Raw genomic sequence first — 56,110 nt, forward strand, 5'->3', positions numbered from 1 at the left:
GATGTCCCCGTACGCCTGTCACTCTCTCCCACCCAGCCCGACAAAATTGCACAGTTATTTCTGAACCAGACCACTAGAATAGCCACCTAACCATTTTTAGAGTCAGAGCCCTATCTATGCCCGATCCGGTTGATGCCATTGAGGCGTCAGACTTACCACTGGACGACCTGGTGGCATGCCATGAGTGCGACTTGCTGATGCGCAAGCCAATGCTCGCCCGCGGCGAAAAAGCCCAATGCCCGCGTTGTGGTTACGAGCTGTACGCTCATCGCCACAATGTCGTCGAACGAAGCCTGGCCTTGGTGCTCGCAGCCCTACTGCTGTACGTCCCTGCGAACTTTCTGCCCATCATGCAGCTCAATCTACTCGGACAGACCTCGCAGGACACTGTATGGAGCGGCGTTGTCGGCCTGTTTGATTCCGGCATGCAAGGCGTTGCCGTAGTGGTGTTCCTGTGCAGCATGGGCATTCCTTTGCTCAAGCTGCTCTGCCAATTAGCCGTGCTGCTCAGCATTCGCTGGAAGATCGGCCGCAGTTATGGGCTGCTGCTGTACCGCATCTACCACCACATGAAGGATTGGGGGATGTTGGAGGTCTACTTGATGGGCGTGCTGGTGGCAATCGTAAAACTTGCCGACATGGCTTCCATTACGGTCGGCCTGGGCCTGGCCTGTTTCATCAGTCTATTAATGGTTCAAGTACTGCTGGAGGTGGTGATGTCGCCCCACCAGGTCTGGCGAGCACTCTCAGGAGAGGATGAACATGCGGGCGATTGATGCAGGCATTCTGGTGTGTACCGAATGCCATGAATTGAACAAGCAGGAAGCGGATGCCGACGAGCAGCTCTGCACCCGTTGCGGTGCGTTGATCCATGCTCGGCGTCCCAACAGCCTTACACGCACTTGGGCATTACTGGTGACCGCGGCGATTCTGTATATCCCCGCCAACCTGTTACCAATCATGACCGTGAACTCCCTCGGCCAAGGCGATCCCAGTACCATCATGGCCGGTGTGATCCAGCTGGTGCAGCACGGGATGTTTCCCATCGCCGCTGTGGTATTCATCGCCAGTATCCTGGTGCCGACGTTCAAGTTGGTAGGCATCGGCCTGCTGCTGTTCTCGGTGCAGCGTCACCAACCACTGTCCGCGCAACAACGCATTGTGATGTACCGCTTTATCGAATTCATTGGCCGCTGGTCCATGCTGGATATCTTCGTGATCGCCATCCTGGTGGCGGTCGTTAACTTTGGGCGACTTGCCAGTGTCGAGGCCAATCTCGGTGCTGCAGCATTCGCCAGTGTGGTGATCTTGACGATGCTTGCCGCAGTAACTTTCGATCCCCGACTGATTTGGGATAACACGGAGTCGGACGACGACCATGAGTGAATTGCCTAAAGCTAAAACCCGCCCAGCCTCCAATTGGTCGGCCATTTGGGTGTTGCCCCTGATTGCCCTGATCATCGGTGGCTGGCTGGGATGGCGTGCCTATTCCCAGCAAGGCATCGAGATCCAGGTTCGCTTCGAGAGCGGCGAAGGTATCCAGGTCAACAAGACCGAAGTGGTCTACAAAGGCATGACCGTAGGCAAGGTCAAAGCCTTGGCCCTGGATGACGAGGGCAGCAATCGCGGGGTGATTGCTACCATTGAGATGAATAAGGATGTCGAGCAATACCTCAAGACCAACACCCGCTTCTGGTTGGTCAAGCCCAGCGTCAGCCTGGCCGGCATTACTGGCCTGGAGACCCTGGTCTCGGGTAACTACATCGCCGCCAGCCCAGGCGATGGCGAGCCCACGCGCAAATTCAAGGCACTCTCCGAAGAACCGCCGTTATCCGATGCCAAGCCCGGCTTGCACCTGACCCTCAAGGCCGACCGCCTGGGCTCGCTGAACCGCGGCAGCCCGGTGTTCTACAAGCAGATCCAGGTCGGCCAGGTCAAAAGCTACCTGCTGTCTGAAGACCAGAGCACCGTCGAAATCAAGGTCTACATTGAGCCAACCTACGCCAATTTGGTGCGCAAACACACGCGCTTCTGGAACGCCAGCGGCATCAGCATCGACGCCAATCTCTCGGGGGTGAAAGTGCGCAGCGAATCTCTCTCCAGCATTGTCGCCGGCGGTATCGCCTTCGCCACGCCGGAGAATCGCAAAGACAGCCCGCCCACCGACCCGAGCTTGCCGTTCCGCCTATACGAAGATTTCGATGCCGCCGCAGCGGGCATCAAGGTCAAGGTCAAGCTCACCGACTTCGAAGGCCTCCAGGCCGGACGCACCCCGGTCATGTACAAAGGTATTCAGGTCGGTAGCCTGAAAACCCTGAAGATTGATCCGGACCTGTCCAGCGCCAGCGCCGAGTTGACCCTCGATCCATTGGCCGAAGATTACTTGGTTCAGGATACGCAATTCTGGGTGGTCAAGCCGTCCATCTCCCTGGCTGGTATCACTGGCCTGGAGGCACTGGTCAAAGGCAACTACATCGCCATCCGTCCGGGTGACAAAGGTACGCCGCCCCAGCGGGAATACGTGGCTCGTGCCAAGGCGCCGCCGTTGGACCTGCGCTCCCCAGGTCTGCATATGGTGTTGCTCACCGACAGCCTGGGCTCGCTGGATGTCGGCAGCCCGATCCTGTACAAGCAGGTCAAGGTCGGCTCGGTGCAGAGCTATCAGTTTTCACGCAAGAAGAAGCAGCTGGTGATCGGTGTTCATATCGAGAAAGAATATGAAAGCCTGGTCAACGGCTCCACGCGTTTCTGGAATGCCAGCGGCGTTACCCTCAGCGGCGGGCTTACCGGCGGCATTCAGGTCAAGAGTGAATCCCTGGCCAGCCTGATGGCGGGTGGTATCGCCTTCGAAACGCCGGAACCGAATGTGCCGCTCAAACGCCGCATCCCGCGCTTCCGTCTGTTTGCTGACCGTGAGGCCGCCAACCAGCACGGGACCCTGGTGACCATCAAGGTCGACCGCGCCGACGGCCTGAGTCCAGGCACACCGGTACGCTTCAAGGGCCTGGATGTGGGCAAGATCGAGAGCGTCGATCTCAGTGCCGACATGCAATCGGTGCTGCTCAAAGCGCGTATCACCCAAGTGGCGGATCGCATCGCTCGTTCTGGCAGCCAGTTCTGGGTGGTCAAACCTGAACTGGGGCTGATGAAGACGGCCAACCTGGAAACCCTGGTCACCGGCCAATACATCGAGGTGCAACCGGCGATGAAAAATGCCGGCCCGCAGAAGAGTTTTGTCGCCCTGGCCCAGCCACCCGAAGCCGTGCATCAGGAAGCGGGCCTGAGCCTGACACTCAGCGCCGCTCGCCGTGGTTCGTTGAAGGAAGGCGTGCCGGTCACCTACCGTGAAGTCACCGTGGGCAAAGTTACCGGCTATGAGTTGGGCCAAACCGCCGACCGTGTGCTGGTGCACATCCTGATCGAACCCAAATACGCGCCACTAGTACGCAGTGGCAGCCGCTTCTGGAACACCAGTGGCTTCGGGCTCGACTTCGGCCTGTTCAAAGGTGCGACGGTGCGCACCGAGTCCCTGGAGACGTTGGTGGCCGGCGGGATCGCCTTTGCCACGCCTGATGGCGAGCGCATGGGCAACCCCGCACGGCAGCAGCAGACGTTCCCATTGTTCGACAAGTTTGAAGATGAGTGGCTGACCTGGGCGCCTAAGATCCCGCTGGGCAAATAGACCGAGGCGCGGCCATCGGGGGCAAGCCCCCTCCCACACTTTGATTTGTGAACACGGTCAAAATGTGGGAGGGGGCTTGCCCCCGATGAGGCCCTCAAAATCACTGCAAAGACAAAAAAAGGCCACGATCCATAAGATCGCGGCCTTTTTGCATTTCAGCGCAACACGTCAGACCTCATCCAGCTCCGGCTCGTCCGCCTGCACATTCACTGTCGCCTTCACCACATCATGGCGACGGATGTACTTCCAGTCCGCCTCATCGATGTAGATTCCGTTCGGCCCGCTGCCGCCTTCGAGGTCGATCGCCACCTGGGCGGACACCTGCGGCTTCACACTCGCCAGGATCGGCACGAAGCCCAGTTGCAGGCTGGTTTCCAGCAGTGCCGCCTGGTTCTTCTCATCGATGTCCGCCGCTTCGTCGAGGTAGTACGGCAAGCGCACACGACCGGCCTGGTCGCGGTCCATCAGGTGCAACAACAAGTACATGTTGGTCAGCGCCTTGATGGTCATGGTGGTGCCGTTGGAAGCCGCACCGTCGATGTCGGTATGGATTACCGGCTGGCCGTGTACCTTGGTGATCTCGAACGCCAGTTCGAACAGATCCTTTAGGCCCAGTTGGTTATGGTTGGCAGCCACCAGGCGTGCCAGGTATTCCTTGGCCTCTTCGTTCTTGTTGTCCTGCTCGGCGCTCTGGCTGAGGTCGAACACTGACAGCGTCTCGCCTTCTTCATACTGGCCGGCACTGTGGATGATCTGGTCGATATGCTTGAGGGCTTCCTTGTTCGGCGCCAGCACGATGCGGAAACTTTGCAGGTTGGAAACCTGGCGCTTGTTGATCTCGCGGTTGAACAGCGCCAGCTGGTGTTCAAGGCTGTCGTAATCGCTGCGGATGTTGCGCAGGGTCCGGGCAATGTCGGTGACCGCCGCACGGCGTGCCTTGCCGAGGGTCAGCGCTTCATCGGTACGGTGCGCATACGCGTTGATCAGCAGTTGCAGGCGACGTTCGACATCATCCTCACTGTCGAACTTGGCCACACCTTTGAGACGCACTTGTGCGTACAGCGCTTCGATCTGGCCATCGGCGCGCAGCAAGCCCTGCCAGCTGTCCTGATAGTCATTGAGCAGCGGCAGCAGGTTGTCCATGGAATCGTCGACCGGGTCCATGAACGGTGTGCCAAACGGCAGGTCTGCCGGCAACAGCTGACGACGACGCAGCGCGTCATCCAGCGTACGTTGCTTGGCTTCCATGTCGCCGATCTGGCGGCCGACCAATTGCAGCTTGGCCGACAGTTGCTGCACGCGCTCGGTAAACGCATCGCTGGAGCGCTTCAACTCGTCCTGGGCGGCTTCCATCTGCGCCAGTTGTTCGAGCTTCTCGCCTTCCTCGGCACTCAGGGTCTGGGTGCGGCGGAAGTCTTCCAGCGCCTTCTGCGCATCCAGCACCTGCTGGTACAGCGCTTCGGTCTGGGTCTTGCTCGCCGCGCGGTCGGAAACCACGGCCTGCTGGGTTTTCAGTTGCTTGAGTTCTTTTTCCAGGCGCTCTTTCTGGTCACGCAATGCGGCGCGATCCGCCAGGGCCTGCAAGGCCGGAGGCTCGATGTGCGAGATGTCGATGGACAGCCCCGGCACTTCAAAGCGCTCGCCCTTGAAGCCATCGAGGATCTGTTCCAGGGATTTGACCCACTGGCCGTCCTCGTCCAGCGTGATGCCATGCTCACCCAGCGGCAGGCTGAACAACGAACTGTTGAACAGGCGCATCAGGCGCTCGACATCCTGCTGCGAAAACTCTTCGCGCAGTTTGGCGTAGCTGTTGTTGTCGGCGTGATCGAGCTGCTGCTTGACGGACTTCAAGCGTTTTTCCAGGTCGCGCAGACGCTCGTCCAGATCCTCGGCGCTGAACTGCCGCGACTGCGCCAAGGCGCCCGCCAGTTCATCATGGGCATCCTTGGCGGCGAGCAATTGCTGCTCCAGCACCTTGACGTCATTCACCAACGCGAAGCGATGCTTGAGCACCGACAATTCGCCCAACCAGCGCTGGATGCCACTGATTTCCCGCTCCAGGCGCATCAGCTCCTGGGTGCCGCCGCGCTGGTCGTTCTGCAGCGCGTCCTGCTCGTTGCGGTAGTGTTCAGCCTGGATGGTCAGCTCTTCCTTGCGCGAACTGGCATAGTCCGACCAGGTACCCAGCAATGAATCCAGCAGCGGCGACAGGCGATGCAGTTTGCCGCGCAAGGCGTCGCGTTGTTTCACGCCATTGGCCAGCGCCTCGACCAAGGGACCGGCCGCCACCAGCGAGTTGTAGTCCTGCTCCATGCGTCGCACATCGCGGAAGGCCTCTTCGCACGCGGCGATGTAGTCGACACTGCCGGAGCGCAGGCTATGTTCGAACGCATCGAGGAACAGTTGCTTGAGCTTGGCCGCCGTGATTTCGCGCATGTGCAGCAGGTTGATAAACAGCGCACGGAAGGTCTTCAGGCTCTGTTCGCTGGTGGAGCGCAGCGGGATCAGGGTCAGGTCCAGCGGGATCGACGTATGGCCGCCCACCAGCAAGCGCCGCAGTTCATCAGGCTTGAGTTCGTAGGCTTTGAGCCCTTCGCGTTCAAGGTTGGTGAACAGTTCTTTCTGACGCAGGCAGGTGTCGTTTTTCTGGTAATGGGCCAGGTCCAGCTTGCCGGCATAGGCAAAGAACTGGTGACCGAAACCGCCGCCTGGCCCACGCCCGACCACGCCGATAACGTGCGGGCCGTGGGGCAGGGAGACTTCCACCAGGATGTAGCTGGTGTCGGTAGCAAAGTAGAAGCGCCGTGATTGCTCCAGGGTGTATTTGCCGAAACTCATGTCCGACATGCGCGCCAGGATCGGGAACTGTAAGGCGTTGATCGAGGCGGATTTACCCAGGTTGTTCGCGCCATATACCGACAGCGGCTCTTCCAGCGGGAACAGGCCCAGGCTGTAGCCGGCGGTGTTCAATAGGGCGAAGCGGCGGATGCCGTAGCGTTCCTTACTCATGCGTCGGTCTCCTGTTCTTCGGCAATGGCACGGGCCAGGGCGTCTTCTTCGCTTTCCTCATTGAAGGCGCTCAGGTCCAGCGGGTCATCGGTCTCCAGCAGTTTGTCATCGCTGTCTTCGTCGATGATCACCGGCGCCGGCAGCGGCAGTACGCTGTGCACGCTGGCGGCAAGGTCGCGGTCCTGCTGCACGGAGAGGCACACGTCGAGGAAACGGTGCATCGGCGGCAGGAAGCGGTAGATGCCATTGTCTTCGCTGGCAAAACCCAGTTGGGTCATGCGGCGCATGATTTTTTCTTCGAGCTCTTCCTGGGTCTGCACTTCGGCCTGGATAAACAGGTCGCGGTATTTCTCCAGCAGCGAAGGCAATTCATCGCGGCCCAGGCTGCCGCCGTCGAGCACCGCAATCGGGTCGCGGCCCTGGTCGGCCAGATGCTCGACGAGGATGAAGGTAAACAAGGCCAGGCGCTGGGCGGTCTTGTTGACCTGCGCGCTGGCAATGGCAGAGTCCGGTACGAAGTAGTAGAAACCGCGGGTATCGCACACCAGCTCAAAGCCGAGGGCCTTGAACAGCGTGCGGTACTGGTCCTGGAAGTTCGACAGTTGCGCGTACAGCTCCGGATCACGGCGGCTGACGTGGTAACCCTTGAACAGCTCGCGAAAGATCGGCGCCAGCTGGGACAGTTCGGATAGATCAAGATGCATAAGGCGTGCTCGCAGAATTCTCGGTGGCGTCGCTGCCGGCCGGGAGCAGGGCGAAGGAGCGCAGGCTGACCTGGTGCTCGTGGGTGTGGTAATCGCGGCGTTCCAGGCGTTCGCGCTTGAAGCGTTTCTCCCGGGACAGGCGCGAAAACCAGTACAGCAATTCGTCGGTAGCGCCGTCCGGTTCCTGTTCCAGCAGCCAGGTCATCAGGTCCGGCATCGGCAGTGCTTCTTCGCAGCGCTCGAGCATTTCCTTGACCGTACGCGGCGCGCGCTGGGCTTCGCCCTTGTGGGATTTATGCGCCTTGGGGAAACGCGCCGGTTTCGGCTCGAAATTCGCCAGGGCATACACATAAGCTTCGACCTGGCTGGCGCTGCCCAGGAAGGTGCTTTGTGGCCGGGTAAACATCGGCATTGCAGCCTGTGGCACCGCGTCCAGGCCCTTGCGGCGGATCGCCGACAGGGCCAGCGCCGCGCCACGGGTCACGGCGTTGTGTCGGCGCGCTTCTTCGCGCAGCGGCAACAGCAGCTCCCGCGCATGGCGCAAGGTCAGCTGGGCGCTGGTCTGCATTTCGAGGATGCGCGCGTGGGTACGCAGCAGCATGTCGTCGTCCACCAGATGGCCGAGACGCTGTTGCTCGGTAAGCATGCGCAGCAGCACGTTCTCGACCTTGCGCACACCTTGCTCGAAGGCACCGTCGGCGTTCACCAGCTGGATCATCGGCTCGACGTATTCGTCCCAGGTCGCCAAGACCTCGGCATAACGCTGGCGCAACGGGATCTGGCGGTCGCTGGTCTTGGCGCGGTCGGCCACGGCGGCGAGGGCCTGTTCGTCGTTGGCAAGTTTTTTCAGCACATCGCGCACGCGCATATCCAGCAGGCGCAGTTGCCGCGCCAGGTCGTGGCTGTCGCGGATGTCGAAGGCGTCCTGGATATAACCGGCCAGGCGCTCGAGGTGGCGCAGGTAGGCTTCGATTTCCAGGCACAGGCCAAGCCGGTGCTCCTTGCGAAGATAGGCGAGGAAGTCGTGGATCTGCGCGTTGAGCTCGAAACGGTTCGGGCTCTTGGCCACAGGCACCAGGATATCCAGGCGAATCCACACGTCCAGCAGGCTGGTGATATCCTGGGGCGTGCTGTCCAGTTGTTGGGCGGCCAATTGTGCGCGCAGCTCGGCAAGGCTCAGTGTGCCTTGGTCGAAGTGTTCGCACAGAGGCTCGAGTAAGGCCCAGTGTTCGGCGAGGGCGCGCAGGACGCGCTTGGGTTCGATCATGGGAATGGCCGGCTGGTTGGCGATTAAAGGTCGCGATTGTACTGCATCAGGCGCGGGAATTATCCACAGCCGGTCAGTGCACAGTGGGCGATTGTTACCGAACAACGGTAGAATCCCCGTTCTTTACTTATCCACAAGTGGCCGAGCTGTGCTTATCGAGTCCCGACGTCGCGCTTACTTGACCGCCATGCAGGTGGTCAACTGGCTGCCCCGCACCGAACTGCCGTTTGCCGCGCCGTCGCGGCCCGAGTTGTTGCAGGCGCTTGAGCCCTATGAGGCGTTCGAGTCGTCGGGGGAAGAGGCGGCCGCGCCCGTGGCGGTGGTCAAGCCCCCAGTCGAAACACGTCCGGCGGTCGAACGGGCAAAGATCGAAGTGCCACGCCCTGCGCCGGTGACCAAGGCTGCCAAGGTGGTGGAGGAGGCCGCGCCGGTGGTCAAGGCGCCGGTAGTGCCACCGCCCCGCTTTGCCCTGCAATTGCTGCGGGCCGGGCGTTGCCTGTTGCTGGTGGAGCTGCCCACCGGCGAGCGTTTCCAGTCACGCGACCCGGCCTACCTGCTGCTCAAGGACATGCTGCGCGCCGCCGGCCTGCCCGACAGCCCCCAGATCATCGGCGAGCCTGTACGCTGGCCGCTTTTGGTGCGCGGCACTATGGACCAGGGCCCCGAAGCTGCACGGGATTTCGTCCAGGGTTTTGTCTCGGCGCGCCTGGAAGACGAGCCCTGCGTGTGCCTGTGGTTGATCGGCCTGCCCGCCGTGCGGTTTGCCGGCGAAGCCAATGCCGAGGCCTGGTACCGCGAGTTGCAGGTCGACAGCCTGGGCTCGGTGTGGGCCCTGCCGGGCCTGGAATTATTAATGGAAGAGCCACAGCGTAAGGCTGATGTCTGGCAAGCCATGCGCCGGCTGATGGCGCGCTGGAAAACAACTGATGAGTGAGGCTTTATCCTTCCGCCCGATGACCGAGGCCGACCTCGACGCCGTGCTGAAAATCGAATATGCGGCGTTCAGCCACCCCTGGACCCGTGGGATCTTTCTCGACGGGCTGGGCAAGTATCAAATCTGGCTGATGTTCGAAGGTGAGCAGCAAGTGGGCCATGGGGTGGTGCAGATCATTCTCGATGAGGCGCACTTGCTGAACATCACCGTTAAACCGGAAAACCAGGGGCGCGGATTGGGTTTGGCGCTGCTGGAACACCTGATGTCCCGTGCCTATGCCGCCAATGCCCGAGAGTGCTTCCTGGAAGTGCGGGACAGCAATACCGGCGCGTTTCGGTTGTACGAGCGCTATGGCTTCAATGAGATCGGTCGCCGCCGGGATTATTACCCGGCTGTCGGTGGCCGCGAAGACGCGGTCGTCATGGCCTGCACCCTGGTCGACTGAACACACAGACCAATGTGGGAGGGGGCTTGCTCCCGATAGCGATGGGTCAGTGACTTATTAAGTGCCTGACACACCGCCATCGGGAGCAAGCCCCCTCCCACATATTAAACCGCGGTTTTCAGCGGTTACCGTCTACAGGGTCAATATCGGCCAGCTCGGCCTCATCCAGGCCATTGCCGCCGCCAATCTCATCCTCATCCACAATGCTGAGGTCGAAGTCGGCAGGGTTATCCTCACCTGCTTCCCGGGCATCCCGCGCGCCATCCTCGTGGATCAGCGTTTCCGGGCTCATATCGTCATCGGTGGATTCATGATCATCCGTCGAAGCCCCGGTCAGCCCGGCTTCGCGCACCCGTTCATCGGGCATTAAAAGATCGCGCTCACGGCGTGGCAGCTCGTCGCCGATTTCCGCTGTCTGGTCTTCCTGGTCAAAATCCAGCTCGCGCATTTCACCCATGCGGTCTTCGTTATCATCAATGGGTTCCGGCTGGGTTGCGCCGTAGGGACGTCGTGATTCAGTCATGGCCAATCCTCATACTGTGGGGCTTATAGTGTGTGGACAGGCGTGGCTCCCTAAAGATTCAAGCTAATTAACACTCGGCGTGACCTGGACGAGGGGTTGTCAGTCACAAAACTGCGCATCATTCCTGAGGCTTTCCCTGATGAACGAACTACAAGACCTGCTTGATAACAACGAACGCTGGGCGGATGCGATCAAACAGGAAGATCCCGAATTCTTCGCCAAGCTCGCCCGCCAGCAGACCCCGGAGTACTTGTGGATCGGCTGTTCCGATGCCCGTGTACCGGCCAACGAGATCGTCGGCATGTTGCCCGGTGATCTGTTCGTGCACCGCAACGTCGCCAACGTGGTGCTGCATACCGACCTCAATTGCCTGTCGGTGATCCAGTACGCAGTCGACGTGCTCAAGGTCAAGCACATCCTCGTCACCGGCCACTATGGCTGTGGCGGCGTGCGTGCATCGATGCAGGACCGCCAGTTCGGCCTGATCGACGGCTGGCTGCGCACTATTCGCGATCTCTACTATGAGAATCGAGACTTGCTCGCTCAGTTGCCGACGGAAGAAGAACGTGTCGACCGCATGTGCGAACTCAATGTGATCCAGCAGGTGGCCAATGTCGGTCACACCAGCATTGTGCAAAATGCCTGGCATCGTGGGCAGAGCCTTTCGATCCATGGCTGCATCTATGGCATCAAGGATGGCCGCTGGAAGAGCTTGAACACCACCATCAGTGGTTTCGAGCAGCTCCCGCCGCAGTACCGCCTGCGTCCGCTGGGCGAAGCCTAAGGCCGCTTGTGTTCGCGCCACCAGGTCATGAAAGCCTGGCCTTCGGCGTTCAGCGGTTCCTTGCTGCCTGTGATCCAACCCCGGCAGTTCAGCTCGCCGCAATGGCAAGCGAACTGCCGGGCCAGTGCGTCTTCGGTCATGGCGTAATCAAGGGTCAGCAGGCTACCGGCGAGGATGGGTTGCACCGTCCATAGCTCCAGGTACGTGGTGTCCAGGAACACGTTCGGGTTGCAGGAGTGCTGCAACAGGCCGCAGAACCAACAATCGTACAAATGGATACGCGGCGATAGCTGCAGCGTATGCGTGCGTCGGTCGCTGACGGCGTATCCTGAAATCTGGGCAATGCGCACGCGGCTGTCAAAGGCAATGCGCGCCATGACACCGCCCGTCATCCCGTGGGTGCCTCGCTTGATCTGGAAGTGCTCGGTCGAGGGGTAACCTTGCTCCACGAGCAGCGTCTTGAAGGGATACAGGCAGCTACTCACCGCGGTTTTAGCCTTATCCATGGCTTGAGTTTTCATTACTCTCCTGAACGGGGCTGCATGGACCTGCGGGTATTAGCTGACTGCCAGTCTTGCAGCAAATGGGCGCGGCCCAAGATTCGCCGAAGTTGGATTCGATATCTACTGTCAATCTTGACAGTAGAGACGATTTATTCGCGTTAAAGCACAGGCGCCATGATGGTGGGCACTGGGGCGACATTTTTCAGCTGTTTCAACTGCGCTTTGATAGACGGTGTAGCGCACTTGGCATTGGCCTGCTCCGGCGTCAGGTGGCGCACCGAGGTGTAGAACAACTCACAGGTTTGCTCCTTGCGTGTTACTTGCCAGGTGTTCATGCACGCCTTGAGTAACACGTTCGCATCGCTGGCGGGTTTCTGGCCCATGCCGGCCTGCCAGCAGGCCGCGCTCAAATCCTGGCCCATTACTTTCAACCCGGCGTCGTCGGCCTTTTGTTCATCGCCGTCATAGCTTGCCGGGTCCGCCGCATACCAGATGTAGCTGGGGTGGTTGGCGCCCAGCACGGATACGTTTTTGCCGGCTGCCGGGCTGATTTGTGCCAGTTCCAGCACGCCCACATTCTGGCCGTATTGTTGCTTGATCCAGCTGCGCACCGGCGCGCCGAATGCCACCATCGGCAGTGACCCATTGGCGCGCAGGCTCAGTTCCCTGACCATGCGGGTCTGGTACTCGGTGAAGTAGCTGTAGACTTTTTCCAGGTCTTTACCTGCATTGGACGGCGCGGCGATGGGGGCGATATCGATGATGGTCTGGTAGGCCGGCGTTTCGCTGGCCGGGATACCGTTGTCGGTGAGCAGCGCCGCCCAGCGGTCAGTGGTGGCCGATTCCAGATAGTCCTGGGCCTGGGTGAGTGAGTAATCCGGTGGGAAGTGCAGCAGTTCAATGCTCTTGCGGTTCTCCAGGGCCATGCCCAGCGGCAGGAACAGATACCAGTTATAAGCCCACTTGCCGTCGCCGTTGAGTTGGCTGGCGCCTTGATAAGCCAGGTCCGCAGTGTTGAGCAAGGTGGTCAAGGATTGACCGTAGCTATCCGGTACGCCGCTGAAGGTCGCCGCGATCTGGCCGTCGTGGGTTTTCACGCTGACCTTGGCCCGGCTGTAACCGTCACGCTGCAGGCTCTGGCTCAAATAGTGCTCGGCGGTCTGTTCCAGTGTCCACGGCCGAAAGCAGATCACATTGCAATTATTAGGGAACGCAAACAGCTGGGTGACACGTTGCGTACTGCCCAGTGGCACCTCGATGTCGGCCTGTACGACCGCACTCGCCAGCAGTGCGGCCAGGGTGAAGGACAGCCTGGTCGGTTTAAACATAGTTGGTTCCTTGTCAGCGAGGCCCGTCTGCGCGGGATAAAAGCCCACTTGCACACAGTAGCGGTTGACCGGGAAATTCGCGTGTTAAATCGGCAGGCATGTCGTTATTGGATAAGCCCCTACAAGTTGAACTGCAAGGCGTTGGTCAGATCACCCATGGGTTTCTGGCCGCGGGCAATCATCGCATCATCACGCTGCTTGAGCCCATCCAGGGTCTCCAATTGGAACACCCGGGTGATCAAGCGCAGGATGGATGCCGTGTCATACACCGTATGGTCCACCGTGCCTTTGCGCGCAAACGGCGACACCACCAGGGCCGGCACGCGCGTGCCCGGGCCCCAGCGGTCACCCTTGGGCGGCGCCACATGGTCCCACCAGCCACCGTTTTCATCGACGGTGACCACCACTACCATGTTTTTCCACTGCGGGCTTTCTTGCAGCACCTTCAAGGCGCGGGCGATATGGCGGTCGCCGGAGGCGATATCGGCATAACCGGCGTGCATGTTCAGGTTGCCCTGGGGTTTGTAGAAGCTCACGGCAGGCAGTTTGCCGGCCTGGGCATCGGCGAAGAACTTGTTGGTAGTCGACTCATCGCCCAAGCCACCGTCGCGCAGGCGCTTGTCACGTTCAGCGCGATTTTGCGGGCCTTGCTGCTTGAAGTAGTTGAACGGTTGGTGGTGGTACTGAAAGTTCGGAATCTTGGGGATACCACCGGAATCCTTGAATTGCTCCAAAGTGGCTTGCCACGCGCCGGCGTACCAGGCCCAGTCGACGTTGCTTTTCGACAGCTTGTCGCCAATGTGCTCGTGGGTTTGCGGCACCAGTACGTTGGGCAGGTCTGGTTTGGAATAGTCCGGATTTTCCGGGTCGCGAATCCAAGTGGGCCAATACGGTGGGGCCAGGGTGTTCACCCCGTAGCCATCCGGCGTCAGTGCGCTAGGGCCGAACTGTGGCGGGCCCGTCATCGCGCTGGCCGGGGACTTGTCCAGAGGCTTGAGTCGCGTGTCGGTGGGGTCATCGCTTTGCAGCGTGGCGATCTGCGCCTTGGCCACCGACTGCGCGGCATCAGGATAGAACGGTGCCGTGGCGCTGATCAGGTATTGGTGATTGAGGAACGAGCCACCAAACGCGCCCTGGAAGAAGTTATCGCAGAGTACAAACTCCTTGGCCACGTCCCACAGGCGCAGGGAATAACGGCTCTGGGCATAATGGCCCATGACCAGGCCACCGGAATCGCCCCAGGCGACAAAACCGTCGTTTTTGCCGCCGTTGATCTGCATCTGGTTCTGGTAGAACACATGCCACAAGTCGCGGGTTACCAGGCTCAATGGCAGGTCCTCGGCGTTAGGACCCTTGAGAGCGAACGGCGCGTTGGGCAGGTTTTGCTGGAATTGCACTTCGCTTGGATAGGACACGCCGTCCACGGTTTGCGGGCCGACTTGCAACACACCGCCCCACGTGGGGGGCAGGGTGGTCAGTACACCGCCATCGCGGTCGCGCTGCTGGAAGTCCGTGGCGGATAACGCTGAAAGCGGTTTCTCCAATCCTGGGAAATCGGCAAACAGGTTGTTGAAGCTACGGTTCTCGGCATAGATCACCACCACGGTCTTCACCTGGTCGTGCAACGCCTTGTCCAGCTCTTGAGGCGTAAGTGGTCGCGGTACCGGCGTACTGGGTGCTTCGCTGGTATTGCCGCAGGCACTCAAGGTTGCACCGACCCCCAACACCGCCGCACCGCCAAGGAAGCGCCGGCGGCTGGTGTCTACCGGTGCTTGGGTGGTGGAGTCGGGGGAGGGGCGGTCTTCGTGCTCGTCACTCATTGCGGGGGAGTCCTTGGCGAGATGTTGCAAGATATTTCGCAGGACGGTAGCAACGGAGTGTGACGGAACGAAGACACACAAGTGATGGGTGGGGCGTGTCTACACAGAGTAAGCGCTGCTAGACTGAGCTTCTAATGCACATCACCGAGGTGAGTCGTGAAACCTTCAACTGCACTTGATCTACAACGAGCAGCTGTCAGAGAGGTGATTGGACGGTTCCAAATATCAAATCCAAGAATATTTGGGTCTGTATTAGCGGGTACCGACCACGAAGGCAGTGATCTTGATTTGCTGGTTGATGCGCCGCCGGGAACAACTCTTTTTGATCTTGGCGGGTTGCAGGTCGAGCTTGAGGACTTGTTAGGCGTCAATGTCGACCTGTTGACGCCTGGCGACTTGCCTTTGAAGTTCCGCGCTAAGGTGTTGGCTGAGGCCCGTCCTGTATGACAGAAAATCGCTTAGGGGATTATCTCGAGCACATAAGGCAAGCGGCCACTGACGCTATGACGTTTGTCGAGGGGTTGAGTAAAGACGATTTTTTGGAGGACAGGCGAACACAACAAGCCGTGATCATGAGTCTGATCATAATTGGTGAGGCGTCGACTAAAATCATGGACCAGTATCCGGACTTCGCTGCGGGCCATTCACACATTCCTTGGCGCAATATGCGGGCGATGCGCAATCGGATAGCTCACGGTTACTTCGATATCAACCTTGATGTTGTCTGGGACACGATACAGAGCGCATTGCCTGATCTATTAGCGCGTCTTCCTACAAAACCATGACCACACCTACTGTAACAGCGGGCGCGGTCCCCCGTGATTTATGGCATAACCGGCGGCAAATATTTCAACGTCGTCCCTAGCGCCCACAGTAAAAACAGCACCAACGGTGTGTGCACCAGCAACTGCACAAACGAAAACCCGATCAAATCCCGTGCCTTCAACCCCAATACCCCCAAGAGCGGCAGCATATAGAACGGGTTGATCAAGTTAGGCAGTGCCTCGGCCGCGTTGTAGATCTGCACCGCCCAGCCCAGGTGGTATTGCAGGTCATTGGCCACCTGCATCACATAAGGCGCTTCGATGATCCACTTGCCGCCGCCTGATGGGATGAAGAAACCCAGCACCGCCGAATACACGCCCATCAGCAGCGCGTAGGTGTCATGGGAGGCGATGGAGGTGAAGAACGTCGAGATATGGTGTGCCAAGGTCTGGCCGTCGCCGCCCTTGACCACGGTCATCAACGCGGCAATCGAGCCGTACAGCGGGAACTGGATCAACACGCCGGTGGTGGTCGGCACCGCACGGGCCACGGCATCCAGGAAGCTGCGCGGGCGCCAGTGCAGCAGGGCGCCGACCATGATGAACAGGAAGTTATAAGTGTTGAGCCCCGAAATGGCGCTGATCGCCGGCTTGGTGGAAAACTCATGAAACAGCCAGCCGGCCGCCAGCAAGGCAAGCAGAATCGTCAGCAACGGGCTGTGTTCCAGCCATTCGCCCGGGCGCGTCGGTGCCTGTGGCTTGGGCAGGTTAAAGGCCGGGTCGACACCGCAGGCCTTGGCGTCACGGGCGCTGTTGGGGCCTGGCGCGGTGGCGTAGGCGATGACCAGCGACACCACGATCAGCGCCAGCAACAGCACGCCGGATTGCCACAGGAAGATGGTTTCGGTGAACGGGATCATCCCGGTGATCGACAAAATCGACGGTGGCAAGCTGGCCGGGTTGGCCTGTAATTGCGCTGCCGACGACGACAGCCCCAGCGCCCACACGGCACCCAGGCCCAAATACGCTGCAGCGCCGGCGGCGCGGTAGTCCATGCGCAAATCCGTACGCCGGGCCAACGCCCGCACCAGCAAACCGCCGAACACCAGGGACAGCCCCCAGTTGAGCAGGGAGGCCACCATGGAAATCAACGCCACCCAGGCCACCGCCGAGCGGCCATTCCTGGGGATGCGCGCCAGGCGATCGATCAACTTCACCGCCGGGGGTGAACTGGCGACCACATAACCGCCGATCACCACAAAGGCCATCTGCATGGTGAACGGGATCAGGCTCCAGAACCCGTCGCCGAAGGCCTTGGCCGCTTCGGCCGGTGCGGCGCCCATGCCCAGGGTCGCCACGGCGACGATGATCACGGCGAGGGCGGCAAACACCCAGGAGTCAGGAAACCAACGCTCTGCAAAGTTGGAGCAGCGCAGGGCAAATCGGGCATAGCGGCTGTCTTCGATAGCATCGGCCACGAGTCTTTCCTCTTGTAGTTATTATGGGGTTTGGCAGTTTTACGGCATGTTCCTCTACACCCATTGATTTGGGAATGTAGTTATCTTCAACGATCCATGAGTAAAACAAATATATCCATCGTGATTGCCATCAATGGGCTCAGCTCATAACCTGCACGCCATTTTGTTTGCCTGCCGAGCCTGCACATGACTGCCACCTTTTCACCACGGGCGCAGCGTTTTTCCCGCTCCGACTATAAAACCCTGGGCCTGGCCGCCCTCGGTGGAGCCCTGGAAATCTATGACTTCATTATCTTCGTGTTCTTCGCGCTGACCCTCAGTCAACTGTTCTTCCCCCCTGAAATGCCCGAGTGGCTGCGCCTGTTGCAGAGCTTCGGCATCTTCGTCACCGGCTACCTCGCCCGCCCGCTGGGCGGCATCCTGATGGCGCACTTTGCCGACCACCTGGGACGCAAGCGCGTATTCAGCTTGAGTATCCTGATGATGGCCTTGCCCTGCCTGCTGATCGGCATCATGCCAACCTACGCGCAAATCGGCTATTTCGCCCCGCTGATCCTGCTGGCGTTGCGCGTACTGCAAGGTGCAGCGGTGGGTGGTGAAGTGCCCAGCGCCTGGACTTTCGTTGCCGAGCACGCACCGCGTCACCACCGCGGCTACGCCCTGGGCTTTTTGCAAGCCGGCCTGACCTTCGGCTACCTGCTCGGCGCATTGACCGCCACCTTGCTGGCACAAGTCTTCACCCCTGCAGAAATCCTCGACTACGCCTGGCGCTTGCCTTTCCTGCTCGGCGGCGTATTCGGTGTGATCGGCGTATGGCTGCGCCGCTGGCTCAGCGAGACCCCGGTATTCCTGGAAATGCAGGCACGCCGCCAAGCGGCCGCCGAAATGCCACTGCGCAGCGTGCTACGCGATCACCGTGCCGTATTGCTGCCGGCGATGATCCTCACCTGCGTGCTCACCTCGGCCGTGGTGGTGCTCGTCGTCATCACCCCGACCATGATGCAGAAAACCTTCGGCATGAGCCCCAGCCATACCTTCGCCTTAAGTGCGCTGGGCATCGTCTTCCTGAATATCGGTTGCGTCCTCGCCGGCCTGCTGGTCGACCGCATCGGCGCCTGGCGCGCAGTGCTGGTCTACAGCCTGTTGCTGCCGGTGGGGATCTTTATCCTGTATGCCAGCCTGATCAGCGGTGGCGTATGGCTGGGCGCGGCGTATGCCGTGGCAGGCTTGAGCTGTGGCGTGGTTGGCGCGGTGCCGTCGGTGATGGTCGGGCTGTTCCCGGCGCAGGTGCGGGTGTCGGGAATTTCCTTTACTTACAACATCGCCTATGCGCTGTGGGCGAGTACCACACCGTTGCTGTTGATCGCACTGATGCCGACCAGCCCGTGGATCTGCGTGGGTTACTGCGTGGTGATGGGGGCGGTGGGGGTGGCGAGTGTGGCGTTGTTTGGCAAGCGCCACACTTTGGCTGCGTGACGATCAAGTCAGGAAGTGCCAGAGCAGCAACGTACCCACTAACCCAACCACCGAAACAATCGTCTGCAACACCGACCACACCCAGATCGTCTGTTTCAACTGCAAGCCAAAGTACTCACGCACCATCCAGAACCCGGCATCGTTGACGTGGCAGAAAAACACCGAGCCAGCGCCAATCGCCAGGGCGACCAGTGAGCTTTGTGTCGCCGCCAACCCGGCCATCATTGGCGCGAGGATGCCCGCTGTCGTGGTGGTGGCGACAGTGGCCGAGCCGGTGGCTTGGCGCAGGGCCACGGCGATCAACCAGGCAAGCAACAGGTAGGGCATGTGTGCGCCTTCGGCGACCTTGCTGATGGTCTGGCTGACACCTGCGTCCAGCAGGGTTTGCTTGAGGCCGCCACCGGCGCCGATAGTCAGCAGCAACACGGCGATGGGGGCGAGGGCTTTGCGCAATGTATTGCCGACGTCGGCGCGTGGCATGCCTGCGGCCCAGCCCAGGCATATCACGGCGGCGATGACCGCCAAACCGAGGGCGATCAGCGGTTCACCGAGGAACTTCAAGGTCAGGCCAAGGGTGCTTTCTGGCGCCAGCGCGACTTTAGCCAAGGTGCTGCCGAGCATCAGGATCACCGGCAACAGAATGATCAGTAGCGACGCGCCAAAGCTGGGCTGGCGTGGGGCCTTGGGCGGCGCGCTGAACAGCGCGCCGATCTCGGCGGGTTCATCCACATGCAGGCGCTTGGACAGCCAGTTGCCGTAGAGCGGCCCGGCCAGGATCACTGCCGGCACCGCCAGGCAAAAGCCCAGCAACATGGTCAGGCCCAGGTCGGCGTGCAACGCACCCACGGCAATCAGCGGCCCCGGGTGTGGCGGCATCAGGGCGTGCAGGGTGGTCATGCCCGCCAGCGCCGGGATGGCGATTTTCAGCAGCGGTTGGTTCGACCGCTTGGCCATTACAAAGATGATCGGCACCATCATCACCAAGCCCACTTCAAAGAACAGCGGCAGGCCAATTACCATGGCTACCAGTGCCATTACCCACGGCAATGACTTGCCCTTGCCCAGCCCGAGCAAAGTGGTGGCGATGCGGTCGGCCGCGCCGGATTCGGCCATCAGCGCGCCGAGCATCGCACCCAGGGCAATGATGATCCCGGCTTCACCGAGAATCGCTCCAGCACCTTTGCTGAAGGCCTTCGCCACTTCTTCCGGTGGCAGGCCGGCGCCCACGCCGGCGATAAAGGTGCCAATCAGAATCGACAGGAAGGGCGGCAATTTGGTCGCGCTGATCAGCACGATGATGCTGGCGATGGCCAGCAGGACGCAGAGCATGAGACGGGTGTCGTGAACCATCCACGCGGCAGTCGATAAACCCAAGACAGGACTCCTTATCGAGCAGGTTGGCTAATATGTTTCTTTTTGTTTCAGCGCGAAAAGCATACCTGATAGAACCGGCCCAGGGCGCCCATGGGCGATTTTGGTGCGCCCAAAGCTAACGACGCGCTGGCGGATAGATGACAATTCTGCAAACCATGCCAGTGGATCTGGCCTATAGCTCTATGATCCGCCGCACCCCAACCCTCGAGGACATTCCATGAGCGCAGGACACAGCCACGCCCAAGTACGCGCCGGCCACGAACGCAAGTTATGGATCGCCCTGGGGCTGACCGGCAGCTTCATGATTGCCGAAGTCATCGGCGCTTTTGTCACCGGCAGCCTGGCGCTGTTGTCTGACGCTGCGCACATGATGACCGACGCCCTGGCGCTGGCGATTTCCCTGGTGGCGATCCAGGTCGCCAAGCGCCCGGCGGATCGCAAGCGCACTTTCGGCTATGCGCGGTTCGAGATTCTCGCGGCGGCCTTCAATGCACTGCTGCTGTTCGCGGTGGCGTTCTACATCTTGTACGAGGCTTACCAGCGGCTGCAGGCGCCCGCCGCGATCCAGTCCACCGGCATGCTGGTCATTGCAGTGTTGGGGCTGATCGTCAACCTGATCTCCATGCGCCTGCTCAGCGCGGCCAGCGGCGAGAGCCTCAACGTCAAGGGCGCTTACCTGGAGGTCTGGAGCGACATGCTCGGCTCCATCGGCGTGATCATTGCGGCAGTGGTGATCATGTTCACTGGCTGGGGTTGGGTCGATTCCGTGGTCGCGGCCGCCATTGGTTTCTGGGTGGTGCCGCGCACCTGGACGCTGCTCAAGGCGAGCATGAACATACTGCTGCAAGGTGTGCCGGAGGGTGTCGATATCGAGCAGGTGGAGCAGGGCATCCGCAGTGTGCCCGGGGTCAAGGACGTGCACGACCTGCACATCTGGGCCCTCACCAGCGGCAAGAACGTGCTGAGTACGCATTTGGTCGCGGATGCCTCCCAGGGCAGCGAGCAAGAGATCCTCAGTCGAGTGACGGAGTTGCTGCACGAACAATTCGATATTGCCCACGCCACGATCCAGGTCGAAGGCGAGGGTTTCCAGCATGACGACCACGACGAAGTGCATGCCTGAGCCTGGCTAACGGATTTGTAATCTTCCACCCACGGCCCTGATAAGTACCGAAAGCTACATTGCCCCTCGCTGGGAAACCTCAGCGACTTCATGGGCGTGGAACTCTCGTTATGGCAATTTCCGTTAGAACACTGTTAGGGGCGGCGGCGTTGTGGCTAGGCGCAAATGCCGTCCAGGCACAGACCCTCACCCTCGATGCAGCCTTGCAAACCGCCTTCGCCAACAACCCGGACCTGGCGGCCGCACAGTGGGAAATCGATATCGCCCAAGGCGGCCGCCAGCAGGCCGGCTTGATTCCCAACCCAGTGGCCTCCTGGGACGCCGAAGACACCCGCCGCAACAGTCGCATCACCAGCATCAAACTCAGCCAGACCCTGGAGCTGGGCGGCAAGCGCGGTGCGCGCATCGAGCTGGCCACCCGCGCCCAGGATGCCGCCGCATTGACCCTGGAGCAGCGCCGTAACCTGTTGCGCGCCGAGGTCATCGACAGCTATTACGGCGCCCTGCGCGCCCAGGAACGCCTCGACCTGGCGCAACGTTCAATGGCCCTGGCCGAACGCGGTCTGGTGGTCGCCAACGGGCGTGTCAGCGCTGGCAAATCGTCACCAGTGGAGGCCACCCGTGCCCAGGTGCAGCTGTCGGAAATTCGCCTGGAGTTGAATCGCGCCCGGATTGGCCTGAGTGACGCCTACCGGCGCCTGGCCGCCAGCACCGGCAGTGCTGCCACCGACTTCGAAGCGGTCGCCACACAAAACACCTCCGCACCGGCGTTACCTGCCGCCGCACAATTGTTGGCGCGCCTTGAGCAGACCGCTGAGCTGCGCCTGGCCGAACTGAATATTGTGCAGAACGAAGCCAGCGTGGGCCTGGAAAAAGCCCAGCGCATTCCGGACCTAGATGTGTCCATCGGCAGCCAATACGACGCCAGCGTGCGCGAGCGGGTCAACCTGTTGGGCGTGTCGATGCCGATCCCGTTGTTCAACCGCAACCAGGGCAACATCCTCGCTGCCAGCCGCCGCACCGACCAGGCCCGCGACCTGCGCAACGCCACCGAGCTGCGCCTGCGCACCGAGACCCGCCAGGCCCTGGACCTGTGGCAAACGGCGAATACCGAGGTGCGTGCATTCAACCAGCAGATCCTGCCCGCCGCACAAAGCGCGGTCGACAGCGCCACCCGTGGTTTCGAGATGGGCAAGTTCAACTTCCTCGACGTGCTCGACGCCCAGCGCACCTTGATCGCGGCCCGCACCCAATACCTCACCGCGACTGCCCAGGCCACCGACGCCTGGGTACGCATCGAACGCATTTACGGCGACCTCGCCCGGCTTTGAATTTTCCTGGAGTCTCCTGATGAATAAAAAACATGGCATGGCGTTCGCCGTCGCCTTGGGCCTGATGCTGTCCGGTTTCGCCCACGCCGACGAGGAAGAAGGCCATCTCGAACTCACCGAGCAGCAGATCCAAGCTGCCGGAATTCAACTGGCCCAGGCTCAACCGCGCTCGATCAGCACCGTGCTGACGCTGCCGGGCGAGGTGCGCTTCGATGAAGACCGCACCTCTCACATCGTGCCCCGCGCGGCCGGTGTGGTGGAGGCGGTGGAGGTCAATCTCGGCCAGTCAGTGAAAAAGGGCGAACTACTGGCGGTGATCGCCAGCCAGCAGATTTCCGACCAGCGCAGCGAGTTGGCGGCAAGCCAGCGCCGAGTCGAGCTGGCGCGCACCACCTTCCAGCGTGAGCGCCAATTGTGGCAGGACAAAATCTCCGCCGAGCAGGATTACCTGTTGGCGCGGCAAACCCTGCAAGAAGCTGAAATCGCCCTGAACAATGCCCGGCAGAAGATGACCGCCCTCAGCGGCAGCGCGGTCTTGGCCGGTGGCAATCGTTATGAACTGCGTGCTCCGTTCGCTGGGATAGTAGTGGAAAAGCATCTGGGCGTGGGCGAGGTGGTCAGTGAAACCAGCAACGCATTCACGCTCTCGGATTTGTCCCAGGTGTGGGTCACCTTCGGGGTATTTCCCAAAGACTTGAACAAAGTGCGCGTGGGCAAGCCGGTGAAAGTCAGCTCCACGGAAATGGGCACCGAAGTGCTCGGCACCGTGGCCTATGTCGGCAATTTGCTCGGTGAGCAGACACGTACCGCCACCGTCCGCGTGACGGTGCCCAACCCCGACGACGCCTGGCGCCCAGGCTTGTTCGTGGCCGTAGAGCTCGCCACCGACACCTACCAGGCCAAGGTCACCGTGCCGCAAGCCGCGATCCAGACCGTCGAGGACAAACCCTCGGTGTTCGTACGCACCGCAGATGGTTTTATCACCCGCCATCTTGAACTGGGCGTCAGTCAAAACGGCTACGTCGAAGTGCGCCAGGGCCTGGAGGCCGGCGCGCAGGTGGCGACGGTTGGCAGCTTCATCCTCAAGTCCGAACTGGGCAAAGGCTCGGCCGAACACGCCCATTGATCTGCGAGTGATTCCCCATGTTTGAGCGCCTTATTCAATTTGCCATCGAGCAGCGCATCATCGTGCTGCTGGCGGTACTGCTGATGGCCGGTGTCGGCATCGCCAGCTATCAGAAACTGCCCATCGACGCGGTGCCTGATATCACCAACGTGCAAGTGCAGATCAACTCGGCAGCGGCGGGGTTTTCACCGCTGGAAACCGAGCAGCGCATCACCTTCCCTATCGAAACCGCCATGGCCGGCCTGCCCGGTCTGCAGCAGACGCGTTCGCTGTCGCGTTCCGGATTGTCCCAGGTAACGGTGATTTTCAAGGACGGCACCGACCTGTTCTTCGCCCGCCAACTGGTCAACGAGCGCCTGCAAGTGGCACGTGGGCAATTGCCCGATGGCATTGATACCGCGATGGGGCCGATTTCCACCGGGCTCGGGGAAATTTTCCTGTGGACCGTGGAGGCCGAGGACGGTGCGCGCAAGGACGACGGTACGCCGTATACCCCGACTGATCTACGGGTGATCCAGGACTGGATCATCAAGCCGCAACTGCGCAACGTACCGGGCGTGGCCGAGATCAATACGATCGGCGGTTTCGCCAAGGAGTACCAGATTGCGCCAGACCCCAAGCGCCTGGCCGCCTACAACCTGACGCTCAATGACCTGGTCACGGCGCTGGAGCGCAACAACGCCAACGTCGGTGCCGGTTATATCGAGCGCAGTGGCGAGCAGTTGCTGATTCGCGCACCGGGGCAAGTGGCGTCCATCGACGACATTGCCAACATCGTCATCACCACCTCGGATGGCACGCCGATCCGCGTGCGTAATGTGGCTCAGGTGGATATAGGCCGCGAACTGCGCACCGGCGCGGCCACGGAAAATGGCCGCGAGGTGGTGCTGGGCACGGTGTTCATGTTGATCGGCGAGAACAGCCGCAGCGTGTCCCAGGCGGTGGCGAAAAAGCTCGAGGAGATCAACCGCTCGCTGCCCGAAGGGGTGGTGGCGGTCACCGTGTATGACCGCACCAACCTGGTAGAGAAAGCCATCGCTACGGTGAAGAAAAACCTTTTCGAAGGTGCGTTGCTGGTGGTCGCGGTGTTGTTCCTGTTCCTCGGCAATATCCGTGCGGCGCTGATCACAGCGATGGTGATTCCGCTGGCGATGCTGTTCACCTTTACCGGCATGTTCACCAACAAAGTCAGCGCCAACCTGATGAGCCTCGGCGCATTGGACTTCGGCATTATCGTCGACGGCGCGGTGGTGATCGTCGAGAACGCCATCCGCCGTCTGGCTCACGCGCAGCAGCGCCATGGCCGTTTGCTGACCCGCAGTGAACGTCTGCACGAAGTGTTTGCCGCCGCCAAGGAAGCGCGACGGGCGCTGATCTTCGGGCAGTTGATCATCATGGTGGTGTACCTGCCGATCTTTGCCCTCACAGGAGTGGCCGGCAAGATGTTCCACCCCATGGCCTTCACCGTGGTGATTGCCTTGCTCGGCGCGATGATTCTGTCGGTGACCTTCGTACCGGCGGCGATTGCGTTGTTCGTCACCGGCAAGGTCAAAGAGGAAGAAAACTGGGTCATGCGCAGCGCACGTCGGGTGTACGACCCGGTGCTCAATTGGGTGATGACGCGTCGCCCGCTGGTGTTCGGCCTGGCGCTGCTGACCATCGTCGTGTCGGGCCTGGTGGCCAGCCGCATGGGCAGCGAATTTATCCCCAGCCTGAGTGAAGGCGACTTTGCCCAGCAGGCGCTGCGTGTACCCGGCACCAGCCTGACGCAATCGGTGCAGATGCAGCAGCAATTGGAAAAAACCTTGCTGGCTGAAGTGCCGGAAATCGAGCGGGTATTTGCGCGTACCGGCACCGCGGAAATCGCTTCCGACCCGATGCCACCGAATATTTCCGACAGCTACGTGATGCTCAAACCCAAGGCCCAATGGCCCGATCCGAACAAGTCCCGCGAGGCGATCATTGCCGATATTCAACGGGCAAGCGCGATTGTGCCTGGCAGCGCGTACGAGTTGTCGCAACCGATCCAACTGCGCTTCAACGAACTGATTTCCGGGGTGCGCAGCGATGTGGCGGTGAAGGTGTTTGGTGACGACATGGCGGTACTCAACAGCACCGCCGGGGAAATCGCCGAGACCTTGCAGAAGCTCAATGGCGCCTCGGAAGTGAAGGTGGAACAGACCTCCGGCCTGCCGGTGCTGACCATCAATATCGACCGCGACAAGGCCGCGCGCTTTGGCCTGAATGTGGGTGATGTGCAGGACACCATCGCCGTCGCCGTCGGTGGGCGCCAGGCCGGTACGTTGTACGAAGGGGATCGGCGCTTCGACATGGTCGTGCGTTTGTCCGACGCGCTGCGCACGGATATCGAAGGCTTGTCACGGCTGTTGATTCCGGTGCCGGCGCTGGCCAGCAACACGTCTGGGCAACTGGGCTTTATCGCCTTGTCCCAGGTCGCCAGCCTCGACCTGGTGCTGGGTCCCAACCAGATCAGCCGCGAGAACGGCAAACGTCTGGTGATCGTCAGCGCCAACGTGCGCGGGCGTGATATCGGTTCGTTTGTCGAGGAAGCTGAAGCCGCCCTCATCGCCCAGGTGAAAGTGCCCGCCGGTTACTGGACCACCTGGGGCGGGCAATTCGAGCAGTTGAAAGAAGCCTCCGATCGCCTGCGCATCGTGGTGCCGGTGGCGTTGCTGCTGGTGTTCGGCCTGCTGTTCATGATGTTCAACAACCTCAAGGATGGATTGCTGGTGTTCACCGGGATTCCGTTCGCGCTGACCGGTGGGATCATGGCGCTGTGGCTGCGGGATATTCCGCTGTCGATTTCGGCGGGGGTGGGTTTTATTGCGTTGTCGGGTGTGGCGGTGCTGAACGGCCTGGTAATGATCGCCTTTATCCGCAACCTGCGCGAAGAAGGGCGCTCGTTGGCGGTGGCGATCCACGAAGGCGCGCTGACCCGCCTGCGCCCGGTATTGATGACTGCATTGGTGGCGTCCCTCGGGTTCATCCCCATGGCACTCGCCACCGGCACCGGCGCCGAAGTGCAACGCCCGTTGGCGACGGTGGTGATTGGCGGGATTATTTCTTCGACCTTACTGACGCTGCTGGTGTTGCCGGCGCTTTACCAGTGGGCCCATCGCCGCGAAGAAGAGGCTGCCTAAAACCTTGAACGCACCACAAAGACCAATGTGGGAGGGGGCTTGCTCCCGATAGCGGAGTGTCAGCCAGCACATGCATTAGCTGACCCGCCGCCATCGGGAGCAAGCCCCCTCCCACACTGGACCTGTGTTGTTTTCAGATTCAGGGGAAACACCAGGCTAAACCGTGTGAAACGCCCCGGCTGGCTGGTGACATGAGCATGCCCCTGGTGCAAATGCATGATCGACTTGACGATCGCCAACCCCAGTCCGTTGCCACCCTCGGCGCGGGTACGGCTGCTGTCGGCGCGGTAGAAGCGTTCGAACAGGTGCGGCAGGTGGTGCGCTTCGATACCACGCCCCGGGTTGCCCACCGACAGCGACACGCCCTGGCAGTAGGTTTCCACCAACAGCAACACGGTTGAGGCCTCAGGTGTATGGCGAATGGCATTGGAGAGCAAATTGGATATGGCCCGCTGGATCATCAGCCGATCACCAGTCACCAGGGCATCGCCGCGCAGGCTCAGGGTGACCTGCTTGTCTTCGGCACTCAGGGCAAACAGCTCCATCACCCGCTGGGCTTCTTGGGCCAGGGAGACTTCGGTGAATGACGCCCGCGCTGCCGGATGGCTGACCTGGGCCAGGAACAGCATGTCGCTGACGATACGCCCCAGGCGTTCAAGCTCTTCGGTGCTCGATTCCAGCACTGCCTTGTATTCCTCGGGCGGGCGCTGGCGCGACAGGGTCAGTTGGGCCTTGCCCATCAGGTTGGTCAGCGGCGCGCGTAGTTCGTGGGCCAGGTCATCGGAGAATTGCGAGAGTTGCTGTACGCCCGCATCCAGGCGGTCGAGCATCACATTGATGCCTTGGGCCAGTTCACCCAGTTCGTGGGGCAAGTTGTCCACGGACAAACGATGGGTCAGGTCCTGGGTGGTAACTTTCGCCGCTACTTGGCTGAACTGCTTCAACGGTGCCAGGCCGCGTTGCACCAGCCACCAGGCGCCCATGCCGATCAGGATCAACAGCAGCGGCAGCGCAATCAGTGTGGCGCGCAGGTAGGCGCTGAGCAACGCCTGGTCGTCCATGCGGTCCAGGGACAGCAGCACCCGCACGCGTTCGCCGCTGGCAAGGCGCATCAGGCTGGAGGCGCTGAGCACCTGGCTGCCATAGTTGTCGGTCCAGTTCAGGTAGCCGAGGGTTTCCCGGGGCTTGAAGTCAGTGAGCAAGGGCTCCTGGGGCTTGGCACCGATGTTGAGTAACACGCTGTTATTGGGCGCGGTGCCGACGATGGTCAGGTAGAAATTGTCGTGGCCGATGACCAGGTCCAACAGCGAATGGGGGCGGGCACGGATGGCCTGGGCATCGAGCCCCAGGGCCAGGCTGTGCTGGATCTGTTCCATCTTGCTTTCCAGGTTCTTGCGCGCCAGTTTTTCCAACTCATGGGTGAGGGCCAGGTAGGCCAGGGTGGCCAGCAGCAACACCAGCCCCGCGCCCATCAGGCTGACGGTCAGGCCCAGGCGCATCGACAGGCTGCCGGTCTTCATGGACGCGCTTCCAACACATAGCCCACGCCACGAATGGTGTGGATCAGCTTGACCTCGCTCTGGTCATCCACCTTGGCCCGCAGGCGGCTGATGGAGACTTCCACCACGTTGGTGTCGCAGTCGAAATTCATGTCCCACACCAGGGAAATAATCTGTGTGCGGGTCAGCACTTCACCGCTCTGGCGCATCAGTACGTGGAGCAGGGTGAACTCCTTGGTGGTCAGGTCGATACGCCGAGTGCCGCGATAAGCGCGATGGCGGCGCGGGTCCAGTTCGAGGTCCGACACGCGGAACACTTCCGGCTGTGGAATGTGTTCGCTGCGCCGCAACAAGGTGCGCACCCGGGCCAGCAGCTCGGGAAACTCGAAGGGCTTGACCAGGTAGTCGTCGGCGCCCATGTCCAGGCCCTTGATCTTGTCAGCCAGCCGGCCCCGGGCGGTCAGCATCATTACTCGCTGGGTGCTATTGCGCCGCAGCTCTTGCAGAACTTGCCAGCCGTCCTGGCCGGGCAGGTTGACGTCGAGAATCACCAGCTCATACGCGTGCTGCCCGGCCAAGTGCAGGCCATCGATGCCATTGGCGGCGCAGTCGACCACATAGCCGCTTTCGTTCAAGCCTTGCTGCAGGTAGTCGGCGGTCTTTTGCTCGTCCTCAACCACAAGGATACGCATGGGGGGTTACCTCTAATGTCTGGGGAGAGAAAGCGCCCATTTCCGTTTGGCAGCTGTTTTCAGGGGAGTAGGAAAAGTCTGAACGCTGAAGTAACTTCAGGGTCAACTGCGACCATCAGTCGCATAACCCTGCGGGCAAAAAAAACGCCCCAAGCGGGGCGTTAAAAACTCATCTCTTTCCAAAGGAGCTACACAAAAGCTTCAGAGATGAATGTGCTCGGTGAATAAGTTGAAGCCAGTATAGAAATTTCAACTTAACGAGAAGCTGGAGCCAATATTACAATTTTGATAGACGGCTATTTGTGAACAGATGTTAGTTAATCGCGAGCGAATGTAAGCTTACAGCGCGAGCACTGGGTATATCGGGTAGTCATTTGCTGCAGCTGCTGTGCGGCGGCACGCTGATGAAGGTTACGATTCTGCAAGCTGGCGGCCTTCTAACAAATAAGTAATGTTCTGGTGAACATGCCGTCAGGGTTCGCTGGTTAATCTCGACACTGAACTTTTCAGTCGAGGAACCCGTGATGAACTTTTATAAAGTGGCCTTAGGTGTTTTAACCGCCGTCTTATCCTTGGCTGCACTGGCCGAAGGCGGAGGGGATCGAACTTTCGCCCAGATGATGGAGCGCAACGAGAAAGCCATGGCCGCCTACGCGTTCAAAAACGGCAAGCCAGTGCCTGAGGTGCAGGCCTATCGCTATGGCATGGAGTTGGACATTGCCAAGGTGGTCAACGTGACGCCGCCGGTCCGCTCGTGCAATGCCGTGCCCTCGCGCATGACCTATGAGGACTCCAGCGGCAAGCTCAATACCCTGGAGTATCAGGTGATGGGTGTGTGCCGAAACACGGGCGGTTGAAGGATCAAAAAATATAGTGGGGCGGTGGGCTAAAGCGCTATTCAGAAAATGCCGGCAGCGCCGATGCAGCATTAATCGTCCCGCCCATTTGCCCATCGGTGCCCTATGTTCAATACCCGCCTGAAACAGGAGCTGGCCGCTCTTCGCGAAGACTTGTCGAGCTTGCTGCAGGTCAAGGAGAGCCTGGAGAACGAAATGCTATGCCTGACGCTGGATGCCGAGGGCCGGGTGGAGTGGGCCAATGCCAACTTCCTGCGAGAGCTGGTTTATTCGCTGGGTGAAGTTGTAGGGCGGGCGATTGAAGACTTGGTGCCGGCCCATGTGCGCCAAGACGAGTTCCAGTTGCGCTTCAAGCATGCGCTGGCGCGCGGCGAACATTTTGCCGGTGCCGTACGCCTGATGCGGGGCAATGGCAAGGAGGCGTGGCTGCGCTCGATTGTGCAGCCGGTGCGCAATTCGCAGGGGCGTCTCAAGCATTTTTCAATGTTCTCCAGCGACCTCACCCGCACCATCGAGAATTCGCGTGAACATGACAACCTGATCACCGCGCTGATGCGCTCCACGGCGTTGATCGAGTTTGACCTGGACGGGCACGTGCTCACCGCCAATGACCGCTTCCTCAGCAGCATGGGTTACAGCCTGGCGCAGATCCAAGGTAAACATCACCGGATGTTCTGTGAGCCGCAGGAATACAACAGCCCCGAGTACCAGCAGTTCTGGAAACGCCTGAATGCCGGCGAGTTCGTCGCGGCACGCTTCAAGCGCGTGGACAGCCATGGCCGCCTGGTGTGGTTGGAAGCCACCTACAACCCGGTGCTGGACGCCAACGAGCGACTGTACAAAGTGGTCAAGTTCGCCACGGTGATCACCGACCAGGTCAACCGCGAGCAGGCGGTGGCCGACGCCGCCAGCATTGCCTACAGCACCTCCTTGCAAACTGATGATAGCGCCCAACGCGGCACCACCGTGGTGACCCAGGCGGTGGATGTGATGCGTGACCTGGCCCAGCACATGCAACAGGCCGGCGAAGGTATTGAGGCGCTCAACGCCCAGTCCCAAGTGATCGGCACTATCGTCAAGACCATCAGCGGCATCGCCGAACAGACCAACTTGCTGGCGCTGAACGCAGCCATCGAAGCGGCGCGTGCCGGTGAACAAGGGCGTGGCTTTGCGGTGGTGGCTGATGAGGTGCGGCAACTGGCTTCGCGCACCAGCAAAGCCACTGAAGAAATTGTCGGCGTGGTGCGCCAGAACCAGGACATGGCCCGCGACGCGGTCGCCCTGATGGCTGATGGTCGCCTGCAAGCCGAACAAGGCCTGGCCCTGGCGGCCGAGGCGGGCACGGTGATTGTGGAAATCCAGGACGGCGCGCAAAAAGTGGTGAGCGCGGTCGGGCAGTTTGCCAATCAGCTGTCGAGCTGACGGGCTGGCTCATGAGCATGTTCCAGCGCTGCACTCGGTTTTGAACCCGGCAGAGCTCAATGTGGGAGGGAGCTTGCTCCCGATGAGGGTATGTCAGTCATACATCTGTGACTGACCCACCGCCATCGGGGGCAAGCCCCCTCCCACATTGGTTTTGTAGTGTTTTCAGGTACGTGGCATGCAGTCGATAGTGCGGTTTACCACGGTCTTGGCCATTTCCAGCAAGTGCCACGCGGCATGGATTCGGGCACGGTCGTGGGGTTGCAGGTGATCGCAACAATCCCACACGGTGGCTGAGGCGCTTTGGATCAAGTGGGAGATATAGAGTTGGGCGTCTTCGAAGCTGAGATTTTCGTTAACGGCGAGGCAGTCCATGGGTGGGTCGGGAAGTGCTTTGGTCATGGTGTAACTCCTATTGAGCAAGGGAGCGACCACCAACGCTGCTAAACGTAAGGTGGCAGCTGTACGCGGGTTAGCAGACCGGTCAATAGGAAAACCAGCGCACCCGGAGGTGCCCCGCGCACAGCCACCATAAACGCGGATGTGGACCATGTGCCTATTGAGTTCGGGCTGCTAAACCCGATCACTGAACTCCAGTGACGGACCGAAGACTAGCCATCGATTCCAACAGGCACAAGGCGGCGGGGATTGTCTCGGAAACGTCCTGCAATTTAAAGAGACACGGCTTGCTGGCCCTTTACAAACCATGACCAAATGCCAGCAACACCACCCCTCCCACATTTGGATCAGCGGCCGAGCATCTTTACCCAGCGCGATGGCGGCATGCCGTAGGTGCTACGAAATTGACGGGTCATGTGGCTTTGGTCGGTGAAGCCGGCGGTCATTGCTGCATCCACCAAGGGTTGGCCCTTGGCCAACAAGTGGCGCACCAGGTCCAGCCGGCGCATGGTCAGGTAACGGTAGGGGCTGGTGCCGAACAACAAGCGAAAATCCCGCGATAGCGCCCAGCGGTCGCGGCCGGCATGGTCGGCCATTTCATCCAGGGTGATGCTGCGGCCCAGGGCGCTGTGGATGAATTCACGAGCACGCTCGGCGGCGATGTAGTCGAAGGATTTGCGGCTGACGATGGCGCCGGACGCCATGCTCAGCGCCTGTGCCAGGTCGTACATGGCGTCCTGTTCCTGCATCGGGTCAATCGAGCACTCCAGGTTCTGCAACAACACTTCGCTGGCGCGGTGCAGCCGCGGGTCGGTGGACAAGCCGCCGGGGATGAACGGCAACGGTTTGCCGCCGAGGATCTGCTGGATCAGCGCCGGCTCCACATAAATCATCCGGTACTTGAAGCCTTCATCGCTGCCCGCGCGGCCGTCATGGAGTTCATCCGGGTGAATCACCATGGTGGTACCAGGCAGGCTATGGGTCATGCCGCCGCGGTAATGAAAACTCTGTACGCCGAACAAGGTGCGCCCGATGGCGTAGGTGTCATGGCGATGGGGGTCGAACGCGAAGCCGGCAAAGTACGCCTCGATGCGGTCCAGGCCACTGGCGTGCGGGGCGCGGTGCAGCCAATCGAGGGTGTGGGTGGGTTTGCCCATAGTGACTTGTCACAGGAGGAGGTTGGAATACGTTAACCGAGTCTGCTGCGGTTGTCTGCCCGGGGTCTTGTACGATTGTGCAGGCGTCGGCCGAGGCCTATGATCGCAGTTCGCCTACTGCACTGGTGGAGCCTTCCATGGATTTTTTCAACCCTGCCTATGTGACGCCCTTGGTGGCGCTCGCGCTGCTGTGGACGGTCGCCGTGGTGACGCCCGGCCCCAACTTCTTCAACACGGCGCAGTTGGCCGCCAGCTGTTCGCGACGTCACGGCGTGGTGGCATCGGCGGGCGTGGCGACCGGCACGATTATCTGGGGGCTCGCGGGTGGCCTGGGCATCAAGTCGCTGTTTACTGCCGCACCCATGCTGTACCTGGCGTTCAAGATCATCGGCGGCTGCTACCTGATCTACCTTGGGCTGAAACTGTTCAAGCGCTCGGCGCCGGCATCGGTGCAGTTGCCCGACGAGCCGCGACGCTCATTGTTTTCCGCCTGGCGCTTCGGCTTGCTGGGCAATCTGTCCAACCCCAAGGCCGCGCTGTTCGTCGCTACGGCTTTTGCTTCGACCATGCCGCCGTCCCCATCGCCTGCGCTGCTGACTCTGGCGGTCATCACCATGGCGACCTTGTCGTTCAGTTGGTACACCAGCGTCGCCCTGGTGTTTTCCAGCGAGCGCATGGCCAGCCTCTACAGCCGTTCGCGCAAGTGGCTCGACCGCTTTGCCGGCAGTTGCTACCTGTTGTTCGGTGCACATCTGGTAGCGAATCGCTGACCGGCCGTGGTAAGAAGCCTTACTTTCAACAGTGAGGCCGAGTCATGAGCAAGGTGCGGGTAGGGATTATTTTTGGTGGTCGTTCGGCCGAGCATGAGGTGTCGCTGCAATCGGCGCGCAACATCGTCGATGCCCTCGACCGTTCGCGCTTCGAGCCCATCCTGATCGGGATCGACAAGGCCGGCCACTGGCACCTCAACGACACGTCGAACTTCCTGATCAACCAGGAAAACCCGGCGCTGATCGCCCTCAACCAATCCAACCGTGAATTGGCGGTAGTGCCGGGCAAGGCCAGCCAGCAGGTGGTGGAAACCTCCGGCCAGGGGCTGCTGGAGCACATCGATGTGATCTTCCCCATCGTCCACGGCACCCTTGGCGAAGACGGTTGCCTGCAAGGCTTGCTGCGCATGGCTGACTTGCCGTTTGTCGGCTCCGACGTGCTTGGCTCGGCCGTGTGCATGGACAAAGACATCAGTAAACGTTTGCTGCGTGACGCCGGTATTGCGGTTACGCCGTTCATTACCCTTACGCGTCGAAACGCGGCTCGCACCTCTTTTGAGGCGGCTGCGAACACGCTCGGCCTACCGATGTTCGTCAAGCCCGCCAACCAGGGCTCCTCAGTGGGCGTGAGCAAAGTCGGCAACGAAGCCGAGTACTTCGCCGCGGTTGAGCTGGCGCTGGGGTTTGATGAGAAAGTGCTGGTAGAGTCTGCCGTCCAGGGCCGTGAAATCGAATGCGCCGTGCTGGGCAATGAACAACCGATTGCCAGCGGCTGCGGCGAGATCGTGGTAAGCAACGGCTTCTATTCCTACGACAGCAAATACATCGACGACCAGGCCGCCCAGGTGGTCGTGCCTGCGGCTATCAGCCATGAAGCCAGCGAGCGCATTCGCAGCCTGGCCATTGAAGCGTTTGAAGTGCTGGGTTGCGCAGGGCTGGCGCGGGTGGATGTGTTCCTGACCGATAATGGCGAAGTCTTGATCAACGAGATCAACTCACTGCCCGGTTTTACCCGCATCAGCATGTACCCTAAGCTGTGGCAGGCGGCGGGCATGAGCTACAGCGAACTGGTGAGCCGGTTGATTGAACTGGCGTTGGAGCGGCATGCGGGGCGCAAGGGGTTGAAGATCAGTCGCTGATCATAGGCCCGGGTCAGTAACGCCATCAGGCGTTACTGAGAACTTCGCGAAAAACGTCCGGCCTTATGGCCGCAATGTGTAGTAGCGAGCGCGCTGCACCAGAAGGTGCCCGACGCCCTTGTTCCCATTCTTGAAGGGTCCTTACTGACACACCCAGAAGCTCCGCAAATTTTTGTTGCGACAGCCCCGTCTTGCTTCTCGCTTCGGCAGCTTGGGTGACCTCAACGTAGTGCACTGCACCGTAATTTCCCGCTTTGACATCCTGAATGGCTGCCAGTAATTCTTCGCCGATATTGCGTTTGGCGTCACGTGCCTTCAATTTTTTCTCAGTGAGTGGCATGGTTCATTTCCTTTGCGATTTTGTACAGGACATGTGCCGGAATACTCTCAGTGGTGCCCTTGCCATAAATCAGAAGTGCTACTACTGCTCCGCACTGCAATTGAGTGGTGTAGATAATTCGTACCGATCCACTTTTGCCCCGGCCCTCCATGCTCCAGCGTATCTTTCGGCAGCCACCTGAGCGCGGAATAACGTTCCCTGAGTCAGGATGGCTGGCAAGGAAAGCCATGAAAATACCTTTTTCCTCTTCAGTCCAATAGTCGGGCCATAGTCTGCTGAATAAAGGCGATTCTATGATGGTCAACACGCGAAATTCTACGTCTTTGACGTAGCCTCTGGCAAGAAAGGGCGGGCCAGAAAATCGCAGGTGAGAAGGCACTGCTCAAGAGGGTTTTTATCGCAAAAAATGACAGGGCACTTAAGTTTGGGCGATAGGCAGGGGCCTGAGAGGTTGGCTTGTAGGCGTTTTTTTATCGGTATGTACGAGCAATCCACGAATAGATCAACGTCCTGCTCTCCGCTGGGTGATGAGTCCTCCTGCGATAGCTGGCAAACGCCGGGGAGGTGCAGTAGGTGCATACGTCACTCACCTCGATATGTTTGCGCTTGACGCCCGCCGCGTGCAGCAACAGCAGCCCATACCCGCTCAAATCAAACCAGGCACTTCCTGTTTGCCTGGCATGGGGCGGTGGAATGTGCGGGGCTTGTAGCGGTGTCGGTTGTTCAACGCTCCAAGGCGCCTGGCCGTGCTGCCATACGTGGCCTTGATCGGCCTGGAACTCGGCAATAAACGCGGCGCTCACTTCATAGCAGCACGGTTTGATCGACGGCCCAATTGCCACTCGCAGTTGGTCTACTGCAATGCCTTCATCTATGAAACGCTGCACGGCATTGCCGATGATTCCGCGCTGCAAGCCCTTCCAGCCGCCATGGATGGCCGCTACCCACTCACCGCCTGCGATCAGGATGGGCAAGCAATCGGCTGTGATGACCGCAATCGGCTGCCGGCTGCGGGTGAACACCCCGTCGGCCTCAATCGTATTGGCCAACTGACCCGGTTGCCACTCGATCACCGACGCGCTGTGCACTTGTTTGCAAATGAACACGTCATCGGGTCGCAGCGGATCATCAATCGAGCAAAAACCGTGATCGACGCCGGGGAGGGCATTGAGGTTATGGGCTTTGTGCATCGTGCATTCTCCTTTGATCAAAACACCCTAGTCGCCCAGCGCCTCGCCTTCGCGACGAGGGTCGGCGCCGCCGCTCAGCGACACCTTGCCCTGGGCATCCCGCGTGCGCACGATGGCCTGGACGCCGCTGGTCATCTCGATTTCGCTGAGGGCATGGCCTTTGTCTTTGAGCGCCTGTTTCAGCGCGGGGCTGAACAGACCGGTTTCCAACTCCGTGGCCCCGTTGCGGCTGCCGAAATTCGGCAGGCTGATGGCTGCTTGGGGATCAAGTTTCCAGTCGAGCATGGCCACCAGGGATTTGCTCACGTACTCGATGATCTGCGAACCGCCGGGGGAGCCGACGGTGGCCAGCAGCTCACCCGTCTGGCGGTCGAACACCAAGGTCGGTGCCATGGCCGAACGCGGGCGCTTGCCCGGTTGCACGCGGTTGGCGACAGGCTGGCCGTTTTCCTCGGGGATGAACGAGAAGTCGGTCATCTGGTTGTTGAGCAAAAAGCCCTGCACCATCACATGGGAACCGAACGCCGCTTCCACCGTGGTTGTCATCGATACCGCACCGCCATGGTCGTCCACCGCCACCACTTGCGAGGTGGAGATGCGCAGCGGCGAGCGGTCTGGCGCATAGGCCACTTGCACGCCAGCGGGTTGGCCGGGCTTGGCGACGCCCATGCTGCGTTCACCGATCAGCGCGGCACGCTGGGCCAGGTAATTGGGCGCGACGAGGCCGGCAACCGGTACGGGGGTGAAGTCCGCATCGGCCACGTACAGTGCACGGTCGGCAAAGGCCAGGCGCCCGGCTTCGGCGATCAGGTGTACCGCTTCGGCTGTCGGCTCAAGCCCGGCCGGCGTGGCACTCTTGACCGGTGTCATCGGCGCGATAGCCAAGCGAGGGTCGCGGGTTTCCAGTGCCTGCAAAGTCCCAAGGATCTGCGCCACAGCAATCCCGCCCGAGGAAGGCGGCGGCATGCCGCAGACCTTCCACTGTTTGTAGTCGGTACACAAAGGTGCGCGTTCCTTGGCGCTGTAGCTCTTGAGGTCGGCCACGGACAGGCTGCCGGCATTGTGATTGCCCCGCACCTTGCGTGCGATCTCATCGGCAATCGGCCCGTGGTACAGCGCGTCCGGCCCTTCCTTGGCGATGCGCTTGAACACCGCGGCCAGCGCTGGATTTTTCAGCAGCGTGCCGGTGGCTTTTGGCGAGCCGTCGGCATTCAGGAAGTACGCCGCCATCTCCGGCGATTGTGCGATAAAGCGGTCAGCCGCGATCAAGCTGTGCAGGCGCGGGGAAATAGCGAAGCCTTGTTCCGACAAGCGGATCGCCGGCTCAAACAGCTTGGCCCATTGCAGATGGCCGCTCTGCTTGTGCGCCATCTCAAGCGCGCGCAATACCCCAGGCGTGCCCACCGAGCGCCCGCCAATCTGAGCATCGGTGAAGGCCATCTGCGTGCCGTCGGCGTTCAGGAATAGGCGTTCGGTCGCACCCGCCGGCGCGGTTTCGCGGCCGTCGTAGGCATACACCTGTTGCCCATCCCACAGCATGATGAACGCACCGCCGCCGATACCGGAAGACTGCGGTTCCACCAAGGTCAGCACCGCCTGCATGGCAATCGCCGCATCGATGGCCGAACCGCCCTGGCGCAACATCTCACGCCCGGCTTCGGCGGCCAGCGGGTTGGCGGCAGCGGCCATGTGGCGTTCGGCGTGGCGGGTGCTGAGGTCGGTGCGATAGCCCGAACCCAGCTCCGGGGCCGGTGGTTGTTCGGTGACGGTAGTGTGGCAGGCCGCGAGGGCCAGGGCTGTTGCGATGACCGTCAGGTGGCGGCGGGAAATCAAAAACACGCGCTGAACTCCGTTCATTTTGAGAATGATCTGTTGTCCTTGGGGTACTGCTTTCTAAAGGTAGATCGTGCCTTGCATATACAGCACGGCCTTGCCGGAGATAATCACCCGGTCGCCTTGAAGTTCACAGCGCAACTGGCCCTTGCGCTGGCCGCCTTGCTCGGCAGTCAATTGCGATTTGCCCAGGCGCTCGGCCCAGAACGGTGCCAGTGAGGTGTGCGCCGAGCCGGTGACCGGGTCTTCATTGACCCCTACATTCGGCCCGAACCAGCGCGAGACAAAGTCAAATCGAGTGCTTTTGGCGGTGACCGCAATCCCGCGTTTAGGTAGGCCCCTGAGTCGTGCGAAATCCGGCGTGAGCGCCGCCACCTGCGCTTCATCTTCTACCAGCACGATGTAGTCATCGGTGCCAAACACCTCGGCATTTTCAATTCCCAACGCACTCAACATTCCGCTCGGCGGCTCGCAGCGCTCAGGCTGTTTGGCCGGGAAATCCATCGCCAATTCATCGCCATTGCGTGTCACCCGCAACTCGCCGCTGCGGGTGGCAAAACGAAGCACTTCGGGTGCATCGGCCAGCTTATGGATCAATACCCATGCCGCTGCCAACGTGGCATGGCCGCACAGGTCCACCTCGACTTCGGGAGTGAGCCAGCGCAACTCATAGAAGTCGCCACGGGGTACGAAGAATGCGGTTTCCGAGAGGTTATTTTCCGCCGCGATATTCTGCAGTTGCTCGTCGGGCAGCCATTCGGTGAGCGGGCACACCGCCGCTGGGTTGCCGCCGAAGGGGTGTTGGCTGAAGGCGTCGACCTGGTAGATGTCCAGTTTCACCGTGAAGCACTCCGTGTGTGAAGGGAGGCTGGACACTAACAGCGGGGTAGGGAAGCGTCAAAATACAGTTGGGACGTTTTTTTGCGCGCATAAAAAAACGGCCTACCTTTCGGTAAGCCGTTTTTAGTACTTGGTGGCTACACAGGGACTTGAACCCCGGACCCCAGCATTATGAATGCTATGCTCTAACCAACTGAGCTATGTAGCCAAGTGGCGCGCATTATTCGCCTGGAACGGCAATGCGTCAAGCCTTTTTGTCGAAAATTTTTCTACGCTTTCAACTGTTTAACGGAAAGTGCTGCTTTGGGCGACGGGCGGCAGGGGGATGTACGCCTCTCATGCGTCAACCCGATCCTTTTTAGATGCAGGCTTGATCATCAGAGTGTGGGGCGGGGAGTAGAGCGTGATCGCCGCGACAAGAGTGGATGGTTTTGGATCGGGCGGGACTTGCGAACGATTTCCATCGTGCCACGCTTGACGGTGTTGGGCAGATATCCCTGTCGCCCAACGCTTGACCGGTTAAATCAGATTACTGATGCATTGTATTGTGAGTGACCCGCTTGAGTTGCTCACGTGCCCGAGACAGGCGCGAGCGAACGGTGCCGATAGGTATATCTAAAACGTCGGCAGTGTCTTGATAGCTGCCGTCGGTCTCCAGCGAGGCGTATAAGGTTTTGCGCATCTCTGCTGGTAAGTGATCAATAGCGCTCAGGGTATTTTCCAGGCGCCGGTTGATCTCAAACTCCCAGTCCAGGCTATTGTTTTCTTCCTGGCCATGCCACAACGATTCATCGAATTCGCAATGCGCAGGCTTGGCATACATACGTCTAAAGTGATTGCGGATCAGGTTCTGCGCGATGCCGCACATCCAGGTGCTGAGCGTTGCAGTGCCACTGAAACGCTCGCGATTACGCCAGGCTTCCAAGTAGGTCAATTGTAGAAGGTCATCCGCATCTTCCGGGTTGAGCACGCGTTTGTGAATGAAGCGACGGAGTTTTTTCTGTTGGTCGTCTGTCAGGTGAAGCATGAATTGAGGCGAGCTGCCAACAAGGTGAGCTATAGCTCCAATAGGGATATTCATGATGTTTTCCTTAAGGTAGACGCTGTCGAAATGATTTCGACGGCTACCTCTTTTGCACCGCCTGTGCCAACGGAGAATCCTCTATTAACTAACTGATTTATATAAATAAATACTTTATCGGCATGGCACTTTTGTGCAGTAGTTTGCAAAAGGCATCAGAGGCTCGTGCAGGTTTTTTCACGCTGTCGGTGGGCCAGATTTCGATGGAACCATCTGCGCGGGCTCTGCCACACAGGGACAATCTCTTCCTGTACTGGCCTGCCCATGAAAGTCGAATCCACCAACGAAGTGCCAACGCCCCCTCGATTGGAACTGAACACCGTCAGCCCGGCCGCCAAGCCTGAGCCGGGCAAAGGTATCGATGATCTTTTTCTGCAATTCAGCCAGGAGATAGAGCCCAATAGCCGCACGTTGGACAAACGCAAAATCGGGGTGCGTGTGCCCCCGGTCCAGGCGTTCGCGCAGCTGTATGAGCAGCTGGGTCATCCGGCCCAGGAAAGTTTTTCGGCGATTGCACGACGGATCAGGCTGCAATTGCTGATGCAGCCCAGCGTAGATAAATTGCTGGAATCCACTGGCGGTGACCCGGCTCGTACCTTTGTGGTACTAAAGTCGGTGTTGGAGCAGGCCGATGCTGAAGCGCGCAAATCCGAAGCCGCCCTGGCGCGGGATGCCATTGCCAAGTTGGAGATCCGCTTCAAAGGCCAGATCCAGGCAGGCCTGAATATTGCCGTGGCCTTGCAGAAGGCCGGTGGCGATCCCCAGGAGCGCCAGGCGCTGCGCGCGCTCTATTACGCCAGTGTGGTGACGCGGCAATCCCTGGCGAGCATGATGCAGGCGCTGTTGGGCGTTTACGGCGACGACCGCTTTGCCCATGGGCTGAACGTGATGTCCAGTGCCTTGACCGCCGACATCGCTGCCCATGTCTCGTCTCTGCCTACGGCAATGTTGCGCACCCTGCTGGTGGGGCTGCGTAGTTGCGGTGCATTGAGCGGGGTGTTGTGCAGCTGCCGTGACTTGACCCAGAACCTGGCGATTGAGCTGCATGCGGTAAACCTGCTGCAGCGCCTGCTGGGCTACGCCAGCACCGGCATTGCCTCAAATGAAGTGATGCGCCTGGCCGAAGACATGGGGGGCAACACGTCCACGCTTGTGTCTCTGAATACGCTTTACCCACTGTTTCAAAGCTTGCCGCTGGCGCTATGGCCGGATAGCCGGTCTCGCCAAGAGGCGCTGCATAATTTCCTGTTGGTGATGGATGAGCTTGCCCGTCAAGAAGGCAAGAACCCTCGCTTTCCCGACTCGAGCATTCTGGCGTGAGCGTGCTGTCCACCATCAACGGCATACTGCTCAAGCTGGCGCAGCGTGCCGAGGTCTTGGGCGCCGTGGTGATCATGGCGATTGTGTTCATTTTCATCGTGCCGCTGCCCACTTGGCTGGTAGACATCCTGATTGCACTGAATATCTGCATTTCCTGTCTGCTAATCATGCTGGCGCTGTACTTGCCCGGGCCTTTGGCATTTTCTTCCTTCCCGTCGATTCTGCTGCTGACCACCATGTTTCGCCTGGCGCTGTCGATCGCCACGACACGACTGATCCTGCTTGAACAGGACGCCGGCGATATCGTCGAGGCCTTCGGCAACTTCGTGGTAGGCGGCAACCTGGCGGTGGGTATGGTCATCTTCCTGATCCTGACCCTGGTCAACTTCCTGGTCATCACCAAGGGCTCCGAGCGGGTTGCCGAAGTGGCAGCACGCTTCAGCCTGGACGCAATGCCTGGCAAGCAGATGTCCATCGACAGTGACTTGCGTGCCGGCTTGATCGACGGCGAGCAAGCGCGCGACAAGCGTGAACAGTTGTCTCGCGAGAGCCAGTTGTTCGGTGCGATGGATGGCGCCATGAAATTCGTCAAGGGCGACGCCATCGCTGGGTTGATCATTGTGGTGGTCAACCTGCTGGGCGGGTTTTCCACGGGGATGTTCCAGCACGGATTGAGCGCTGCCGATTCAATGGCGCTGTATTCGGTACTGACCATCGGTGACGGCTTGATTGCGCAGATCCCCGCGCTGCTGATCTCCCTGACCGCCGGCATGATCATTACCCGTGTGGCACCGGACAGGCACAAGGGCGTCACGAACATGGGGGCTGAAATCGCCCGGCAGATGACCAGCGAACCCAGGAGCTGGATGATCGCATCGGTGGCGATGCTGGTGTTTGCGATCGTGCCTGGCATGCCGACCCTGGTGTTTATCCTGATCTCGATAATGACAGGCGCCCTGGGTTATTACCTTGACCGTCGGCGTCGTAGGCAAGCTCAGCCAGAAGCCGAAGCCGTCGAGGCCCCGCGGCCCGAAGAAAACGGCAAGGAGGACTTGCGCGGGTTCGATCCGTCCCGGCCCTACCTGTTGCAGTTTCCCTCGGCCTTGCGAGGAACGCCTGAGGTGACGGATCTCATTCATGGAATCCGTCAGGTGCGAAACTCCCTGGTTGCCAATATCGGCCTGACATTGCCGCCGTTTGAGGTCGAGATCGATGACTCACTGGCCGCCGATGAGATGCGCTTCTGCGTGCATGAAGTGCCTATGGTCAAGGCGTCGGTGGTCCAGCGAGTGGCCGTGGCTCGCGCTGCGCTTACGGTTGAGCCTGAGCATGGCATACCGGGATTGGCCGAGCGCAATGAACAGGATTGGCTCTGGCTGCCACCTGATGACCCATTGCTTGATGACTCGCAGCTGGAGCGCTTCAGTGCGACGAGCTTGATCGTCGAGCGCATGAAGCAGGCGATGATGCTCAGCGGGCCGCAGTTCCTGGGGATCCAGGAGAGCAAGGCAATCCTCAGTTGGCTTGAACACAATCAACCTGAACTGGTGCAGGAACTGCAACGCATCATGCCGATATCGCGCTTTTCGGCGGTGTTGCAACGCCTGGCCAGCGAAGGGGTTCCGCTGCGCGCCGTGAGGCTGATTGTCGAGTCGCTGATCGAGTATGGCCAGCATGAGCGCGAGCCGGAAGCGCTGGCCGACTATGCGCGCATTGCCCTCAAGTCGCAGATATTCCACCAGTACAGCGAGGCCGATGGCCTGCATGCCTGGTTGTTATCACCGCATACCGAAAACACCCTGCGTGAGGCTCTGCGCCAGACCCAGACGGGAGTGTTCTTTGCACTCGACAGCGATGACAGCGCAGCGATGGTCAACCTGCTTAACAGGGCCTTCAGTGCCCGGGCCAAAACTAAAAGCGTGATGTTGGTGGCGCAAGACTTGCGTAGCCCTTTACGGACCTTGTTGCTTGAGGAGTTCAACCATGTGCCGGTGCTGTCCTTCGCCGAGCTGGGGAGCAATTCCAAGGTGAAGGTGCTGGGGCGTTTTGATCTTAGCCAGGATGAGTTGATGCACGGGACGTTGGCATGAACACATCGCTACTTGAGTATGGGGGGACGCACTGATGTTCGAACTCCGGGTGTTGGACGGTTTGCACCAAGGGGCCGCGCTGCCTTTGTTTGGCGAGCAATGGAGCCTTGGCGCCCACGGGGATGCCGATCTTTTGCTGGATGATCCAGGTATCGCCGAGCATCACGCGCGCCTGCTGTTGGCCGATGGCCGGTGGTCGGTGCAGGCTGAGGCTGGGCTGTTGAAAAACAGCGATGGGCAAATGTTGGCGCAAATCAGCGATCTGGCGCTCAACACTGCGTTCGTAATTGGCAGTGTCAGCTTGTGTGTCAGCCCGGCTGATCAGCCTTGGCTGCAAGCGTCGGCGCCCAAGCAAGACAGGCAGGTAGCGCAACCTGAGCCCCAGACGTTGCCATTGACCCTGTCGTCCATTTCGTCGACGCAGCAAAAAGGCCTGGTAAGCCTACTTCTGTTATGCGCCGCAATCATCATGGCGGTTGGTATTATCTTCAGTGGCGAGCGCGAGGCCCAGGCATCGCTGATGCCGGCAGTGATTCAGAAGCCCGGGCTGGATTCGCCCTCCGAGGTGCGCCAGCAACTGATGAAGATGCTCACCGAGCGCGAGCTGCTCCAGCGTGTCAGCTTGCAGATCGTCAATGACCAGATAGCCCTCAATGGTGTCGTTTCCCAGGAAGAAGTGGAACTGATCGCGCGTATGCTCGACCGTTTTGCCGAGCAGTTCGATACCGGCGTGCCGGTGATCAGCCGCGTACGGGTTCGCGACGTCAGGTTGCCGTTCAGGATCTTGCAGATTGTCGGTGGCCCGAACGGCCATGTGGTGCTTGAGGAGGGAACCCGGCTGTTCGTGGGCGATGAAGTGGATGGGCTGCGCCTGGTATTGATCGACAACAGCAAAGTGGTGTTCGACGGCGAGCAACGTTATGAGGTGGGCTGGTGAGGGGGTCGTTGCAGGAGCGCCTGGAGGCTTGGCAGCTGAACCAGTCCCAGGCGCTGAGCAGCTTCGCCCCGGTCACGATGCGCGGACGCATTCAGCGCGTGAACGGCATGCTGCTGCAATGCCGATTGCCCCAGGCCCGTATCGGCGACCTGTGCCAGGTCGAGAAAGCACCAGGTGACTACATGCTGGCGGAGATCATCGGGTTCGACCAGCGCGATGCAGTGCTGAGCGCCCTGGGCAATCTGGAAGGCGTGCGCGTGGGTGCCAGCGTTGAGCGGCTGGGGGTGCCACACCAGGTACGGGTCGGTGATGAGTTGCTGGGGCAGGTGCTGGATGGTTTTGGTCGCCCGATTGCGGGTGACGGTGCCGGCGCATTCGTCGAAGCGGACGCACCTGATGCGACCCCGGTGTTGTGCGAGGCGCCCCTGCCTACGGAACGGCCGCGGATCAACCGCGCACTGGCGACGGGCGTGCGCTCGATTGATGGGCTGATGACGCTGGGGGAGGGCCAGCGTGTCGGGCTGTTTGCCGGTGCCGGTTGCGGCAAGACCACCTTGTTGGCCGAGATCGCCCGTAACGTGGAATGCGATGTGATCGTGTTCGGTCTGATTGGTGAGCGGGGCCGGGAATTGCGCGAGTTTCTCGATCACGAGCTGGATGAACAGTTGCGGGCCAAGGCGGTGTTGGTGTGCGCCACCTCTGACCGTTCAAGCATGGAGCGCGCGCGCGCCGCGTTCACGGCGACCGCGCTGGCCGAGGGTTTCCGGCACAAGGGCCAGCGGGTGTTGTTGCTGATCGACTCCCTGACCCGCTTCGCCAGGGCGCAACGCGAAATCGGCCTGGCTGCCGGTGAACCCTTGGGGCGCGGTGGTTTGCCGCCGTCGGTCTATAGCTTGTTGCCGCGGTTGGTGGAGCGCGCCGGGTTGACCCGCGAAGGTGTGATCACGGCTATTTACACGGTGCTGATCGAGCAGGACTCCATGAACGATCCCGTGGCGGATGAAGTGCGCTCTCTGCTCGATGGTCATATCGTCCTGTCACGCAAGCTGGCCGAGCGCGGTCACTACCCGGCGGTCGACGTCCTGGCCAGTCTTTCGCGGATTTTAAGCAATGTCGCTGAGCCCGCGCATATCCGTGCCGGTACGGCGTTGCGGCGCCTGCTGTCGGCTTACCAGCAGATCGAGCTGATGCTCAAGTTGGGAGAGTATCAACCCGGCAACGATGCCCTCACCGACCTCGCAGTCGACAGTCGGCAGGCGGTAGACGGGTTTCTGCGCCAGGACTTGCGGGAACCTTCGCCGCTAGCCGTCACCATGAACCAACTGACGGAGCTGACTGCCCATGTCCCATTCTGAAATGTTATCGGGTGAAATCGATACCTTGCGACGCCTGCGCCGGCATCGTGCCGATCGTGCGGAGCGTGCGTTGCGTGAGGCAAAACGGGCTCAGCAAGCGCTGGTCTCGCACATCCGCGAGATGCAGGAGGTGCTCGAGCGGACTCGCCAGGAAGAGGCCCGGCAATGTGCGCAACTATTGAGCGAGCACCAGGGGCAGGTGGTGACGTTCAAGGCGCTGAAGAACTGGAGTGCCAAGGAGCAGGAGTTGTCGGCGGGCACGCAGCGCGAAGAACACCAATTGCTGCGGCTGCAAGGGCGGCAGCAAGAGCAGGTGGTGCAGGTCAACCAGGCGCAAAAGCAGGTCACTTTATGCTTGCGCCAAGTGGAAAAAATTCAAGAGTTGTCTGATTTACTGCGGCAGGAGCCGATATGAAACAGGTTGCAGTTACGACACCTGAACGTCAGCGCCCGCGCGATGAGCGTGCCCCCGAGTTCAGTGCCTTGGTGCCTTGGGAGCAACGGCGACTGTTTAGCCAGTTGTTTGACGATGATGGTCAGGGCGGGGGCGGATACGGAGCTTCTCTGAACGGAATCAAAGCGTCGGGCGATGTCGCCATGATCGAGGCGCTGACCGAGCAGTTGGCGCCGCGAATGCTCGTCGGTCCGCAATGGCCGTTGATGGCGGTCTTTCACCTCGGACGCCTTGGGCGGATCAATGCCGATATTCGTCGAGAGCAGGGCAGTTGGAGCGTTGAGCTGGACGCGGAGCAAGACGCTTCGGCGCGCTGGCTCAGTGGGGTACGCCAACAATGTGAGCAACGTCTGGCTGCGAGCATGGGTCAGCCCGTGAGTTTGTACTTGGCCAGATCGGCGCAGGCATGATGCTGCCACCTCTTATATTTCCTACGTTCAAGGCTGATATCGCGGTTGCCCGACAGCGGTTGGGGCACGGGATGCGTATGCCGTTTGAAGTCGCCGGCTCAAGTGGCGAGTTGAAAATGGAGCCTGGTGCTGCCCCTGTGGGTATCCAGCCGCTCTGTTTCGAAACGGCCTGCGGAGTATTGGCCCTCAGTGAGCCGGGACCGCAATTGAGCTTGATGGGTGAATGCCCGGTGACACTGGCGCAGGCCGGCAACGATCCGGATGCCTGGTTCTGGTCCTTGTTCCAGCATCATCTGAGCCCCCAGGTGCAGGCGCTGTTTGGTCATTTGCGTTTGCTGCCGGGCACCCGCCCCTTGAACTTTGGTTGCCGATTCTGCGTGACGCTCGGTGCGTCCCGTGTTGTCGGCTACCTGTGGCTATCTGTCGATAGCTTTCTGGCGTTATGCCAGGCGGGGCCTTGGCGTTCCATGGCTAAGCCAATGCCGGCGCAGTTTCAACTGGCGATTGATGTGACGCTGGGGCGCCTGCAATTGCCCATGCACCAGTTGCGCAGTGTGCGGGCCGGTGACGTGCTGGTGCTTGAACAGGCCTTTTTCAGTGCGTCGGGAACTGGTCATGTACAGGTTGGCAAACGGCGCCTGGTGGGCTGGATTGACGCCGAATCCGGGCCGATGCGCCTGACCCTTACTTCTATCGAGGACATGCTTGTGGACGAGGATTTTGCAGCACAGCCCTACTCAGGGCATGAGGATGAGACGGCGGTAACGGATGTGTTCGGGCATGAACCCTTCGATGAATTGAGCATGGCGCTCAATGTGCGTTGCGGTACGTTGAATCTGACGCTCGGCGAATTACGCAATCTTGCACCAGGCGCGGTGTTGGGCGTCTCCGGGTACGCCCCTGGCACAGCCGGACTCTATTACGGAGACCGCCCTCTCGGCCTGGGCCAGTTGGTTGAAGTGGACGGGCGGCTGGGGCTGCAGATGTCTCGCGTGATTTTTTCTCGATGAGTAGTTTCCAGGGAATAGATCCGGTCGTCCTGGCAATATTTCTCGGGGCGTTGTCGTTGATGCCCATGTTGTTGGTCGTCTGCACCGCGTTCCTGAAGATCGTGATTGTGTTGATGATCACCCGCAACGCCATCGGTGTGCAGCAGGTGCCTCCGGGGATGGCGATCAACGGCATTGCGCTGGCGGCCACCCTGTTCATCATGGCGCCTGTCGGTTACGAGATGGCCGAGATCGTCAAGGTTTCCCCCCTGGACCTGACCAGCGTGAGCGCCCTTCAACAGACGGGGACGGAGGCGATCAAACCGTTGCGCACGTTCATGTTGCGCAATATTGACCCGGATATTCTGACCCACCTGCTGGAGAACTCCGCACGCATGTGGCCGGCGCAGATGGCGCAGGAAGTCCAGCGTGAGGACCTGATCCTGCTGGTGCCGGCCTTTGTATTGTCACAGTTGCAGGCGGGGTTTGAAATTGGCTTTCTGATCTATATCCCTTTTATCGTGATTGACCTGATCGTCTCCAATCTCCTGCTCGCGCTGGGTATGCAAATGGTATCGCCGATGACCATTTCCCTGCCGCTCAAATTGCTCTTGTTCGTGATGGTTTCCGGGTGGTCGCGATTGCTCGACAGCCTGTTCCTTTCCTATCTCTGAGTGGCTTATGGAACCGATCGTACTGTTCAAGCAGGGCATGCTGCTGGTGGTTATGTTGACCGCACCGCCGCTGATTGTGGCGGTGGTGGTAGGGGTCATGACATCCCTGGTCCAGGCGCTGATGCAAGTGCAGGACCAGACGCTGCCTTTCGGTATCAAGCTGGTGGCAGTGGGTATCACTTTGATCATGACGGGGCGCTGGATCGGTGTGGAATTGGTCCAGTTGATGAACGTGACCTTCGACATGATCGGTCGCTCGGCCCTGCACTGAGGTTTCGCCTGTGCTGCTTTATCTTGAGTATTTGCCCAGCTTGCTGGTCGCCATGGCGCGTATCTACCCCTGTGCCTTTCTCGTGGCGGCATTCTGTTTCCAACATATACGAGGCATGCCCCGGCACACCATCGTGATGGTCATGGCACTGCTGCCGGCGCCGGCTGTTCATGCGATGCTGGAGGGCCAGGAACTCTCTGCGCTGCTGCTTGGTGGGCTGGTTCTGAAAGAGCTGGCCCTGGGGATTTTGCTCGGCGTATTGCTGTCGATGCCGTTTTGGATGTTCGAGTCGGTTGGTGCGCTGTTGGATAACCAGCGTGGCGCCTTGGCCGGCGGCCAGCTCAACCCCTCGTTGGGGCCGGACGCAACGCCGGTCGGGCACTTGTTCAAGCAACTGGCGATTTTTCTGTTGATGGCCAGCCTGGGGCTGGGAGCGTTGACCCAAGTGATCTGGGACAGCTACCTGGTGTGGCCACCGACGGTGTGGTTTCCGCTGCCCGCTGCCGATGGGTTCAGTACATTTGTCGACCTGCTCGGGGACACCTTTACGCATATGGTGCTCTATGCCGCCCCCTTCGTTGCGGTACTGCTGTTGTTGGAATTCGGCATTGCGCTGCTTGGGGTCTACAGTCAGCAATTACAGGTGAGTACTTTGGCGCCGCCCCTCAAGTGCCTGGCGGGTATTGGTATCCTGTTGCTGTATTTTGCGTTGTTACAGGACCTGATCGTCGGGCGCATGGGCTCGCTCACCGACCTCAAGCACTCCCTGGGAGTAATGTTCAAGGTCTCGGTACCATGAGTGATTCAGGGGAAAAAAAGCACCCCGCGTCAGCCAAGAAACTGCGTGATCAGCGTAAGAAAGGGCAGGTCGCCCAAAGTCAGGATGTGGGTAAGCTGCTGGTGCTGACGGCCATCACTGAGATCGCCTTGTTCACCGCCGAGACCAGCCTGCAACGTTTCCAGCAGTTGATGTTGTTGCCGATTTCACGCTCGACCCTGCCTTTCCCGCAGGCGCTGGAAGAAGTGATGGTTGAAGGCGTGATGATGTTTTTTTCATTCGCGCTGCTGATGGCCGGGGTGGCGATTATTACGAAGCTGGTCAGCAGTTGGATGCAGTTTGGGATCCTGTTCGCCCCGGACACCCTGAAACTCGATTTCAACCGTCTCAATCCGCTCAGTCAACTCAAGCAAATGTTCTCTGTACAGTCACTGATGAACCTGTTGATGAGTGTGATCAAGGCGACGCTCCTGGGCCTGATCCTGTACGTGGTGATCTGGCCTTCACTGGGAGTATTGATCAACCTGGCCACCAGCGACCTGCAAAGCTATATCCTGGCGTTGATCGCTTTATTCCGCCATTTGCTGCATGCCTGCCTGGGGTTATTGCTGGTGTTGGCACTTATTGACCTGACCATGCAGAAGCACTTCTTTGCCAAGCGAATGCGCATGACTCAAGTGGAAGTCGTCAAAGAGTACAAGGATATGGAAGGCGACCCGCATGTGAAGGGACAACGCCGCGCCTTGGCACAGCAATTGGCCCAGGAGGAGCCGAAGGTCAAGCTGCCCAAGCTGGAGGAGTCCGACATGCTGGTGGTCAACCCGACGCACTTTGCCGTGGCTTTGTATTACCGTGCCGGCGAAACGCCGTTGCCTCTATTGGTGGAGAAAGGTACCGATGATGACGCCCGTGCGTTGATCGCCCGGGCCAAGAGGGCGGATGTGCCGGTGATCCAGTGCGTCTGGCTGGCGCGTACGCTGTATACGAAGAAGCTGGGGGCGAATATTCCTCGCGAAACCTTGCAAGCCGTGGCGTTGATCTACCGTACCTTGCGCGAGCTTGATGATGAAGCCAAGCGTGAGACCCTGGAGTTGCCAGAGCTTGATCTACGTTGACTAGCGCGGGGTGCGTGCATCCAGGGTTGCAAGGCTGGCCAGCGACAACATTCGGCTGAGGGTCCTGTCGAACAGGGTGCGCTGCGGGGGCAGCGCATGCCAGATCACCAGGGCGTCCTGCGCGTCGATGTAGATGAAGCAACCATCGAATGCCACGGTTTGCTCGAAACGGCGCTCCAGCACCTGCTGTAATTGTAACGGTCGCAATGTTTCGCGTGTCACGTGCAGGGCCAGTCCTTGGCAGGCTCCGGCCTGCATGCCACTGACTGTCACGCCCGGAGCGAGTGTCAGGTGAGCGGCAGAGCCGCCCACCAGGCTGTCGAGGAAGACCTGACGCTGATCGTCCGGCATTCCTTGAGCGCTCATCGTTCCAGTGACACTGTCTGATAGTCCGCCCGTTCCCCCGCGGGGCCGGGTTCGACGCGCATTTGCGGCGGCCACCAGATCACCAGCTTATCCATGGTCGATTGGGGGCGTGAGCAGGAGTCGCCCTTGCAGGTGGGCGTACAGCCGACGACGAGCAGTGCCGCGCCGATCAGTGAGGCGTATAGCAAGCGGTGTTTCATGGCTTGGCCTTCTGGGTTGGAGTGATCAGAGAGGGGCGCGGCACGCTGAGGTGTTCATCCTTCACCACCGGGCGCATGGCGATGAACACTTCTGCTTCTTCGCCTGGCTTGAGCCAGGCCCGTGGCCAGACACTGACGGCCAGGGTTTGTGCATTACTGCATTCCTTTTCGTCGATACGCACATTGCGATTGAACTGGTTGCGCAGCACGACCACTGCCACGTTGTACTGCGAGCCCGCATACCACTGGCTGCGTTCGGTGTTCAGCGCCAGCAGGTTGCGAGTGCTGCACAGGGTGTTCAGCCCCAGGGGCATCGGCGCTGCCTTGAAGGCCTTGGGCACTTCACCGCTGACCAGGTGCGCCAGGGTGCTGATAATGTCACTGCGCTTGATCACCGGCTGGTGAGGGTCATAGCGCCTGACCAGTGGCGCGAGAGCGGCCTGCAATTCGACCTGGTCGGCCTGCGGCAAGTAGCGTGACGGGTCGGCCTGGTCGCCAATGACGCGGGGCGTGAGGATGAACAAGCGTTCACGCCGATTGTTCTGTCGTTCAGTCGAGGAAAACAGTGCCTTGCCTAATAGCGGGATATCACCCAGCAGCGGTACCTTGCTGAGTCTGTCCGTGCTTTCGGTGACATGGAAACCGCCGACTACCAGTGAGCGTTTTTCCGCCATGATGGCCTGGGTGCTGACCTTGCCTCGGCGCACATCGAAGCTGTCGGGGGTGGGGTTGGCTTCTTCGAAGTTACCGTCCTCGATATCTACCAGCAGCTGGATTTGGTGGCCTCCACGGCTAGTAATCACGCGTGGCACTACCTGGAAGCTGGTTCCTACGGTAATCGGTAGAATCGTTGCGTTTTCCCTACCGCGAGACAGGTATTGGGTTCGGTTGAAATCGATCACTGCTGGCTGGTTTTCCAGCGTCAGCACTGACGGATTGGACACCATGGTTGCCAGGCCCTTGGCCTCCAGCGCGCGTATGTCAGCCTCGAAGCGGTCACGGTTTCTAATGGTCAACTGAGTGTTGCCGGGAGCCACATCCGCTCCACCACTGAAGCGACTGTTCTGAAAGCCCCACTTCACACCGAATTCGCGTAGTTGCGTGCGCTCGATATCGAGGATGATCGCATCGATTTCCACCAGTTTACGCGCCACATCGAGTTGGGTAATCAGCTCTCGGTACATCGCCTGCCGTTCCGGCACGTCATAAATCAGGATGGCGTTATTGCGCAAGTCGGCTTCGACGCGGATACGGGCTAGGCTCACTGGGGCTCGCGGGGTGATTGACATGCCTGCATCGGGCGAGCCGTTCACCGCGTTTGCCGCGGACGAACCGAGCATTTGCCCCAACAGCGGATTGCTCAGGCGTGGGGTCATGGAGGTGACGAATGGGGGCTGCGTGCTGGAACGCTGAGTCTGCGCTGAAGGCATCGAGGTTGAGCGCGGCTCCAGCAGCCCACGAAGCATGGTCGCCACACCGGGGATGATGATTTTTTCGTTGCGGTATTCCATCTGGCGATCCGCCGCGCTGGCGAATTTCAGCGGATAGCTCAACACGCTCTGTTTTTCATCCGCGGAACGGCGCTGGCTGCTGAATCGCTTGATCTGTTCGATATAAACTTTGGGGCCGGAGACCAGCACGACACCGTCCTCCGGCAACTCGCCCCAGCCGAACCGACTGTCGAGCAGGCCTATGTCGGTGAGCGCCTGCTTGAGATCGGAAATGGTCTCGGACGAGACCTCCAGGCGCGCGGACTCTTGCTGGTCGAGGGTGCTGACATAGAGTGTGTTGTTGTACATGTACCATTGGAAACGGTGCTCGACCCCAAGCCGGTCGAGCAATGACTGCGGCGTATTGGCGCGTATCTTGCCGTTGACGTTACCTTCGAGCAGACCCTCGACTTGAAGTTGCGTACCAAACGTCTGGGCAAAATCCTCCAGCACTTCGCGTACGGGCTTATGCTGTGCTTCATAAGCGTAGGCAGTGTTTTTCCATTCGGGCGGAATGGCGGCCAACGTGTTGTCCAGCGGCAGCAGCCATCCGGGTAGCATGATGAGCCAGCCCCAGGCGGCGCGACGTGTGGTAGTAGATAGGTGAGGGCGCAAGCATTTGTGCTTGTCGATTTTATCAGGCATGGGAAGGTCTCTTGTTAGTGCGGTATCGAGCGCAGTGACGTGGGAACGAATGCGCGTGCAGGCCGGGCCTGGCGCGCAACGATGGCGCGCCAAGTGTCGCGTTGGTTAAGAAGGGATTCGAGGCACTTCACGGGCTGTTCGCCGTGGCCCATCTCCACACATTGAACAAGCCAAAGCGCACCGGTGAGGGGTGACTGCGCCAGAGCACCGTGAAAATAGCTCAGGCTGGGGCCCCCCAGGCGCATCCAAGTTCGTAGCGAGGCGTTGTCCGCGCCCGCCTTTGTCAACTGGACCTCTATCAGCAGTTTGTTCGAGACACGCCGAAAGTTGATTTCGTCGTCATTCTCGAACAATGTGAGCTGCTCTTCTTGGCCGTTCAACCAGCCGCCAATGAGTGTGTGCAACTTACTGCACACCATCCAGGGCTGTCTTAAGCAGCGTATGCCTGGAGCGGACTTGTTCGTTGAAAGCGATGATGGAGAGTTTCTGTTGTTTCACTAGATCGCTGAAATACTCGATGTCGCCATCGAATGCTTCAGTGTCTTTATAGGCGGTATTCACACGCTTGGTGTCAGATTGAACCTGCTTCAACAGGTGAGTGTTCAGGTTTCCGTAGAAGTCCATGAGTTTTACTCCAGATGTGTCTGAACTGTGTGGCGGGTTGTTTGTAACCAGTTCCATCGGCGGACATGTTTTTTAAAAATATCGCTGCCTTCATCGCTTTTTCGTTGATGTTTCCTACGCGCTCGCAAACAAAATTTCGCGCATTGATGCCCAGTCGATGCGGAAGTCGCCTTCCTCTGTTTCCAACAGCAACGTTTGAGGTTTGACCTGGTCATCAGGACGAAGCCTCCAAAGCGTAGAGTCCAGTTTGGCCAGGGCTTGGGCGATGTGATCGTGCTCAAGGGGGTGGCAAACCAGCGTTGCCTTGATCGGGGGGATTTGCGTCGCTACCAGCTGTTTAATCAATGCCGAAAGGCGTTGGGGCTGAGGCACTTCCTCCAACAGGCAGTGGAAGGCTTGGTTGGCGATGGAGGTGGCGTAGTGCTCGAGGTTGTCGCACATCGCCTGGCGTTGGCGCTCCCAGGCGCTGAGCTGCGCGTTGGCCCGTGACCAGAAGTCGAGACTGGCCTGTTCAAGCAGTTCTTCGCGATGTTCAGCCGCCTGGTGCAAGAGTTCGTCGGCTTGGGCCTGGGCGCTACCCAGTAGCTGCCCGGCCCGCGAGCAGTCGGCAAGCATTTCCCGGGTAATCAAAACCTTTGGCTGGCCGGGGACACCGTTGTGCAACTCAATTCTGCGTAGGGTCAGCATCGACAAGGCTCCGATTTTTTGCAGTTAACGATGGGTGAGTTCGCTATGCGTTGCGGCGATACGCCAGACAATCGCTTGCCAAAGCGTATTGAGCCGGCCATGGGCGTCGTCAAGTGACAGGTATGTCCTTTCAATTGCCTGCACCCGATGGGGGGCCAGGCGCAACCGCAGACGCTGCCAGACAGCAGGTTCGACCCAGGCCCGCAGCAATTGCAGTGGATCGTCGTCCGGTTGCAGCAAGGCCCCGGGATGCAGAGCCTTGGCAAGGCGTTCGCACCACTTGCGGTGTTCGTCGCACAAGGGGCTGTCGAGGTTGGGATGGCACGTGAGGTCCAGTAGCGCTATTGCCAGATCAATCTGCTCCGGTGATGCCAGTGCCAAGCCAAGCACCGTTGCACACGGGGCAGGAGGCAGACACGGCTCTATGCCCAAGGCGGCACATGCCAGCCCGGGCCGGCTGCGACACAAGGGCAGCACTGCGTCATAGGTGTGGGCGCTGGTTGCGTCCGGGTGCGAAGACTGCCAGGGATTGGCCCACCATTGTGCCCAAGCCAGGTGATCACTCATTCGACGGTTGAGCCGGGGCTACAGCTGGCGTTGACCGTTGGACTCTGATGCGCCAAAACAGCACAGCGACCAGCGTCAGTATCGCGCCGGCAATCAATAGGCCGACACTGGTGCGCCAAAAACCGACGTCCTCCTCAGGGATCAGGAAAGGGCCGAAATAGATCAATCGTTGTTGTTCCTGATAGACCGAAGCCGGCACGAAAACGACCGTAAGCTTTTGCGCGTTATCCAATGCAGTGCTCATGCCGGGAATGCTGCTGGCTACCATCCTGCGTACACGGGCCCTGATACTGTCGGGCTCCAATCGCGGGTCATGCTTGATGAACACCGAGGCGGAAGCAGGTTGGACGGGCTCACCGGGAGCCACGCGTTCGGGCAGCACGACGTGCACACGAGCGACGATGACGCCATCGATGTTTGACAGGGTCGCCTCCAGCTCCTGGGACAGGGCGTAGATGTACCTGGCACGTTCTTCCAGCGGCGTGGAGATGACGCCTTCCTTGCGGAAAGTATCCCCCATTGTGGCGCGGGCGACCTTGGGCAGCCCTACGGCTTCAAGCGTGCGAACGGCGCGGCTGATATCGGCTACATTGACCCGGATCACCACACCGTCCTTGGCAGGCACTTTTTGTGCGCGTATGTGTTTGTCAGCCAGTTCCGCGATGACTTCATTGGCGTCTTGTTCGGACAGTTGGCGATGCAGTTCGACACTTTCACTGCAGCCGCCCAGTATCAGCGACAGCGAGAGAACGAGTCCGATCGAAAGAAAACGAATCATTTTTTCCTACTGCAGGTTGCTGACTTTTTCGAGGCATTGCGCGCCCTTGCCGACGCACTTCACCAGAGTTTGGGTCAGCAGGACGGAGTCTGAAAGATGGGAGGCATAGTTGAGTCGATTTTTTTCCTTGAACTCATTGTTGAAGTCCTTGAGGCCTTTGCTCATGCCACTTTTCGCCTTGTCCAGATGCTGCAAAGCGTCGGTCAGGGCATTCGATGTCGGCGCGGCGCTAACCCGTTGCATCGAGGGTTCCAATTGCGAGCTGAAAAAGCTCACATCTTCGCCTTGGGGCGTAGGCTGGGTAGGGGA

General features: G+C 60.0%; 54 protein-coding genes, 1 tRNA gene and 2 pseudogenes (1 of these 57 cut by a window edge). 29 read left to right on the forward strand and 28 right to left on the reverse strand.

What is annotated here, in order from left to right; genetic code table 11:
- Window positions 1-116: 116 nt before the first annotated feature.
- From QZR30_RS22965 to QZR30_RS22975, 3 genes are read left to right on the forward strand one after another with little or no spacing between them, the layout of a single operon-like run.
- A complete protein-coding gene (locus tag QZR30_RS22965) occupies window positions 117-776 on the forward strand; it encodes a paraquat-inducible protein A (protein ID WP_046070767.1) in 660 nt (219 codons plus the stop codon).
- Window positions 763-1,386, forward strand: a complete 624-nt coding sequence (locus QZR30_RS22970) for a paraquat-inducible protein A (RefSeq protein ID WP_043051825.1) — start codon at window positions 763-765, stop codon at window positions 1,384-1,386. Before QZR30_RS22965 ends, QZR30_RS22970 begins: the two co-directional genes overlap by 14 nt.
- On the forward strand, window positions 1,379-3,682 hold the full coding sequence (locus tag QZR30_RS22975; RefSeq protein WP_046070768.1) for a PqiB family protein: 2,304 nt from the start codon (window positions 1,379-1,381) through the stop codon (window positions 3,680-3,682). Before QZR30_RS22970 ends, QZR30_RS22975 begins: the two co-directional genes overlap by 8 nt.
- 168 nt (window positions 3,683-3,850) lie before the next feature.
- Here QZR30_RS22975 and mksF read toward each other — a convergent pair whose 3' ends face one another.
- From mksF to mksB, 3 genes are read right to left on the reverse strand one after another with little or no spacing between them, the layout of a single operon-like run.
- Window positions 3,851-6,691, reverse strand: a complete 2,841-nt coding sequence (gene mksF, locus QZR30_RS22980; RefSeq protein WP_311904287.1) for an Mks condensin complex protein MksF — start codon at window positions 6,689-6,691, stop codon at window positions 3,851-3,853.
- The gene (gene mksE, locus QZR30_RS22985) at window positions 6,688-7,395 is read right to left on the reverse strand and encodes an Mks condensin complex protein MksE (RefSeq protein ID WP_046070816.1); all 708 of its coding nucleotides are present in this window, start codon (window positions 7,393-7,395) and stop codon (window positions 6,688-6,690) included. The genes mksF and mksE overlap by 4 nt, the downstream gene beginning before the upstream one ends.
- On the reverse strand, window positions 7,385-8,662 hold the full coding sequence (gene mksB / locus QZR30_RS22990) for an Mks condensin complex protein MksB (protein WP_311904289.1): 1,278 nt from the start codon (window positions 8,660-8,662) through the stop codon (window positions 7,385-7,387). Before mksB ends, mksE begins: the two co-directional genes overlap by 11 nt.
- A 187-nt stretch (window positions 8,663-8,849) precedes the next feature.
- Here mksB and QZR30_RS22995 point away from each other — a divergent pair, with 187 nt between their 5' ends.
- A complete protein-coding gene (locus QZR30_RS22995) occupies window positions 8,850-9,596 on the forward strand; it encodes a hypothetical protein (RefSeq protein WP_056845582.1) in 747 nt (248 codons plus the stop codon).
- Window positions 9,589-10,041: a ribosomal protein S18-alanine N-acetyltransferase gene (gene rimI / locus QZR30_RS23000; protein WP_003188286.1), complete on the forward strand. Its 453-nt coding sequence runs from the start codon at window positions 9,589-9,591 to the stop codon at window positions 10,039-10,041. The genes QZR30_RS22995 and rimI overlap by 8 nt, the downstream gene beginning before the upstream one ends.
- A gap of 118 nt (window positions 10,042-10,159) precedes the next feature.
- Here rimI and QZR30_RS23005 read toward each other — a convergent pair whose 3' ends face one another.
- Window positions 10,160-10,564, reverse strand: coding sequence for a hypothetical protein (locus tag QZR30_RS23005; RefSeq protein WP_046070814.1), 405 nt, complete (start codon window positions 10,562-10,564; stop codon window positions 10,160-10,162).
- A 139-nt stretch (window positions 10,565-10,703) separates the two neighbouring features.
- On the opposite strand from QZR30_RS23005, the gene can reads away from it, so the two are divergent.
- Window positions 10,704-11,348 (forward strand): carbonate dehydratase, encoded by a 645-nt coding sequence (gene can, locus QZR30_RS23010; RefSeq protein ID WP_046070813.1) that lies wholly within the window; start codon window positions 10,704-10,706, stop codon window positions 11,346-11,348.
- Here can and QZR30_RS23015 read toward each other — a convergent pair.
- From QZR30_RS23015 to acpA, 3 genes are all read right to left on the reverse strand, one after another.
- Window positions 11,345-11,869: a hypothetical protein gene (locus QZR30_RS23015; protein ID WP_056845581.1), complete on the reverse strand. Its 525-nt coding sequence runs from the start codon at window positions 11,867-11,869 to the stop codon at window positions 11,345-11,347. The two genes, can and QZR30_RS23015, sit on opposite strands and share 4 nt — an antisense overlap.
- A gap of 140 nt (window positions 11,870-12,009) precedes the next feature.
- Window positions 12,010-13,179 carry a hypothetical protein gene (locus tag QZR30_RS23020; protein WP_311904291.1) on the reverse strand — a complete coding sequence of 390 codons (1,170 nt, stop codon included), beginning with the start codon at window positions 13,177-13,179 and terminating at the stop codon, window positions 12,010-12,012.
- A 119-nt stretch (window positions 13,180-13,298) separates the two neighbouring features.
- Window positions 13,299-14,999 (reverse strand): acid phosphatase, encoded by a 1,701-nt coding sequence (gene acpA / locus QZR30_RS23025; RefSeq protein WP_311904292.1) that lies wholly within the window; start codon window positions 14,997-14,999, stop codon window positions 13,299-13,301.
- A gap of 156 nt (window positions 15,000-15,155) precedes the next feature.
- On the opposite strand from acpA, the gene QZR30_RS23030 reads away from it, so the two are divergent.
- Complete coding sequence (locus QZR30_RS23030) at window positions 15,156-15,446, forward strand: nucleotidyltransferase family protein (RefSeq protein ID WP_056845578.1); 291 nt, start codon at window positions 15,156-15,158, stop codon at window positions 15,444-15,446.
- A complete protein-coding gene (locus tag QZR30_RS23035) occupies window positions 15,443-15,784 on the forward strand; it encodes a HepT-like ribonuclease domain-containing protein (protein WP_056845577.1) in 342 nt (113 codons plus the stop codon). The genes QZR30_RS23030 and QZR30_RS23035 overlap by 4 nt, the downstream gene beginning before the upstream one ends.
- Window positions 15,785-15,822: 38 nt before the next feature.
- Here the strand turns inward: QZR30_RS23035 and QZR30_RS23040 are convergent, their stop codons facing one another.
- Window positions 15,823-17,241 (reverse strand): short-chain fatty acid transporter, encoded by a 1,419-nt coding sequence (locus QZR30_RS23040; RefSeq protein WP_124399241.1) that lies wholly within the window; start codon window positions 17,239-17,241, stop codon window positions 15,823-15,825.
- A gap of 186 nt (window positions 17,242-17,427) precedes the next feature.
- Between QZR30_RS23040 and QZR30_RS23045 the strand changes: the two genes are divergently transcribed.
- Window positions 17,428-18,717, forward strand: coding sequence for an MFS transporter (locus QZR30_RS23045; RefSeq protein ID WP_057024825.1), 1,290 nt, complete (start codon window positions 17,428-17,430; stop codon window positions 18,715-18,717).
- Between the two features lie 3 nt (window positions 18,718-18,720).
- On the opposite strand, the gene QZR30_RS23050 is transcribed toward QZR30_RS23045, so the two are convergent.
- Entirely contained in the window at window positions 18,721-20,091 is a 1,371-nt protein-coding gene (locus tag QZR30_RS23050; RefSeq protein ID WP_046070807.1) for a GntT/GntP/DsdX family permease, read from the reverse strand.
- Window positions 20,092-20,308: 217 nt separating this feature from the next.
- On the opposite strand from QZR30_RS23050, the gene QZR30_RS23055 reads away from it, so the two are divergent.
- The 4 genes from QZR30_RS23055 (at window position 20,309) to QZR30_RS23070 (ending at window position 26,832) form a co-directional block, all read left to right on the forward strand.
- A complete protein-coding gene (locus QZR30_RS23055) occupies window positions 20,309-21,214 on the forward strand; it encodes a cation diffusion facilitator family transporter (protein WP_311904296.1) in 906 nt (301 codons plus the stop codon).
- A gap of 110 nt (window positions 21,215-21,324) precedes the next feature.
- Window positions 21,325-22,545 carry a TolC family protein gene (locus QZR30_RS23060; RefSeq protein WP_311904298.1) on the forward strand — a complete coding sequence of 407 codons (1,221 nt, stop codon included), beginning with the start codon at window positions 21,325-21,327 and terminating at the stop codon, window positions 22,543-22,545.
- Between the two features lie 19 nt (window positions 22,546-22,564).
- Entirely contained in the window at window positions 22,565-23,671 is a 1,107-nt protein-coding gene (locus QZR30_RS23065; protein ID WP_046070804.1) for an efflux RND transporter periplasmic adaptor subunit, read from the forward strand.
- A 17-nt stretch (window positions 23,672-23,688) separates the two neighbouring features.
- A complete protein-coding gene (locus QZR30_RS23070) occupies window positions 23,689-26,832 on the forward strand; it encodes a CusA/CzcA family heavy metal efflux RND transporter (RefSeq protein WP_311904299.1) in 3,144 nt (1,047 codons plus the stop codon).
- Between the two features lie 59 nt (window positions 26,833-26,891).
- Here the strand turns inward: QZR30_RS23070 and QZR30_RS23075 are convergent, their stop codons facing one another.
- Together QZR30_RS23075 and QZR30_RS23080 are read right to left on the reverse strand one after the other, a co-directional pair.
- A complete protein-coding gene (locus QZR30_RS23075) occupies window positions 26,892-28,352 on the reverse strand; it encodes a heavy metal sensor histidine kinase (protein ID WP_046070802.1) in 1,461 nt (486 codons plus the stop codon).
- Entirely contained in the window at window positions 28,349-29,023 is a 675-nt protein-coding gene (locus QZR30_RS23080) for a heavy metal response regulator transcription factor (protein ID WP_059398104.1), read from the reverse strand. The genes QZR30_RS23075 and QZR30_RS23080 overlap by 4 nt, the downstream gene beginning before the upstream one ends.
- Before the next feature lie 524 nt (window positions 29,024-29,547).
- Between QZR30_RS23080 and QZR30_RS23085 the strand changes: the two genes are divergently transcribed.
- The 3 genes and pseudogenes from QZR30_RS23085 to QZR30_RS28100 form a co-directional block, all read left to right on the forward strand.
- Window positions 29,548-29,880: a DUF2790 domain-containing protein gene (locus tag QZR30_RS23085; protein WP_311904301.1), complete on the forward strand. Its 333-nt coding sequence runs from the start codon at window positions 29,548-29,550 to the stop codon at window positions 29,878-29,880.
- A 195-nt stretch (window positions 29,881-30,075) separates the two neighbouring features.
- Window positions 30,076-30,762 (forward strand): annotated as a pseudogene (locus QZR30_RS28095) (PAS domain-containing protein); the annotation flags it as partial.
- Between the two features lie 108 nt (window positions 30,763-30,870).
- Window positions 30,871-31,302: pseudogene (locus tag QZR30_RS28100) on the forward strand (methyl-accepting chemotaxis protein); the annotation flags it as partial.
- Window positions 31,303-31,467: 165 nt separating this feature from the next.
- Here the strand turns inward: QZR30_RS28100 and QZR30_RS23095 are convergent.
- A complete protein-coding gene (locus QZR30_RS23095) occupies window positions 31,468-31,704 on the reverse strand; it encodes a DUF6124 family protein (protein WP_311904303.1) in 237 nt (78 codons plus the stop codon).
- A 344-nt stretch (window positions 31,705-32,048) separates the two neighbouring features.
- On the reverse strand, window positions 32,049-32,858 hold the full coding sequence (locus QZR30_RS23100) for an AraC family transcriptional regulator (RefSeq protein ID WP_311904304.1): 810 nt from the start codon (window positions 32,856-32,858) through the stop codon (window positions 32,049-32,051).
- Between the two features lie 137 nt (window positions 32,859-32,995).
- Between QZR30_RS23100 and QZR30_RS23105 the strand changes: the two genes are divergently transcribed.
- Together QZR30_RS23105 and ddlA are read left to right on the forward strand one after the other, a co-directional pair.
- Window positions 32,996-33,628 (forward strand): LysE family translocator, encoded by a 633-nt coding sequence (locus QZR30_RS23105; RefSeq protein WP_056845569.1) that lies wholly within the window; start codon window positions 32,996-32,998, stop codon window positions 33,626-33,628.
- A 44-nt stretch (window positions 33,629-33,672) separates the two neighbouring features.
- Complete coding sequence (ddlA, locus tag QZR30_RS23110; RefSeq protein WP_046070796.1) at window positions 33,673-34,767, forward strand: D-alanine--D-alanine ligase; 1,095 nt, start codon at window positions 33,673-33,675, stop codon at window positions 34,765-34,767.
- 25 nt (window positions 34,768-34,792) lie between these two features.
- Here ddlA and QZR30_RS23115 read toward each other — a convergent pair whose 3' ends face one another.
- From QZR30_RS23115 to QZR30_RS23140, 6 genes are all read right to left on the reverse strand, one after another.
- Entirely contained in the window at window positions 34,793-35,107 is a 315-nt protein-coding gene (locus QZR30_RS23115) for a helix-turn-helix domain-containing protein (RefSeq protein WP_046070795.1), read from the reverse strand.
- A gap of 470 nt (window positions 35,108-35,577) precedes the next feature.
- Window positions 35,578-36,297: a polyphenol oxidase family protein gene (locus tag QZR30_RS23120; RefSeq protein ID WP_046070794.1), complete on the reverse strand. Its 720-nt coding sequence runs from the start codon at window positions 36,295-36,297 to the stop codon at window positions 35,578-35,580.
- Window positions 36,298-36,324: 27 nt separating this feature from the next.
- A complete protein-coding gene (gene ggt, locus QZR30_RS23125) occupies window positions 36,325-38,154 on the reverse strand; it encodes a gamma-glutamyltransferase (protein WP_311904306.1) in 1,830 nt (609 codons plus the stop codon).
- Window positions 38,155-38,190: 36 nt separating this feature from the next.
- Window positions 38,191-38,970 carry a PhzF family phenazine biosynthesis protein gene (locus tag QZR30_RS23130; RefSeq protein ID WP_056845565.1) on the reverse strand — a complete coding sequence of 260 codons (780 nt, stop codon included), beginning with the start codon at window positions 38,968-38,970 and terminating at the stop codon, window positions 38,191-38,193.
- Between the two features lie 131 nt (window positions 38,971-39,101).
- Window positions 39,102-39,178: transfer RNA gene (locus tag QZR30_RS23135), tRNA-Met, on the reverse strand.
- A 321-nt stretch (window positions 39,179-39,499) separates the two neighbouring features.
- A complete protein-coding gene (locus QZR30_RS23140; protein WP_046070791.1) occupies window positions 39,500-40,051 on the reverse strand; it encodes an RNA polymerase sigma factor in 552 nt (183 codons plus the stop codon).
- A gap of 264 nt (window positions 40,052-40,315) precedes the next feature.
- On the opposite strand from QZR30_RS23140, the gene sctW reads away from it, so the two are divergent.
- From sctW to sctU, 11 genes are read left to right on the forward strand one after another with little or no spacing between them, the layout of a single operon-like run.
- Window positions 40,316-41,371: a type III secretion system gatekeeper subunit SctW gene (gene sctW / locus QZR30_RS23145; protein ID WP_046070790.1), complete on the forward strand. Its 1,056-nt coding sequence runs from the start codon at window positions 40,316-40,318 to the stop codon at window positions 41,369-41,371.
- Window positions 41,368-43,461, forward strand: coding sequence for a type III secretion system export apparatus subunit SctV (gene sctV, locus QZR30_RS23150; RefSeq protein ID WP_059398098.1), 2,094 nt, complete (start codon window positions 41,368-41,370; stop codon window positions 43,459-43,461). Before sctW ends, sctV begins: the two co-directional genes overlap by 4 nt.
- Window positions 43,462-43,495: 34 nt before the next feature.
- On the forward strand, window positions 43,496-44,398 hold the full coding sequence (locus QZR30_RS23155; RefSeq protein WP_059398097.1) for an FHA domain-containing protein: 903 nt from the start codon (window positions 43,496-43,498) through the stop codon (window positions 44,396-44,398).
- A complete protein-coding gene (locus QZR30_RS23160; protein ID WP_059398096.1) occupies window positions 44,395-45,753 on the forward strand; it encodes a FliI/YscN family ATPase in 1,359 nt (452 codons plus the stop codon). The genes QZR30_RS23155 and QZR30_RS23160 overlap by 4 nt, the downstream gene beginning before the upstream one ends.
- Window positions 45,740-46,168, forward strand: a complete 429-nt coding sequence (gene sctO, locus QZR30_RS23165) for a type III secretion system stalk subunit SctO (RefSeq protein ID WP_311904310.1) — start codon at window positions 45,740-45,742, stop codon at window positions 46,166-46,168. The genes QZR30_RS23160 and sctO overlap by 14 nt, the downstream gene beginning before the upstream one ends.
- Window positions 46,165-46,617, forward strand: coding sequence for a type III secretion system HrpP C-terminal domain-containing protein (locus QZR30_RS23170; protein WP_046070785.1), 453 nt, complete (start codon window positions 46,165-46,167; stop codon window positions 46,615-46,617). Before sctO ends, QZR30_RS23170 begins: the two co-directional genes overlap by 4 nt.
- Entirely contained in the window at window positions 46,614-47,627 is a 1,014-nt protein-coding gene (locus QZR30_RS23175; RefSeq protein WP_311904312.1) for a FliM/FliN family flagellar motor switch protein, read from the forward strand. Before QZR30_RS23170 ends, QZR30_RS23175 begins: the two co-directional genes overlap by 4 nt.
- On the forward strand, window positions 47,624-48,280 hold the full coding sequence (gene sctR / locus QZR30_RS23180) for a type III secretion system export apparatus subunit SctR (protein ID WP_046070783.1): 657 nt from the start codon (window positions 47,624-47,626) through the stop codon (window positions 48,278-48,280). The genes QZR30_RS23175 and sctR overlap by 4 nt, the downstream gene beginning before the upstream one ends.
- A gap of 7 nt (window positions 48,281-48,287) precedes the next feature.
- Window positions 48,288-48,551, forward strand: coding sequence for a type III secretion system export apparatus subunit SctS (gene sctS, locus QZR30_RS23185; RefSeq protein ID WP_046070782.1), 264 nt, complete (start codon window positions 48,288-48,290; stop codon window positions 48,549-48,551).
- Between the two features lie 10 nt (window positions 48,552-48,561).
- Window positions 48,562-49,350: a type III secretion system export apparatus subunit SctT gene (gene sctT, locus QZR30_RS23190; RefSeq protein WP_056845561.1), complete on the forward strand. Its 789-nt coding sequence runs from the start codon at window positions 48,562-48,564 to the stop codon at window positions 49,348-49,350.
- Entirely contained in the window at window positions 49,347-50,444 is a 1,098-nt protein-coding gene (gene sctU, locus QZR30_RS23195) for a type III secretion system export apparatus subunit SctU (protein ID WP_046070780.1), read from the forward strand. The genes sctT and sctU overlap by 4 nt, the downstream gene beginning before the upstream one ends.
- Here sctU and QZR30_RS23200 read toward each other — a convergent pair whose 3' ends face one another.
- From QZR30_RS23200 to QZR30_RS23240, 9 genes are all read right to left on the reverse strand, one after another.
- Window positions 50,445-50,810, reverse strand: a complete 366-nt coding sequence (locus tag QZR30_RS23200) for a transcriptional regulator (RefSeq protein WP_081214398.1) — start codon at window positions 50,808-50,810, stop codon at window positions 50,445-50,447.
- The gene (hrpT, locus tag QZR30_RS23205; RefSeq protein ID WP_046070778.1) at window positions 50,807-51,010 is read right to left on the reverse strand and encodes an HrpT family type III secretion system protein; all 204 of its coding nucleotides are present in this window, start codon (window positions 51,008-51,010) and stop codon (window positions 50,807-50,809) included. Before hrpT ends, QZR30_RS23200 begins: the two co-directional genes overlap by 4 nt.
- Window positions 51,007-53,145 carry a type III secretion system outer membrane ring subunit SctC gene (gene sctC, locus QZR30_RS23210; protein ID WP_046070777.1) on the reverse strand — a complete coding sequence of 713 codons (2,139 nt, stop codon included), beginning with the start codon at window positions 53,143-53,145 and terminating at the stop codon, window positions 51,007-51,009. The genes hrpT and sctC overlap by 4 nt, the downstream gene beginning before the upstream one ends.
- A gap of 14 nt (window positions 53,146-53,159) precedes the next feature.
- A complete protein-coding gene (locus tag QZR30_RS23215; protein ID WP_108240737.1) occupies window positions 53,160-53,549 on the reverse strand; it encodes a type III secretion system chaperone in 390 nt (129 codons plus the stop codon).
- A gap of 1 nt (window position 53,550) precedes the next feature.
- The gene (locus QZR30_RS23220) at window positions 53,551-53,769 is read right to left on the reverse strand and encodes a hypothetical protein (RefSeq protein ID WP_046070775.1); all 219 of its coding nucleotides are present in this window, start codon (window positions 53,767-53,769) and stop codon (window positions 53,551-53,553) included.
- Between the two features lie 114 nt (window positions 53,770-53,883).
- The gene (gene sctL / locus QZR30_RS23225; RefSeq protein ID WP_046070774.1) at window positions 53,884-54,456 is read right to left on the reverse strand and encodes a type III secretion system stator protein SctL; all 573 of its coding nucleotides are present in this window, start codon (window positions 54,454-54,456) and stop codon (window positions 53,884-53,886) included.
- A 24-nt stretch (window positions 54,457-54,480) separates the two neighbouring features.
- Window positions 54,481-54,846 (reverse strand): type III secretion protein, encoded by a 366-nt coding sequence (locus QZR30_RS23230; RefSeq protein WP_233518743.1) that lies wholly within the window; start codon window positions 54,844-54,846, stop codon window positions 54,481-54,483.
- A gap of 169 nt (window positions 54,847-55,015) precedes the next feature.
- Window positions 55,016-55,801, reverse strand: a complete 786-nt coding sequence (gene sctJ, locus QZR30_RS23235) for a type III secretion system inner membrane ring lipoprotein SctJ (protein ID WP_046070772.1) — start codon at window positions 55,799-55,801, stop codon at window positions 55,016-55,018.
- 6 nt (window positions 55,802-55,807) lie between these two features.
- On the reverse strand, window positions 55,808-56,110 hold the 3' portion of the coding sequence (locus tag QZR30_RS23240) for a hypothetical protein (protein ID WP_046070771.1). Its footprint extends 57 nt past the window's final position; 303 of the gene's 360 nt are visible here — the last part of the coding sequence; its start codon lies off the right edge, out of view; its stop codon occupies window positions 55,808-55,810.

Origin of the sequence: Pseudomonas sp. rhizo25 (assembly GCF_031931935.1) — a bacterium.
Taxonomy (GTDB): Bacteria; Pseudomonadota; Gammaproteobacteria; order Pseudomonadales; family Pseudomonadaceae; genus Aquipseudomonas; species Aquipseudomonas synxantha.

Bases quoted from the DNA above. Each gene is read 5' to 3' on its own strand.
- QZR30_RS23015 (WP_056845581.1), bottom strand. From the start codon at position 11,869: ATGAAAACTCAAGCCATGGATAAGGCTAAAACCGCGGTGAGTAGCTGC.
- sctO (WP_311904310.1), top strand. From the start codon at position 45,740: ATGTCCCATTCTGAAATGTTATCGGGTGAAATCGATACCTTGCGACGC.
- QZR30_RS23055 (WP_311904296.1), top strand. From the start codon at position 20,309: ATGAGCGCAGGACACAGCCACGCCCAAGTACGCGCCGGCCACGAACGC.
- sctJ (WP_046070772.1), bottom strand. From the start codon at position 55,801: ATGATTCGTTTTCTTTCGATCGGACTCGTTCTCTCGCTGTCGCTGATA.
- QZR30_RS23140 (WP_046070791.1), bottom strand. From the start codon at position 40,051: ATGAATATCCCTATTGGAGCTATAGCTCACCTTGTTGGCAGCTCGCCT.
- QZR30_RS22995 (WP_056845582.1), top strand. From the start codon at position 8,850: ATGCAGGTGGTCAACTGGCTGCCCCGCACCGAACTGCCGTTTGCCGCG.
- QZR30_RS23065 (WP_046070804.1), top strand. From the start codon at position 22,565: ATGAATAAAAAACATGGCATGGCGTTCGCCGTCGCCTTGGGCCTGATG.
- QZR30_RS23045 (WP_057024825.1), top strand. From the start codon at position 17,428: ATGACTGCCACCTTTTCACCACGGGCGCAGCGTTTTTCCCGCTCCGAC.
- ggt (WP_311904306.1), bottom strand. From the start codon at position 38,154: ATGAACGGAGTTCAGCGCGTGTTTTTGATTTCCCGCCGCCACCTGACG.
- QZR30_RS23115 (WP_046070795.1), bottom strand. From the start codon at position 35,107: ATGCCACTCACTGAGAAAAAATTGAAGGCACGTGACGCCAAACGCAAT.
- sctS (WP_046070782.1), top strand. From the start codon at position 48,288: ATGGAACCGATCGTACTGTTCAAGCAGGGCATGCTGCTGGTGGTTATG.
- QZR30_RS23020 (WP_311904291.1), bottom strand. From the start codon at position 13,179: ATGTTTAAACCGACCAGGCTGTCCTTCACCCTGGCCGCACTGCTGGCG.
- sctR (WP_046070783.1), top strand. From the start codon at position 47,624: ATGAGTAGTTTCCAGGGAATAGATCCGGTCGTCCTGGCAATATTTCTC.
- QZR30_RS23220 (WP_046070775.1), bottom strand. From the start codon at position 53,769: ATGGACTTCTACGGAAACCTGAACACTCACCTGTTGAAGCAGGTTCAA.
- mksF (WP_311904287.1), bottom strand. From the start codon at position 6,691: ATGAGTAAGGAACGCTACGGCATCCGCCGCTTCGCCCTATTGAACACC.
- QZR30_RS23155 (WP_059398097.1), top strand. From the start codon at position 43,496: ATGTTCGAACTCCGGGTGTTGGACGGTTTGCACCAAGGGGCCGCGCTG.
- QZR30_RS23075 (WP_046070802.1), bottom strand. From the start codon at position 28,352: ATGAAGACCGGCAGCCTGTCGATGCGCCTGGGCCTGACCGTCAGCCTG.
- QZR30_RS22965 (WP_046070767.1), top strand. From the start codon at position 117: ATGCCCGATCCGGTTGATGCCATTGAGGCGTCAGACTTACCACTGGAC.
- QZR30_RS23035 (WP_056845577.1), top strand. From the start codon at position 15,443: ATGACAGAAAATCGCTTAGGGGATTATCTCGAGCACATAAGGCAAGCG.
- QZR30_RS23070 (WP_311904299.1), top strand. From the start codon at position 23,689: ATGTTTGAGCGCCTTATTCAATTTGCCATCGAGCAGCGCATCATCGTG.
- sctC (WP_046070777.1), bottom strand. From the start codon at position 53,145: ATGCCTGATAAAATCGACAAGCACAAATGCTTGCGCCCTCACCTATCT.
- QZR30_RS22970 (WP_043051825.1), top strand. From the start codon at position 763: ATGCGGGCGATTGATGCAGGCATTCTGGTGTGTACCGAATGCCATGAA.
- QZR30_RS23200 (WP_081214398.1), bottom strand. From the start codon at position 50,810: ATGAGCGCTCAAGGAATGCCGGACGATCAGCGTCAGGTCTTCCTCGAC.
- ddlA (WP_046070796.1), top strand. From the start codon at position 33,673: ATGAGCAAGGTGCGGGTAGGGATTATTTTTGGTGGTCGTTCGGCCGAG.
- QZR30_RS23170 (WP_046070785.1), top strand. From the start codon at position 46,165: ATGAAACAGGTTGCAGTTACGACACCTGAACGTCAGCGCCCGCGCGAT.
- sctL (WP_046070774.1), bottom strand. From the start codon at position 54,456: ATGCTGACCCTACGCAGAATTGAGTTGCACAACGGTGTCCCCGGCCAG.
- QZR30_RS23105 (WP_056845569.1), top strand. From the start codon at position 32,996: ATGGATTTTTTCAACCCTGCCTATGTGACGCCCTTGGTGGCGCTCGCG.
- QZR30_RS23095 (WP_311904303.1), bottom strand. From the start codon at position 31,704: ATGACCAAAGCACTTCCCGACCCACCCATGGACTGCCTCGCCGTTAAC.
- rimI (WP_003188286.1), top strand. From the start codon at position 9,589: ATGAGTGAGGCTTTATCCTTCCGCCCGATGACCGAGGCCGACCTCGAC.
- mksB (WP_311904289.1), bottom strand. From the start codon at position 8,662: ATGATCGAACCCAAGCGCGTCCTGCGCGCCCTCGCCGAACACTGGGCC.
- QZR30_RS23175 (WP_311904312.1), top strand. From the start codon at position 46,614: ATGATGCTGCCACCTCTTATATTTCCTACGTTCAAGGCTGATATCGCG.
- can (WP_046070813.1), top strand. From the start codon at position 10,704: ATGAACGAACTACAAGACCTGCTTGATAACAACGAACGCTGGGCGGAT.
- hrpT (WP_046070778.1), bottom strand. From the start codon at position 51,010: ATGAAACACCGCTTGCTATACGCCTCACTGATCGGCGCGGCACTGCTC.
- sctU (WP_046070780.1), top strand. From the start codon at position 49,347: ATGAGTGATTCAGGGGAAAAAAAGCACCCCGCGTCAGCCAAGAAACTG.
- acpA (WP_311904292.1), bottom strand. From the start codon at position 14,999: ATGAGTGACGAGCACGAAGACCGCCCCTCCCCCGACTCCACCACCCAA.
- sctW (WP_046070790.1), top strand. From the start codon at position 40,316: ATGAAAGTCGAATCCACCAACGAAGTGCCAACGCCCCCTCGATTGGAA.
- QZR30_RS23120 (WP_046070794.1), bottom strand. From the start codon at position 36,297: ATGCACAAAGCCCATAACCTCAATGCCCTCCCCGGCGTCGATCACGGT.
- QZR30_RS23100 (WP_311904304.1), bottom strand. From the start codon at position 32,858: ATGGGCAAACCCACCCACACCCTCGATTGGCTGCACCGCGCCCCGCAC.
- QZR30_RS23080 (WP_059398104.1), bottom strand. From the start codon at position 29,023: ATGCGTATCCTTGTGGTTGAGGACGAGCAAAAGACCGCCGACTACCTG.
- QZR30_RS23085 (WP_311904301.1), top strand. From the start codon at position 29,548: ATGAACTTTTATAAAGTGGCCTTAGGTGTTTTAACCGCCGTCTTATCC.
- QZR30_RS23060 (WP_311904298.1), top strand. From the start codon at position 21,325: ATGGCAATTTCCGTTAGAACACTGTTAGGGGCGGCGGCGTTGTGGCTA.
- QZR30_RS22975 (WP_046070768.1), top strand. From the start codon at position 1,379: ATGAGTGAATTGCCTAAAGCTAAAACCCGCCCAGCCTCCAATTGGTCG.
- mksE (WP_046070816.1), bottom strand. From the start codon at position 7,395: ATGCATCTTGATCTATCCGAACTGTCCCAGCTGGCGCCGATCTTTCGC.
- QZR30_RS23005 (WP_046070814.1), bottom strand. From the start codon at position 10,564: ATGACTGAATCACGACGTCCCTACGGCGCAACCCAGCCGGAACCCATT.